At 44.3% G+C, this 42017-nt stretch carries 33 protein-coding genes, 4 tRNA genes and 1 rRNA gene; 3 read left to right on the forward strand and 35 right to left on the reverse strand.

Going from position 1 to position 42017, the window contains the following annotated elements; genetic code table 11:
* Positions 1-140: 140 nt before the first annotated feature.
* The 26 genes from HED67_RS06795 to HED67_RS06920 form a co-directional block, all read right to left on the reverse strand.
* Positions 141-229, reverse strand: a tRNA-Ser gene (locus HED67_RS06795).
* 50 nt (positions 230-279) lie between these two features.
* Positions 280-365: transfer RNA gene (locus HED67_RS06800), tRNA-Ser, on the reverse strand.
* A gap of 109 nt (positions 366-474) precedes the next feature.
* On the reverse strand, positions 475-1176 hold the full coding sequence (gene ispD, locus HED67_RS06805) for a 2-C-methyl-D-erythritol 4-phosphate cytidylyltransferase (protein ID WP_178441728.1): 702 nt from the start codon (positions 1174-1176) through the stop codon (positions 475-477).
* The gene (gene tsaD / locus HED67_RS06810) at positions 1176-2201 is read right to left on the reverse strand and encodes a tRNA (adenosine(37)-N6)-threonylcarbamoyltransferase complex transferase subunit TsaD (RefSeq protein ID WP_178441727.1); all 1026 of its coding nucleotides are present in this window, start codon (positions 2199-2201) and stop codon (positions 1176-1178) included. Before tsaD ends, ispD begins: the two co-directional genes overlap by 1 nt.
* 2 nt (positions 2202-2203) lie before the next feature.
* The gene (locus tag HED67_RS06815; protein WP_221717835.1) at positions 2204-3115 is read right to left on the reverse strand and encodes a ribonuclease Z; all 912 of its coding nucleotides are present in this window, start codon (positions 3113-3115) and stop codon (positions 2204-2206) included.
* A gap of 57 nt (positions 3116-3172) precedes the next feature.
* Positions 3173-3415 carry a hypothetical protein gene (locus tag HED67_RS06820; RefSeq protein ID WP_178441725.1) on the reverse strand — a complete coding sequence of 81 codons (243 nt, stop codon included), beginning with the start codon at positions 3413-3415 and terminating at the stop codon, positions 3173-3175.
* 65 nt (positions 3416-3480) lie between these two features.
* On the reverse strand, positions 3481-3933 hold the full coding sequence (gene rimI, locus HED67_RS06825) for a ribosomal protein S18-alanine N-acetyltransferase (RefSeq protein ID WP_221717836.1): 453 nt from the start codon (positions 3931-3933) through the stop codon (positions 3481-3483).
* Positions 3930-4643: a tRNA (adenosine(37)-N6)-threonylcarbamoyltransferase complex dimerization subunit type 1 TsaB gene (gene tsaB, locus HED67_RS06830; protein WP_221717837.1), complete on the reverse strand. Its 714-nt coding sequence runs from the start codon at positions 4641-4643 to the stop codon at positions 3930-3932. The genes rimI and tsaB overlap by 4 nt, the downstream gene beginning before the upstream one ends.
* Positions 4640-5077 carry a tRNA (adenosine(37)-N6)-threonylcarbamoyltransferase complex ATPase subunit type 1 TsaE gene (gene tsaE, locus HED67_RS06835; protein WP_221717838.1) on the reverse strand — a complete coding sequence of 146 codons (438 nt, stop codon included), beginning with the start codon at positions 5075-5077 and terminating at the stop codon, positions 4640-4642. The genes tsaB and tsaE overlap by 4 nt, the downstream gene beginning before the upstream one ends.
* A gap of 36 nt (positions 5078-5113) precedes the next feature.
* Positions 5114-5614, reverse strand: coding sequence for a YcxB family protein (locus HED67_RS06840; RefSeq protein ID WP_178441721.1), 501 nt, complete (start codon positions 5612-5614; stop codon positions 5114-5116).
* A gap of 33 nt (positions 5615-5647) precedes the next feature.
* Positions 5648-7789, reverse strand: coding sequence for a Tex family protein (locus HED67_RS06845; protein WP_221717839.1), 2142 nt, complete (start codon positions 7787-7789; stop codon positions 5648-5650).
* Positions 7790-8048: 259 nt separating this feature from the next.
* Positions 8049-9254, reverse strand: a complete 1206-nt coding sequence (locus tag HED67_RS06850; protein ID WP_221717850.1) for a homoserine dehydrogenase — start codon at positions 9252-9254, stop codon at positions 8049-8051.
* 32 nt (positions 9255-9286) lie between these two features.
* On the reverse strand, positions 9287-9730 hold the full coding sequence (locus HED67_RS06855; protein WP_215631288.1) for an ACT domain-containing protein: 444 nt from the start codon (positions 9728-9730) through the stop codon (positions 9287-9289).
* An 84-nt stretch (positions 9731-9814) separates the two neighbouring features.
* A protein-coding gene (gene prfB, locus HED67_RS06860) for a peptide chain release factor 2 (RefSeq protein WP_408639818.1) occupies positions 9815-10943 on the reverse strand; the annotation gives its coding sequence in 2 pieces (ribosomal slippage) (positions 9815-10879 and positions 10881-10943; 1128 coding nt in all).
* Between the two features lie 103 nt (positions 10944-11046).
* Positions 11047-13650, reverse strand: a complete 2604-nt coding sequence (gene secA / locus HED67_RS06865) for a preprotein translocase subunit SecA (protein ID WP_178438696.1) — start codon at positions 13648-13650, stop codon at positions 11047-11049.
* Between the two features lie 182 nt (positions 13651-13832).
* On the reverse strand, positions 13833-14360 hold the full coding sequence (gene hpf, locus HED67_RS06870; RefSeq protein ID WP_178438699.1) for a ribosome hibernation-promoting factor, HPF/YfiA family: 528 nt from the start codon (positions 14358-14360) through the stop codon (positions 13833-13835).
* A 591-nt stretch (positions 14361-14951) separates the two neighbouring features.
* Positions 14952-16865: an SH3 domain-containing protein gene (locus tag HED67_RS06875; protein WP_221717840.1), complete on the reverse strand. Its 1914-nt coding sequence runs from the start codon at positions 16863-16865 to the stop codon at positions 14952-14954.
* Positions 16866-17000: 135 nt separating this feature from the next.
* Positions 17001-17834 carry a CvfB family protein gene (locus tag HED67_RS06880; RefSeq protein WP_215631291.1) on the reverse strand — a complete coding sequence of 278 codons (834 nt, stop codon included), beginning with the start codon at positions 17832-17834 and terminating at the stop codon, positions 17001-17003.
* A gap of 21 nt (positions 17835-17855) precedes the next feature.
* Complete coding sequence (locus HED67_RS06885) at positions 17856-18566, reverse strand: acyl-[acyl-carrier-protein] thioesterase (protein ID WP_221717841.1); 711 nt, start codon at positions 18564-18566, stop codon at positions 17856-17858.
* Between the two features lie 216 nt (positions 18567-18782).
* Positions 18783-18855 (reverse strand) — tRNA-Gln (locus tag HED67_RS06890).
* 626 nt (positions 18856-19481) lie between these two features.
* A complete protein-coding gene (gene truA, locus HED67_RS06895) occupies positions 19482-20225 on the reverse strand; it encodes a tRNA pseudouridine(38-40) synthase TruA (protein WP_215631294.1) in 744 nt (247 codons plus the stop codon).
* On the reverse strand, positions 20197-21957 hold the full coding sequence (locus tag HED67_RS06900) for an ABC transporter ATP-binding protein (protein ID WP_215631295.1): 1761 nt from the start codon (positions 21955-21957) through the stop codon (positions 20197-20199). The genes truA and HED67_RS06900 overlap by 29 nt, the downstream gene beginning before the upstream one ends.
* A 9-nt stretch (positions 21958-21966) precedes the next feature.
* Positions 21967-22764 carry an ABC transporter permease gene (locus HED67_RS06905; protein ID WP_178441184.1) on the reverse strand — a complete coding sequence of 266 codons (798 nt, stop codon included), beginning with the start codon at positions 22762-22764 and terminating at the stop codon, positions 21967-21969.
* Positions 22765-22775: 11 nt separating this feature from the next.
* A complete protein-coding gene (locus HED67_RS06910; protein ID WP_178441187.1) occupies positions 22776-23720 on the reverse strand; it encodes an ABC transporter permease in 945 nt (314 codons plus the stop codon).
* 57 nt (positions 23721-23777) lie between these two features.
* Positions 23778-25367: an ABC transporter substrate-binding protein gene (locus HED67_RS06915; protein WP_221717842.1), complete on the reverse strand. Its 1590-nt coding sequence runs from the start codon at positions 25365-25367 to the stop codon at positions 23778-23780.
* A 108-nt stretch (positions 25368-25475) separates the two neighbouring features.
* Positions 25476-29105: an FtsX-like permease family protein gene (locus HED67_RS06920; RefSeq protein ID WP_221717843.1), complete on the reverse strand. Its 3630-nt coding sequence runs from the start codon at positions 29103-29105 to the stop codon at positions 25476-25478.
* A 195-nt stretch (positions 29106-29300) separates the two neighbouring features.
* On the opposite strand from HED67_RS06920, the gene pepF reads away from it, so the two are divergent.
* On the forward strand, positions 29301-31124 hold the full coding sequence (gene pepF / locus HED67_RS06925) for an oligoendopeptidase F (protein WP_221717844.1): 1824 nt from the start codon (positions 29301-29303) through the stop codon (positions 31122-31124).
* A gap of 116 nt (positions 31125-31240) precedes the next feature.
* Here pepF and HED67_RS06930 read toward each other — a convergent pair whose 3' ends face one another.
* Complete coding sequence (locus tag HED67_RS06930) at positions 31241-32425, reverse strand: acetyl-CoA C-acetyltransferase (RefSeq protein WP_221717845.1); 1185 nt, start codon at positions 32423-32425, stop codon at positions 31241-31243.
* Between the two features lie 296 nt (positions 32426-32721).
* Here HED67_RS06930 and HED67_RS06935 point away from each other — a divergent pair, with 296 nt between their 5' ends.
* Complete coding sequence (locus tag HED67_RS06935) at positions 32722-34116, forward strand: sigma-54 interaction domain-containing protein (protein ID WP_178441198.1); 1395 nt, start codon at positions 32722-32724, stop codon at positions 34114-34116.
* Between the two features lie 132 nt (positions 34117-34248).
* Here HED67_RS06935 and HED67_RS06940 read toward each other — a convergent pair whose 3' ends face one another.
* The 6 genes from HED67_RS06940 to HED67_RS06965 all read right to left on the reverse strand — a co-directional run bounded on the left by HED67_RS06940 (position 34249) and on the right by HED67_RS06965 (position 40482).
* Positions 34249-34587: a P-II family nitrogen regulator gene (locus HED67_RS06940; protein ID WP_178441200.1), complete on the reverse strand. Its 339-nt coding sequence runs from the start codon at positions 34585-34587 to the stop codon at positions 34249-34251.
* 242 nt (positions 34588-34829) lie between these two features.
* Positions 34830-36218: an NADPH-dependent glutamate synthase gene (gene gltA / locus HED67_RS06945; RefSeq protein ID WP_221717846.1), complete on the reverse strand. Its 1389-nt coding sequence runs from the start codon at positions 36216-36218 to the stop codon at positions 34830-34832.
* Positions 36218-37105: a sulfide/dihydroorotate dehydrogenase-like FAD/NAD-binding protein gene (locus HED67_RS06950; protein WP_178441204.1), complete on the reverse strand. Its 888-nt coding sequence runs from the start codon at positions 37103-37105 to the stop codon at positions 36218-36220. Before HED67_RS06950 ends, gltA begins: the two co-directional genes overlap by 1 nt.
* Positions 37106-37204: 99 nt before the next feature.
* Positions 37205-38803 (reverse strand): ASKHA domain-containing protein, encoded by a 1599-nt coding sequence (locus tag HED67_RS06955; protein WP_221717847.1) that lies wholly within the window; start codon positions 38801-38803, stop codon positions 37205-37207.
* Positions 38804-38819: 16 nt separating this feature from the next.
* The gene (locus tag HED67_RS06960; protein WP_221717848.1) at positions 38820-39467 is read right to left on the reverse strand and encodes an epoxyqueuosine reductase QueH; all 648 of its coding nucleotides are present in this window, start codon (positions 39465-39467) and stop codon (positions 38820-38822) included.
* A gap of 16 nt (positions 39468-39483) precedes the next feature.
* Positions 39484-40482 carry a nucleoid-associated protein gene (locus HED67_RS06965; protein ID WP_178441210.1) on the reverse strand — a complete coding sequence of 333 codons (999 nt, stop codon included), beginning with the start codon at positions 40480-40482 and terminating at the stop codon, positions 39484-39486.
* A gap of 141 nt (positions 40483-40623) precedes the next feature.
* Here HED67_RS06965 and HED67_RS06970 point away from each other — a divergent pair, with 141 nt between their 5' ends.
* Entirely contained in the window at positions 40624-41484 is an 861-nt protein-coding gene (locus HED67_RS06970; RefSeq protein WP_221717849.1) for a YitT family protein, read from the forward strand.
* 258 nt (positions 41485-41742) lie between these two features.
* On the opposite strand, the gene HED67_RS06975 is transcribed toward HED67_RS06970, so the two are convergent.
* Together HED67_RS06975 and HED67_RS06980 are read right to left on the reverse strand one after the other, a co-directional pair.
* Positions 41743-41817, reverse strand: a tRNA-Pro gene (locus HED67_RS06975).
* Between the two features lie 77 nt (positions 41818-41894).
* Positions 41895-42017, reverse strand: a 23S ribosomal RNA gene (locus tag HED67_RS06980); the annotation flags it as partial.

Here is a 42017-nt window from a genome sequence, read left to right on the forward strand (position 1 = left end):
GCTAGCTGTTATCTCTTCCCGTTTTACTTTGGTTTGTGTTCTTAAAAATTCTTTTTAGGAATTTTCGGGATTGTTTTATTATTAAACTGTCAATGTTCGTTCTCACTCAGTCAACCAGTTCTCCTTTGGAAAATACCAAACGGAGAAGGAGGGATTTGAACCCTCGCGCCGCTATTAACGACCTACTCCCTTTCCAGGGGAGCCCCTTCAGCCTCTTGGGTACTTCTCCAAACAAGCTGACTTACAAGCGATATTTAATTAGTATCCAAGCGGATACAGCGGAGAAGGTGGGATTCGAACCCACGGCCCCTTGCGGAGTCACTGGTTTTCAAGACCAGCTCCTTAAACCACTCGGACACTTCTCCATTGCGTTGTTCCTTTCATGGAAGGTCTCACGCGACAATAGATATATTATCATCTCAAAAGCTAAATGTCAACAACTAATTTTACTTTTTTTCAAAAAAATTACAACAATTACAAATTATCCAAAAAAGCCTCTGCAATCACCAGATCTTCCGGTGTTGTGATCTTGATATTGCGGTAATCTCCCTTTAATAGCCTGATCGGATGACTGGTATATTTTTCAACCACCATAGCATCATCTGTCATTGTGCCATCCATGGCCTCTTCCCGCTTCCTGTAAGCTTCCAATACCAGGGCATACGAAAAACTTTGCGGCGTCTGAATCTGCCACAATCTGGAGCGATCCGGTGTATCAGCCACATAACCATTGTCATCCGCCACCTTAATTGTATCTTTTGCAGGCACAGCTGTAATGCAGGCTTTTGTTTCCTGCACACAGTTAATATTGGCATTAATCAATGTTCTTGAAATCAACGGTCTGGCTCCATCATGAATAAGGACGTAATCACACCCTGACAAAGCCTTTAAACCTTCATAGACGGAATCATAGCGCTCCTTGCCGCCCGCTACAACATCACGCACCTTTTTGAAGCGATAAGCCTCCACAATCTCTTTGCGGCAGTAGTCAACTTCATCTGCTCCCGTCACAAGAATGACCTCGTCCACCTCAGAATCTTCAAATGCCTGAAGTGTATAGTAAATCACCGGACGGTCTTTAATCAGAAGATACTGTTTATGCACAGCAGTTCCCATTCTTTTGCCGCTGCCTGCTGCAAGAACAACCGCTGCTGTTCTTTTTCCATCCGCTGTCATTATGCCTTCTCTCCAATCTTCAGATTTGGTACGGCGTTTAAATCAAGCCCGGCTCTTTTGCCATTCAGAAAATCGTAGTAACCTGCCGCACCGATCATGGCTGCGTTATCTGTACATAATAATGGAGATGGTCGGTAGAATTTGATATTGCGTCTGCTGCAGGCCTCTTCCATTGCACCGCGGAGTGCGCTATTGGATGCAACACCTCCGGCAAGAGCAACTTTCTTTATATTGTATTCCTTTGCAGCCTTCATTGTATGTTCAACAATAACATCAACAATCGCTTTCTGGAAAGAGGCTGCCACGTCCGCTCTGTTGACTTCTATATTCTTCATATGACACTCGTTCAGATAATTCAGAACAGCTGATTTGACGCCGCTGAAACTAAAATCCAAAGGTGCTCCCTGAATATGTGCTTTCGGGAATGTAATCGCATCACCGTTGCCTTCTTTTGCCAGCTTATCCACCTTCGGTCCGCCAGGATATCCCAGACCAATGGCTCTCGCTACTTTGTCAAAAGCTTCTCCCGCAGCATCATCATGAGTCCTGCCAATAATTTCATACTGCCCATAATCTTTGACCAGGACAAGATGTGTATGCCCCCCGGATACCACCATACATAAAAAAGGTGGTTCGAGATCTTTGTTTTCAATATAGTTGGCAGAAATATGTCCCTCGATATGGTGAACCGGCACTAATGGTTTACCTGATGCATAACTGATTGCCTTGGCTTCTGCCACACCTACCAATAAAGCGCCCACAAGTCCCGGTCCATAAGTAACAGCAATGGCATCAATATCATCCAGTGTCACTTTTGCCTCTTCCAAAGCTGCGGTAATAACCGGATTGATTTTCTCGATATGTTTTCTTGATGCAATTTCAGGTACAACGCCACCGTATAATTTGTGCAGCTCGATCTGGGAATAAATAATATTTGACAACACATCACGGCCATTTTTTACAACTGCAGCTGCAGTTTCATCACATGAACTTTCAATGGCCAAAATTAAAACATCTTTATCCATTTTTATGACTCCTCAAAATTCAGTTCCAGCGACTTCTTATCCTTGCCCGGATAAGAATTCTGGAAAATCTGACGTACATCTTCAATATACTGCTCCGGTCTGTTCAATGCCGGACTGTAATGGGTCAGCCAGAGTTCTTTGACGCCGGCCTGCTTTGCCAGTCTTCCGGCTTCCTCAAAAGTCATATGCTTATATTTGACCGCATTATTGACATCACCTTTTTCACCATACATACCTTCACAGATAAAAAGATCCGAATCCTTGGCATTTCTGACAATGCTGTCCGTCGGTCTGGTATCTGTTGTATAGGTCACTTTCAGTCCTTTTCTTGCCGGCCCCAGAACAAGTTCCGGAAAGTACACACGTCCGTCCGACTCTATTGTCTCACCCTTCTGCAGCCTGCTCCAGAACCGCATCGGAACGTCATTTTGTTTCGCCTTGTCAACCTCAAACATACCTGCACGCTCAATAGATATACTATATCCATAGCATGTGACGCGGTGGTTAACTTTAAATGCATCTATCACATATCCGCGAAGACGGATCTGCTGCTGCGGCTCCGTCAACTCGATAAACTTAATTTCAAATGGCAATTCCGGAGCGATCACTCTCAGTGCTTTTACAACACGCTCCAGACCTTTTGGCCCGATCATGGTCAACGGTTCTGTTCTGTCAGAATTACTCATAGCCAGCAGGATACCCGGCAGGCCGCTGATATGGTCTCCGTGGAAATGGGTAATGCAGATAATATCAATCGGTCTGAAGCTCCATCCCTTTTCTCTAATAGCAATCTGTGTACCTTCCCCGCAATCAATTAATAAACTGCTGCCATTGTAGCGCAGCATCAACGATGTCAGCCACCGGTACGGCAGCGGCATCATTCCTCCTGTTCCAAGCAAACATAAATCCAGCATATCATTCCTCTTTCTATCTATCACCCTCCGCCAAGGGCTCCGGCACAATGTCTATTTTTACATCAATTCCGTCTGTTCTGCCACATCTGGCGGATAAAGCCATGACTGTATCATTTTTTCATAGCATTTTTCACATATATGAAAATGGTGGATACAGCCATCCCACTTTGAAAAATATCCCCATGCCTTGCGCACATCCAGAAAAGCCGCCCTGTCACTCTCGTCAACAGCTGCAATCTGCTCTCCGCAGCAATTACATACGAATACTTCTTTTTTAATTATCTCATCGTATTTTTTCATAGAAGCCTCCCCTGTTTTCCCAATAATGATCTTTGTCGACAAGGTCTATTATACAAAAATACGTTTCATTCGTCACCGGCAATACTTTCCATCTGCATGATCAGGGCATTTTCCCTCGGGCAATCATAAAAATTTTTGCGGATACCGATGCTTTTAAATCCAAGTTTCTCATAACAGTGCTGTGCCGATAAATTGCTTTCCCGCACTTCAAGAATAAAAAAGTGAACACCCTTTTTCTTTTCTTCCTCAATCAGTGTCCGAACCATTCCAGCTCCGACTCCCTGATTCTGATCTTTTTTCCTGATGGCAACATTGACAATTTCCGCTTCATCCAGTGCTCTGTAAGCCCCACAGTAGCCAATAATCTCTTCCTGCTCACTGACAGTAACAACAAAATCCGCCTCTTTTTGATCCAACGTATCCCGAAAAGCATTTTCCGTCCACGGATCACTAAAAAGACTTTCCTCAATCATCACTACCTGCGGCAGATCCCTGAGCTCCATTTTTCTTATGATCATACCTTTTCCTGCCCTTTTTTGGCAGCCAGTTCCCTTTCTGCCTGCGAAAGGCGGAGATAATCCGGCTGATGATCCGCTGCTGATTCATATCTGCCTTCATGATAATATTGAAGCGCCAGTGCACCAAGGGCACCTGCTCTCTGCTGACTCAGATGAATCGGTGCATAGCTGTGCGGTACCTGAATATGTTCTTCTATATAAGCTTTAAATCCCGGCACCCCGTCTCCCAGAAAGATCACCTTGCGTCCCAGCTGATTGATCTCATCAACTATCTCACTGAGCATCACCGCTTTCTGGCCTGAAATGCACTTCATCTGATTATCCTCAAAAACATATAATCCTGTATACGTCTGATTTCTGCGGGCATCCATCAGTGGGCACACCACTGCATCTGTTCCAAACAGATTATAAGCGATGGCATCCACCGTAGGCACGCTGATAATCGGAATATTTAATGCCAGGCCAAGTCCCTTGGCTGTTGCGGAGCCGATTCTTAAGCCGGTAAAAGAACCCGGGCCACCGGAAACCGCAATGGCATCCATCTCCCGAATCGGCATACCGATCATCTTCAATAATGTGTCCATCATAGGCAATAATGTCTGCGAATGGGTCTTTTTAAAATTTGTTGTATATTCCCCCACCAGTTTTTCTTCGGTTACCACTGCAACTGAAGCCACCATGCCGGAGCTCTCCAATACTAATATCTTCACAGCAATTCTCCTTCCGCCTCGATTGTAATCATTCGATAATCAAAACCTTTTTCAAGTACCTTTTCTATCTTCACTGTCCGGTAATGGGGCGGAAGAATTTCTTCGATCAGATTGGCCCATTCGATCAGGCAGACGCCTTCACCGAAAATATACTCATCAAATCCGATTTCTTCCATTTCTTCCACATCACCAATTCGATAAACATCAAAGTGATAAAACGGGATTCTCCCCTCATCATAAGTTTGAACAATCGTAAATGTCGGACTACTGACCGGTTCTGCAATACCGAGTCCTGCTGCAAATCCCTGGGTAAACACGGTTTTGCCAACGCCAAGATCGCCAATCAGGCAGATAACATCTCCTGCCTTGGCCTCCCTGCCCATCTGCTCACCTATTTTATATGTTTCTTCCGCACTAAATGTTTCTATCTTCATAATCTGACTCTCTCGATTTTTAATTGTCCTGAGCAATTATTTCACTTTTATTTTTCCTGCATCAATATGTTTCTTTAAGAAAGCTGTCACAGCGTCATACTGCACCCCCAGCTGGTCCTTCGGCCAGATATAAGCACGAGCTGCGGTCATATAAACCACCAGTTCCCGGCCGTTATCTTTGACTTTAATGATCTGGTTCCATTCAATATCCGCCTTTTCTTCTCCAAGGCATACTGAAAGGTGCTCATCTGACAAAATATATTCCAGACCGCCGCCCAGAGATTTGTTCCTCTGGATCTGTGCCTTTGCCTTTGTCCTCAGCATCAGTGGATTAATAACGGTAAACAGCACTGCAATGATAAAATAAAGCATCTTGGCAGTTGCATCTGTCACATTCCATCGGGTAATCAGCAATACAAGTGAACCAAGGCTGAGCACCAGGCCTATGATACCTGCAGGCTTGCTGTAATAATGATGCATCATAAAATAGTAAAGATCATTCACTTTTAATGTAATCTTAAATTTAATCTCGTCCATTTTGCCTCCTTGTATCTAATCTATAATAGTATATTAATCAAGAATCATTGTCAACTGAATACGTTTCTTCGCCAGGTCAACAGACATCACTTTGACTTCCACCACATCACCGACACTGACCATTTCCATTGGATGACGGACAAATTTTTTATTCGTCAGCTGTGAAATATGCACCAATCCGTCCTGGTGAACACCGATATCCACAAACACACCAAAATCAATGACATTTCTGACTGTGCCCTTTAAGATCATGCCCGGTTTCAAGTCTTTCATTTCAAGGACATCCGTGCGAAGTACCGGCTTCGGCATATCTTCTCGCGGATCCCTTCCCGGACGTCTCAGTTCATGGACAATATCATGCAGCGTAATCTCACCAATCGATAATTTTTCCGCCATCTTCGCATAATCTTCAATTCGGACAGGAATGCTTCCTTCACGAAGTTTTTCAGGTTCTATTCCCAGCTCTGACAGCAGTTTCTTAACAGCATCATACGCTTCCGGATGAACGCCTGTATTGTCCAAAGGCTGACTGCCGTCGCTGATGCGCAGGAAACCTGCACACTGTTCATAAGCTTTCGGTCCCAGCTTCGACACTTTCAGCAATTGCTTTCTGTTGTCAAACCGACCATTTGCTTCCCTGTAAGCCACGATATTTTTGGCTACTGTTTTGCTGATGCCGGAAACATATTCAAGCAATGATGCAGAAGCCGTGTTTAAATCCACGCCGACTTTATTCACGCAGTCCTCAACGGTACCAGACAATACTTCTGACAGTTTCTTCTGGTTCATATCATGCTGATACTGTCCGACACCAATGGCTTTTGGATCAATCTTGACCAGTTCAGCCAATGGATCCTGCAATCGTCTTGCAATGGATGCCGCACTTCTCTGGCCGACATCAAAATTCGGAAATTCTTCCGTTGCCAGTTTGCTGGCGGAATAAACACTGGCACCTGCTTCATTAACGATCACATAGGCCACCTTCTCAGATATTTCTTTCAGAAACTCAACAATCACCTGCTCGGATTCTCTGGAAGCAGTTCCATTTCCAAGGGAAATCAAAGTAATCCCGTACTTCTTAACCAGCTTTTTCAGAACTTCTTTGGCCTGATCAATTTTTTTCTGCGGTTCTGTCGGATAGATCACAACTGTGTCCAAGACCTTTCCCGTTGGATCCACAACAGCCAGTTTACAGCCTGTTCGAAATGCCGGATCCCATCCAAGAACCGTCTGTCCTTTGATCGGAGGCTGCATCAACAGCTGATGCAGATTCTTTCCGAAAACAGTCATAGCCCCCTCTTCAGCCTTTTCTGTCAGTGCATTTCTTACTTCGCGCTCCACAGCAGGCGCGATCAGTCTGCGATAACTGTCCTCCGCTGCTGCTTCCAACATCGGTGTTGTATATGGATTTTTCTGATGGACAACCTGCCGTTTCAGCCATCCGATCAGAGATGCCTCTGGTGCTTCAATAGTAACGTTGATAATCTTTTCTTTTTCTGCTCTGTTGATAGCCAGAATTCTGTGTCCCACAATTTTTGACACAGGTTCCGAAAAATGATAATACATCTCATAAACAGATTTTGTCTGATCATCCTTTGCCTCCGACACAAGGCAGCCTTCTTTTTCAAACTGCTGACGGATCCACATGCGGTAGGCTGCTGTATCTGCAATATTCTCAGCCAGAATATCAGATGCACCTTCCACAGCTTCTTTGATATTGGCCACGCCCTTTTCTTCGGATACATAAACTGCTGCTTCTTCTTCAACGGAATGCTTGAGATTCTGTGCCATTACAGCTACCGCCAGTTTTTCCAGGCCTTTTTCTTTGGCGATCATGGCTCTGGTCCGGCGCTTTGGACGATATGGACGATATAAATCATCCACAACTACCTGTGTCTGGGCCTCTTCAATCTGTTTCAGCAAAGCATCTGTCATCTTTCCCTGATCCCGGATCGTTGCGATCACCTGCTGTTTCTTGTCTTCAAGATTTCTCAGATATACCAGACGTTCATATAGTTTTCTCAGTATTTCATCATTGAGTGCCCCTGTCTTTTCTTTACGATAACGGGCAATAAATGGAATGGTATTGTCTTCATCTATCAACTGTACAGCCGCCGTCACCTGCCATTTCTCAACACCAAGTTCACTGCTCAGTTTTGCTTCAATATCTATCATACTTCTCTCCTTATTGATTGTTATATTTGATTTGAAAAGAGATGCAACAGGGCTGCAGCAAAATAATATTATTCTTGCCGCAGCCCCGATCACTTTTATTTATTATTTGGTAACTGTTCAGAGCCAAGCAAAATTTCAAAAAACAGGTATAAAATGCTTACATTTTTAAGACTGTTTTTGAAATTTTATTTGGCGGATACGCCACACCGACGAAATGCGTAGCATTTTGGAGGTTGGCTCTGAACAGTTACATTATTTGTTAATTCATGAAAATACGTGCAATGAAGCCATCCAGCTGTGATTTCTTCTCTTCAAAAGTCTTCACTGTCATTGGTTCTGTCACAAAACCATACTCATCCTTAACACCTTCTGCATGGCAGATGTCCACATCACCGAATAAATCTTTCACCTGATCCTCTGTGCCATTTTTCACACGAACAAAGAATCTGCTCTGATAGCATTCATAATCAGAGAGCTTCAGTTTCTGTGGCTGCCAGATGGTCATAATATGAGTGCCCATATGCTTGACTGCATCCACCACATCAGAAACAACTGCACTGGCTGTCGGAAGTTTGCCGGCGCCCTTGCCGTAGAACATCACATCACCCAATGCGTTGCCCTTCACAAGGATAGCATTAAACACATCATTCACACTGTAAAGCGGATGATCCTCTGCAACCATCATTGGTGCAACAAGAGCAAACAGACCGCCTTCTTCTCTTCTGCTCGTTCCCAGAAGCTTTATGCCCATATGCATCGCTTTGGCATATTTGAAATCTGTCTCTGTAATATGTGTAATTCCCTCTGTATGGATATCTTCATAATCCACCTGCTTGCCACAGGCCAGAGAAGTTAATATTGCAATCTTACGGCAGGCATCATAACCTTCCACATCTGCCTCAGGATGACGTTCCGCATAGCCTTTGTTCTGTGCTTCTTTCAGAACGGCATCATAATCCGCACCCTCTGTATCCATCTTTGTCAGCATGTAATTTGTTGTACCATTCAGAATGCCTGTGATCTCATCGATCTCATCTGCTGTCAGGGACTGATTCAATGGACGAATGATCGGAATACCGCCGCCGACACTGGCCTCAAAAAGGAAATTAACATTCTTCTCATTGGCAATGGCCAGCAATTCTGCACCACGCTTAGCCACCAGCTCCTTGTTGGAAGTTGCTACACTCTTACCTGCCTGAAGTGCTTTCTTGACAAATGTGTAAGCCGGTTCAACACCGCCCATCACTTCTACAACAATTTTCACATCCGGATCATTCAGAATCGGCTGATAATCATGCACAATCTTCTCCTGTATCGGATCTCCCGGGAAATCTCTAAGATCCAGGACATATTTTACATCAATTGATTCACCTGCGCGCTTTGTAATTGTCTCGCGGTTCGTTGTCAGAACCTCTACCACGCCTGAACCTACTGTACCATATCCTAAAACAGCTATATTCACAATAATCTCCTCCTGCACTCAGACCTGTGCTGTGTCTATTCTCTTCCGAGTATTTTTATGTCATGAATGCCTTTCATGGCATTCAGTCTCTCCACAAGTGCAGAAAAATCTCCTGTTGTCGGCAAAATGTCGATACTCAATGTCAATGATGCTACACCATTGATCGGGATTGCCTGATGAATCGTCAGTATATTGGCATGATAATCTGCAATCTTACCCAATATTCCAGACAACAATCCAGGCTCATCATCTAACTGTATGCTCAGTGTGATGGTCCGTCCATGGACATTCTCATGAAAAGGAATAATATCATCTTTGTACTTATAAAAAGAACTTCTGCTGATACCCGTGGCATCTGTTGCTTCCTGTACAGTCATCGCCTTCTCGGAATCGATCAGACGCTTTGCCTCCACAACCTTCAGTAAAACTTCAGGCAATGCCCGTTCCTTTACAATGTAATATTTGCCACTTTTATCCATAAAATCCACCTTTTGTTCGCATAGGAAATACACTTGTTTTTACTAGAACGATAGTAGCACAAATTATCCCCCATTGCAACTGTTTTATTGCTCCTGCGGCTGATTTTTTAAAAGATTGTTCCACTTCAGGTAAGCATTGATAAAAAGATCGATATCTCCATCCATCACCGCATCCACATTGCTGCTCTCGGCACCTGTACGATGATCCTTGACTAGTTTGTAAGGCTGCATGACGTATGAACGGATCTGACTTCCCCAGGCATTGTCCTTGACCTCACCGCGAATACCTGAAAGCTTCTCCTGATTCTCCTGCTGCTTGAGAAGATACAGTTTGGCTTTCAGCATCTGCATCGCTTTATCTTTGTTCATATGCTGAGACCTTTCGTTCTGGCACTGGACAACAATCCCTGTCGGCAAATGTGTAATACGAATCGCCGAGGATGTCTTATTGATATGCTGACCGCCGGCTCCGCTGGAACGGTACGTATCAATTCGAAGATCATCATCATTGATCTCAATATCCAGATCCTCTTCAATATCCGGCATGACATCGCAGGATGCAAAAGATGTCTGCCGCTTGCCTGCTGCATTAAACGGTGAAATACGCACCAGACGATGAATGCCTTTCTCACTCTTCATATAACCATAGGCATTCTCACCGGCAATTTCAACAGTTACGGACTTGATGCCGGCTTCTTCACCATCCAGATAATCCAGAACAGTCGTCGCGAAGCCATGCTTCTCAGCCCATCTTGTATACATACGAAACAACATACCGACCCAGTCACAGGCCTCCGTACCGCCGGCTCCGGCATGCAGTGTGACGATGGCATTGTCTCCATCGTATTCTTCTGAAAGCAGTGTCTTAATTCTGAGATGTTCAAAACGTTTCTCAAAATCTACCATGGCCTCCTGAACTTCCGGAATCAGAGATGCATCATTCTCTTCATAGCCCATCTCCAGCAAAGTTTCTACATCTTCCCATGCTGTCTCAAGGCGATGATATTCTTCAACAGTATCTTTTAAATTCTTTAATTCCTTCATGGAGTTGTTGGCTTTGTCTGCATTGTCCCAAAAACCAGGTTCCTCCATCATACGCTCTAATTCTTCGATCCTTGACTTCTTACCAGCCAGGTCAAAGTGAATCCCCCACTTCTTTTAATGGTACGGCATAGCCGTTCAGAGCAAATTTAATCTGATCGAATTCGACCACCAAAATCACCTCTTTCTATATGTCAGGGCACTTTTACAGGCCCTGGTGCAAAATCGTGTCTGCAAAGCAGGCACGATTTTTATTTAAATTCCCACCGGCCACATTACTGATTGCGGCCACAGCAGTTCTTATACTTGATCGGACGTCCGTCCGGATAACACTTGCCGCATGGGCAAGGATCGTTCGGCTGAACTTTCTTGTTCTTTCTCTGAACAGGTTTCTTTGGACCTGAATCGTCCTTGTTGGTTCCTGTCACTTTCACTTCCTGTTTGCGCTCCACTTCCGGTTTCTTGCGGATGTGCAGCATGATCATCACAATATCCTTGGAAATCGCTGCGATCATTTCATCAAACATCTGAATACCTGCATAACGATATTCAACGACAGGATCCTTCTGTGCATAAGCCTGAAGAGAAATACTCTGTCTCAGCTGATCCATATCGTCAATATGGCTCATCCACTTATTGTCAATGACTTTCAGCAAGAAGACACGCTCTACCTCACGGAATGTCTCCGCAGAACCTGTTTCCTCTGTAATCTCCTGTTCTTTCTTCGCATACAGATCTTTGACCTGTTCTGTTACTTCATCAACCAGACGATCTATTGTATACCCCTTATAATCATCCTTGTTCATGGATAATGGCTTAATCGGTGCAATCGGCAGTAATGTACGGTTCAAAAGCAGAAGATTCCACTCTTCCGGTGCCTGTCCTTCATCAATCACATCGTTGACCTCTGCCTTGATAACATCACCGATCATACGGACGATCTCATCATGCATATTCTCGCCCTTTAATACACGGCGGCGCTCTTCATAGATCAGTTCTCTCTGCTCGTTATTCACCTGGTCGTATTCCAGCAAATTCTTACGAATGGCAAAGTTGTTGGACTCAATCTTCTTCTGCGCCTTCTCAACAGCATTGGAAAGCATCTTATGTTCAATAGCCATCCCGTCTTCATGAGACAGTGCATTAAACACCTTCATCATCTTATCTGAACCAAACAGACGCATCAGATCATCTTCCAGAGAAATAAAAAATCTTGTATCACCCGGATCTCCCTGTCGTCCGGCACGGCCTCGCAGCTGATTGTCGATTCGTCTTGATTCATGCCGCTCTGTACCAATAATCTTCAGACCGCCCAGTTCAGCCACACCGTCACCGAGCTTGATATCCGTACCACGACCAGCCATATTGGTAGCGATGGTTACCGCACCTCTTTCACCGGCATGGGCAACAATCTCAGCTTCCTTCTCATGGAACTTCGCATTCAGAACAGTGTGCGGAATGCCTTCTTTTCTCAGACGATTGCTGATTTCTTCAGAGCCTTCGATGGTAATTGTACCAACCAGTACAGGCTGTCCCTTCTTATGTGTCTCAATAATTTCTTCGACGATGGCATTGATCTTCTCTCTGTGTGTACCGAATACAAGATCATCATGATCCACACGAATAACCTTCTTATTCGGAGGGATCTCGATAACATCCAGACCATAAATCTCACGGAACTCTTCCTCTTCTGTCAGAGCAGTACCTGTCATACCTGCCGTCTTGTTGTATTTATTAAAGAAGTTCTGCAGTGTGATCGTTGCCAGCGTACGGCTTTCACGCTTCACTTCCACGCCTTCCTTTGCCTCAATTGCCTGATGCAGACCGTCAGAATAACGTCGGCCAGGCATAATACGACCTGTAAATTCATCAACAATCAGAACCTCGCCGTCTTTGACCACATAGTTCTTATCACGGAACATCAGATAATTGGCACGAAGCGCCAGTGTCATAACATGCTGGATCTCAAGATTTTCGGCGTCTGCAAGGTTGTTCAGATGGAAGTAATCCTCTACCTTCTTGACACCCTGTTCTGTCAGAACAACATGCTTCTCTTTCTCGTTGACAATGAAATCACCGGTCTCTTCAATTTCATCGCCCATCATGACTGTCATCTTGTTAATCTCGCCCTTACGTTCGCCCTTTGTCATACGTTTGGCCAGATAATCACATGTGCTGTAAAGTGCCGTTGACTTGCCGCTCTGACCGGAAATAATCAGAGGTGTTCTGGCTTCATCGATCAATACGGAGTCCACCTCATCAATAATCGCATAATTCAGCTCACGCTGCACAAGCTGCTTTTCATAGACAGCCATATTATCACGCAGATAATCAAAACCAAGTTCATTGTTGGTCGCGTAAGTGATATCACACTGATAGGCAGCGCGACGTTCATCAGAATTCATACTGTTCAAAATAACACCGACACTCAGTCCAAGAAAACGATGGACAGCACCCATCCATTCTGCATCTCGATTAGCCAGGTAATCATTGACTGTAACAATATGAACCCCCTTGCCCTCAAGTGCATTCAAGTATGCCGGGAGTGTAGACACAAGTGTCTTACCTTCACCGGTTTTCATCTCTGCAATACGTCCCTGATGCAGGATCACACCACCGATCAGCTGTACTCTGTAATGACGCATGCCAAGAACACGGGTTGCCGCTTCTCTGACAACCGCATAAGCTTCCACCAGAAGATCATCCAGTGTCTCGCCCTCGGACAGACGTTTCTTGAACTCATCTGTCTTTGCCCTCAGCTCTTCATCCGATAACTTCTCCATGGCAGGTCCCATGGCTTCAATTTTATCAACGATTGGATATACCCTTTTCAGTTCTCGTTCACTGTGTGTACCCATAATCTTGCTGAAAATTCCCATATAGTTCTCTCCTAAAATCACTGAATTGTGCGCCCGCTTATATTCCGCCTATCTCTCTGTCACGGCGCACCCGAAACGTGTCTATAACGAATTTATTCTAACACTATATATCGGCATTTGCAAATAAAAAAAGCGTAAAAAAACTGCCAGACCCATTTTGAGTCTGGCAGCAAAAATAAAATCTAGTTCTCCGGCTCGATCAGACCATATGTGTTGCCTTTTCTCTTATAAACAACATTGACTTCATCGGTCTGTGCATTGCGGAATACAAAGAATGAATGTCCGAGCAGTTCCATCTCAACACAAGCTTCTTCCGGATCCAACGGCTTGATGGCAAACTTCTTCGTTCTGACGATTTTCACTTCCTCATCACCATCTGTCTCCATTTCCAGATAAGCCGGCTGGAAATTCTTCCTGCTGTTCTGCTGGTTCGCAATTCTCGTCTTGTACTTTCTCAACTGACGAACAATGATCTCTTCCACAAGATCAATGGATACATACATATTATCACTGGACTGTTCTGCACGAATGGTATGTCCTTTCACTGGAACGGTCACTTCAATCTTCTGACGCTGCTTCTCAACACTTAATGTAACAATCACTTCTGTATCAGGAGTAAAATACTTCTCAAGCTTGCCAAGTTTGTCATATATGGCTTCTTTCAATCCTTCTGTAACTGTGATATTGCGGCCGCTGATGATATAACGCATATAACCATCTCCTTCATCTATATTCCACTGATTACAAATCAGGGTGTTTCTGTCTTACAACTTGTAAAACTATAAAATTATTATATCATAAATACCGATTTTTTCAAGTCAATTCATTAAATTTTCAAAAAATAAATCACTTTTTTGGTTATTATATGTATTTTATTTAGAATTTTTTATGCGATTTTCACTATTATTTGTCAATATTAAAGTCAAGTACTTTCGAGTTTTTTTTTGCAATTTTGACAGTTTTTACGTTTTAGCCAAAACATATATTTGTCTTGTTCAGTAAGATATCCACCATTTTTTCATCCACAAACCTGTGGATAAAGTGGATAACTCTGTGTATAACTTAAAAATGGCGTATTTTCAGCATTTATACCTGTGGATAACTTGGTGATAACTTTCCACCTATGCCTATCATCTATCGGGCAACTTCGACATGTTTTGGCATATTTATTGTGCACTTCTCACAATTGTCCATTTTCAGATTGTTTTCATAATGAAACATTCCCTCCACCGGAAACAAAAAAAGAAAACGATGTATTCACAAATTTCTCTGTAAATACACCGTTTTCTTTTGTATATTGATTAGATAATACGTTTTGCACACATTGGTGTTCTGTAGTACAGATCGGAAATGATGATTCCCTTTGATGGTGTACTTGCATGAACAACCTGTCCATTGCCGATATAGATAACAACATGGCCTACACCTTCGCTGTCACCGTAAAATACCAGATCTCCAGGCTGAAGATCACTGATGGCTACGGATGTTCCCACTGTTGCCTGAATACTTGCACGTCTCGGAATAGAATAACCGAAGTGCAGATAAACCTGCTGGGTGAAACCGGAACAGTCAACACCTTCTGTCAGGCTGTTGCCGCCGTAAACATATGGATAGCCTACATACTGTACTGCAAAATCTGCAATCTGCTGTCCCAGTGAAGAACTGGAGGATGAAGATGATGCTGTTGTATTGCTTGTAACAGTTGGTTTTGTTGTTGTCAGATAATCACTCTTGATATAACCTGTCTGGCCATCGTAATCTACACGGCTCCAGCCGCTGCTTGTCTTGCCTGTTCGTGTAATGCTGCCGCCCGCCACAAGAGTTCCGATCTTATCGGCATCTGCGGATGCTTTCGCACGGATATTCACACCAGCTGTTGCGTAAACAGTCTCATTTACTTCTTCAATATCACTCTTTGAAGAGGATGAGGAAGAAGATGTATTATTGTTCTCAGCTGCCTGAGGTTTTGTCGTTGTCAGATAATCACTCTTGATGTAACCTGTCTGACCGTCATAGTTGACCTTGCTCCAGCCATTGCTGTCAGATGTACGTGTAATGCTGTAGCCTGCAATCAATGTTCCGATCACATCTGCATCTGCGGATGCTTTTGCACGGATATTCACACCGGCTGTTGCATAAACAGTTTCTTCCTTCTCTTCAACAGTCTGCTGTGCATCATCAGAAGCATCAGCAGGTTTGGTTGCTGTCAGATATTCGCTCTTGATATAACCTGCCTGGCCATTGTAATCTACCTTGCTCCAGCCATTGTCACCAACACCTGTACGTGTAATACTGTAGCTTCCCACCAGCACGCCAAGCTTATCTGCATCTGTAGATGCTGCGGAACGGATGGATACAGAATATGTTGCCCATACTGTTTCATTCACATCTGTATATGATGCAGAATCCTGTGTCTGATCTGCTTCAGTCTCCGAAGCTTCTGTTTCCTTTGTCTCTGTCTCAGTTTCTTCGGTCTCAGCTTCTGTTTCTGTTGTTTCGGCTTCTGCTGCTTCAGATTCAGCCTTGGCTGCCTCTTCTGCCCCCTTCTTCTGCTCCTCTTCGACAGAAACAGCTTCTTCATACTTCACATCCAGAATAACAGAATCAGCAGGAATATAGCCTGTATTGTCACCAACCTTCACCTGTACCCACTGGCCATCATCAGATGCCCCAAGCACAGTCAGTTCCTGATCCCATACAGTTGTCACGATCTTGGAATCCGCTGAAGGTTCTTCATATAAATACATCTGCTCATTCTGGGACTTTGCCACTAATTCTGAAACATTATGCTCTTCAGCATAAGCTTCGGCATCTGTTCCGGTCAGAAGATACTTTGCCTTTACATAGCCTTCACAGTCACCGGATATAATATGAGCCCATCCATCACTGATATCCCGGATCTCACATCCGGAACCCGTATAAAGCTTACCAACTACATCTGCATCTTTATTCGGCTCTGTACGGATCTTCAGATAATCATCTGTCACAGCGATACCCTTCTTCGCATATGGAGAGCGCTGATCCTGTTCAACCGTTGTAATAATTCTGGCTTCAAGATCCAAACCGCCTGCATAGGTACTGTCGGTGCTGACAACTGATATGCTCTGATCTGTATTAATTGTAATCGGTGCTGCCATGGCCGGCACTGTACATGCAGAAATAACAAGAGCTGTGGTAATACCTAACACAGCTCTTTTATATCTATGATTCACCATCGGTATACCTCTTTTCTATACTTTACTTTGTTCATATACTGTAATTGTTGAGTGCCAATTACAAGTTGTTAATAAACAATTGTAAGTTATTACATTATTGTTACAAAAAGATTATACCAATGATACGCTTTTTTGTCAACCTATCCGTCGGATTTTTCCGCCCTGGATCATGATCTTCTGTTGCTTCAGCAGCCTTCCCACAGCACGTTTAAAGGCCGCCTTGCTGATGCCAAGCTCACGCTCGATCACTTCCGGGCTGGCTTTCTCCGTAAAAGGAAGGACGCCGTCATAACTATCCAGAAGTCTGAGGATTTTCTCCCCGTCTTTGTCCATCTGAACACTGACAGTCTCTGACATGGATAATTCCATCTTGCCATCTTCCCGGACTTTGACAACCCTTGCATGCACACGGGCACCGATTTTTACGCCGCCATGAACGCCTTTTGCCGGAATCATGCCATGATATTTGCCGTCTACTGCTACAAAGGCACCATAATGCTCATTGATCTGATAAACAATGCCCTCGACATAGTCATTCTTCTGATAGTCACTGTCTGTTTTCAAATATTCATAAACCTTCATCGTTGCACAAAGTCGATGGCTCTTGTCAATATATAATGCAACCAGGCAACTCTGTCCGCTCTCCGGGCGCCATGTCTGCTCTTTGAAAGGAAGGAAAAGATCCTTCTCAAGTCCCCAGTCAAGGAATGCACCAATCTTGCCTACTTCCTTCACTTCAAGTACTGCGGTTTCTCCCAGTCTCAGTTTCGGCTCCAATGTTGTTGCCACCAGTCTGTCCTGGGAATCACGATATACAAAAACCTCTATCTCATCACCAATCCCGCTTCCCTCCGGCACATATTTTGCCGGCAGCAATACAGCCTGATCTTCTCCATCACATCCAAGATAGACACCAAATGTTTTGATACGTTTAACGGTTAAAATTTGTTTTTTACCTAATTCGATCATGTTCTTCTCCCTATATCCTATTTATATCTGATTTTTAAATTCTACAACAGCATATGGATGTGCCTCCTGGTCGCCAAGAAGGATCTTTATTATCTGCTCATCCATATAAACAAACGGATGCAGCTGATCATGAAGCACAGCTGCTTTCTTATATTCTACACGCACCTGGCGAATATGGAAAGTCTCCGGAACATACTCCAATGCCGTTCTTATGTACTGTGCATTGTTCATATGCTGATTGGTATCAATAAATGCTTTTGGAACACAGATTGGTTTCTGCTCCTTTTTCTCCTCTTTGAAGGCAATCTTTCGCGGTGCACAGGTCATATCTGCTTTTTTTTCCATAGGATAATGCGATGCAATCTCAGGCGTAATCCGAACCACGCGTCCACTTTCTGTATCCACAAGAATCCACTGCGAATTAGCAACTGCTATACGCTTTCCGTTCTCATCCTGAAGCATAAAATTTCTATACCCAAATGCAGCATCAAATTTGTATGGCCATGTACTCACCCTGATTTGACTGCCCATCTCCGGATATGTATCGACATCAATCTGCCATGAAGCTAAAAGCCATGCCAGATGATGTTCGGTCAGATATTCAAGTCCCATTCCAAGCACTTCTGACTGAAACACACTGCAGTCCTGAAAGTATTCGGCAATCTGCGCGATATCTGCATAACCTCTCATAGAAATCTCACTGTAAGTGACTCTTCTGTCATGTATATACATTCTCCGTCTCCTCTCTTCATCTGTCGCAGGATTAAAAAAGAATGTGCCAAAGCACATTCTCGCGCCGAGCGCGGTCGCTTGCGACAATCTACATCTTTGCGCGAGTGCGCATCACAGACGCGTTAGTGCCTTTTTATGTAATAGGGAATTCCTCGGAATTTCCTATTACATAAAAAAAACAGACATCTTGCCTCAGCAAGATGTCTGACCTAGTAGCTGGGCTAGAAGGACTCGAACCTTCAAATGCAGGAGTCAGAATCCTGTGCCTTGCCAATTTGGCGATAGCCCAATGTCTCTTGACAAAAAGAATTATATAACAGGAAAGCAAAAACGTCAAGTACTTTTTTTAAATTTTTTAAACTTTTTTATTAATATCTACAAAATACTAAATTCCACCATCTGCCGGGAGGGGGCGGCAGCGAAACATCCCTGGCTTTTGAGAACAAAGATCCACAGTTAAGCATTCAGGCCCGTTTGCACTGCCTGGTGCTGGCAGCGGTACATAAGGTGTTAAAAAAACAACACCTAAGTACCGGCCGCACCAGAAGCACCTGACATGCTTAACTGTGGATCTTTGTTCTTCCAGAATTCTCGATGTTTCGCCATGAACGCCTCCCGGCAGATATTTCCTCCGGATAAAATCTCCGCATCATAAGGAATCCTTACCTCATAAAATGGGCTAACATTCCGCTTCTCTCTTTCTATACGCAGATCATTGTGAACTATCAATAGCACTTAGATGAACCTAATAAAAATACCGGCTTCACAGCAGGTGCTTCTATCGCGTCCGGTACTTAGATGCCGTTTTTTGGCATCTTATGTACCGCTGACAGCGATAGGCAGTGCAAACGTGCCTGCTGTGAAGCCGGTATTTTTATAGGTTCTCATAAACCACTAACAGTTCACAATGATCGTCTAATATTCCACTTCCTGAAGGAACAGTCCCTGTGCCGCAGCGGTTGCCCCGGCTTTTGTTCTGTCTCTGCTTTCAAGAATGGCTGTCATTTCTTCCGGTCGGCGTTCACCTTTGCCGACCTCGATCAATGTTCCTACAATGATTCTTACCATATTGTATAAGAAGCCATTGCCATAAACGGTGATCTGCAGTTCTCTTGTGTCTGCGTAGATATCTATATCATAGATTTCACGCACGGTTGATTTGTTGGTTCGCTTATTGGAACAAAATGCTTTGAAATCATGCTCACCTACGAGAAGGGCTGCTGCCTTTTTCATAGCTGTCACATCCAGTTTGTCAAAACAATACCAAGTATATTTTCTGTCAAAAACACACGGTACATCGCCGACAGCAATACGATAGAGATATTTTTTGGCTTTGGCATTGTAACGGCTATGGAAACGCTCCGGCACATCGTCCACCCGGTTGACAGCAATATCACCCGGCAGATAACGATTCAGATAGTATTTCATCTCCCAACACTTCATCTGACTGTTCGTATGAAAATTAGCTACCTGCTCATAAGCATGTACACCAGCATCTGTTCTTCCCGCACCGATCAGTTCGATTTTCTCTCCCGTCATTTTACCGAGAACATCCTCAAGTTTTCCCTGAATCGTTACACCGTGCCCTTTTCCAAGGCGCTGCCACCCATCATATCTGCCTCCATCATACTCAATCAGCAGCCGTATATTTCTCTCCATATTCTATCCTTTCACATCTTACATAATGCGGATGACCAGGTGTACCAATATCTGTCAGCGCCGGCACATCATTCAGGCACTTCTCACCGGCATAGTGACAGCGATGGTAAAATGGACATCCACCCTCATTCTCACTGGCATCCTGCAATAATTCATTAACAGTGACACAATCTGTTGCTGTTTTTTCCTCATCCGTGAGGATACTGTCAAACAGCATTCTCGTATACGGATGACACGGATGATCGTAGAGCTCATCCACATCTGCCATCTCCACAATTCTTCCAAGATACATAACGATTACTCTGTGGCACATATGATGGACAACATTCAAATCATGAGAAATAAACATGTAGGTCAGATTCTTTTCATCATGCAGCTTCAAAAGCAAGCGCAGAATCTGGGACTGTACCGTCACATCAAGTGCAGAAACAGGTTCATCTGCAATAATCAGCTTCTCACCTCGCATCAGTGAAAGGCCAATACTGATTCTCTGACGCTGTCCACCTGAAAGCTCTCTCGCATAACGATTGGCAAAGGACGGATCCAGACCAATTTCGACCAGCATCTGGTCAACCATTTCTTTTCTCTGCTTCTTATCCTTTATACCTTTTAATTTCAAAGGCTCCTCCATGATCCAGCCAATCTTTCTGGCCGGATTCAGGGAACTGAAGGGATCCTGGAAAACCATCTGCGGTTTCAGATGATCCATCTCCATCTTGCCGTCGAATTCCTTGTTCAAACCGACAATCGTCTTGGCCAGTGTAGATTTTCCGCATCCACTCTCTCCTACAACGCCGAGGATTTCTCCTTCATACAAATCAAAGCTCATATTGTGGATAATATGTTTGCGCTGATTTTTACTTGAAAACAGCTTTTTGTTTTCCTTATAATAAACGTTCAGATTGCTCACTTCAAGAAGCTTCTTTGTATTTTGACTCTTCTTGACCTGATCCGGCATAGACGCCACCAGTTTGCGGGTATATTCATGTTTTGGATGCTTCAGTACTTCCTTGGCATCACCGCGTTCTACGATCACGCCCTTGTACATGACAACAACCTTCTGACAGACTTCCTTGATAACATTCAAGTCATGGGAAATAAACAGAATTGAACTTCCCGTATCCCTGTGAATCTTCTTCAGCAGATTCAAAATCTGTGCCTGCACAGTTACATCAAGGGCAGTTGTCGGTTCATCCGCAATAATCAGATCCGGATGATTGATGATAGCCATGGCGATCATCACTCGCTGACGCATACCTCCTGAAATCTCATGAGGATACTGATCAATCAGTGTCTCCGGATTTCTCAGGCCAACACTTGCCAGGGTCTCAATCACACGTTTTCGAATGGTTTCTTTATCTAAATCTGTATGCAGTTTCAGACTTTCTCCCACCTGGGTACCGATTTTCATAACCGGATTTAATGAAGTCATCGGCTCCTGAAAGATCATGGACATATTTCTCCCCTGGATCTTTCGTCTTTCCTCACGGCTCATGCCAAGCAGCTCCTGTCCGTTCAGACGGATGGAGCCCTCAGACACCTGAGCCTCTTCACTCAGTAATCCCATCACCGCAAGGGATGTCATGGATTTGCCGGAACCGGATTCACCGACGATTCCTACGATTTCTCCTTTTCCCACCTCAAGATTGACATGATCCACAACTGTGTGTATGCCACTCTTTGTTGGAAAACCAATGGTCAAATTCTCAATTTTTAATAATTCCTTATCCATAGGTTCCTCCTAATCGCTGATGGCCCTCAGCCCTTCACTGATCTGACTGAAGCCGAGAATAATAAGCACGATGACAACACCTGGCCAAATAGCATACCACGGTGCAGTAAATATATACGCCTGCGCCTCCGAAAGCATACGTCCGAGACTTGGATCCGGTGGCTGTACCCCCAATCCGAGATAACTCATACTTGCCTCTGCTAAAACGGCATTGTTAAAGCCGATTGCTGCCGCTGTCAGCAGGCTGACCGCTGTATTTGGCAGAATATGAACAAATATAATTCTCAGATTGCCCGCACCCATCACCTGGGCACTCCGGACAAATTCCTGGGATTTGTATCGTATCACTTCACTTCGCACTATTCGTGCAAAGCTTGGAATAAACATCACACCCAGTGCAATGATAATCTTGTATTTACCTGTTCCGATAAAACTGATAAAAATCAAGACAAGCAGCACACTTGGAAATGATAATAAAACATCATTGATTCGCATAACGATCTCATCAAGCAGACCACCATAAAATCCTGTCAGAGAGCCGATGATAACACCGAAGAAGCAACCGATCGCCACAGTGGAAAGTGCCACAAAAAAGGTTGTGCCGCAGCCGTTCATGACACGGCTGAAAACATCTCTTCCGAAATTATCTGTTCCCATCAGATGAATCAGACTTGGCGCCTGATTCTTGGCCAGACTGTCCATTCCGGTAACCGCATACGGTGTCCAGAACTGACCGATAATCGTTATAATGAGGATAATGCCTGTCAGGATCAAACCAATGATCAGGCTGTAATTACGTTTCTTCATTTCTTACACTCCTACGCTGTCCGAACTCTTGGGTCTGCCAGCTGATATAAAACATCCACAAGGAAATTGATAATGACAACGATAGATGTAATATATAAAACAGCTGCCTGAACAACCGGATAATCACGGGTTGAGATCGATGTAATCATCAGACGCCCCATCCCCGGGATACTGAAAACCTGTTCAATCACAAGGCTTCCGGCGAGAATCTCTGCAACAACCATCGCAACAAACGTAATGACCGGTATCAGCGCATTACGAAGAACATGACCGTACAAAACCTGATTCACAGAATTACCTTTGCTGTAAGCGGTTCTGACGTAATCTTTCTTCATCTCACTCAAAACGGAATTACGAAGATATTTCACAACCATTGCAATCTTCGGAAGCGCTACTGCAACTGCAGGAAGGATCAGATATTCAATGCATCCTTTCATGTCCTCTTCCATACTGACATACCCACCCGGCTGAAATACTTTAAAGACAAGACCGAAAACATACGTCAGTATAATACCAAGAAAGAACGACGGAATCGCCATTGTAATCTGTGTCAGCTGATTAATCAGCACATCCAGCCACTTACCGGCAAATCGTGCAGACAGCATTCCCAATGGAAGAGCGATAACAACGATAATGACAAAGGACATCACAGCCAACAGAATCGTGACCGGAAGTCGTGACTTTAAAAGCTGCGTCACTGTCATTGTATCGTATTTGTAGGATTGACCAAAATCGCCGTGTAGTGCCTTCTCAAGCCAATGCACATAACGTGTCATCACAGGCTGATCCAACTCATACTCTGCTCTGACCCTGGCAATAGCTTCGGGAGATGCATCCACTCCCAGTTTGGAAATAGCGGCATCTCCCGGTATGACACTAAAAGCGGTAAAGGTCAGAAGTGAAATAAATAACAATGTTATAATGAGAGTAATAATTTTTTTTATAAAATATTTCATTATGACCTCCGCCATGGTTACCCATGTGCTTTATTAAATTCGTATTTTTTGTTCGTTTTACTGAGCCAACTTGATCAGTGAAAGGTCAATTGCGGAAACCGCATATGTCTGATAACCTGTATACTTCTTATTAAGAGCAATCAGATTGGCCGGATCTTCAATAAATACAGATGCTGCCTCGTCTGTCAAAATCTGCTGAAGCTTGTTGTAAATCTCATGCTTCTGATCCTTATCAACTGTAGCCAGTGCCTGACCGTACAATTCATCATATTCTGTATTGCTGAAGTTTGTAAAGTCATTGCTGGATTCTGTATAGTATCTCTTGTACCATGTAGATGGTGCCTGAGAACTGATATCAAATCCGATGACTGTTGACTGATAATCTCTGCCCTGGTATACATCTGATAACCATGCACTCCATTCAATCTGGTTGATTGTCACATTCACACCAACTGCTGCCAGCTGTTCTGCAATAATTTCTGCAGTCTGAATATGCTGTGAGTAGTTACTTGGAACTGTGATCTCAAGATCAAAACCATCACCATATCCTGCTTCTGTAAGAAGTTCTTTGGCCTTCTCTACATCATATGTATAAGTGCCTTCTGTATCTGCATTATACCATGCTGTGATCATCGGATAGCCATGTGTCTGGATGATCTTACTCTTGCCATTGAACAGGAATTCATTGATCGCATCTCGATCAATCGCATAGTTCAGTGCCTGTCTGACACGCACATCCTGAAGTGGTTTGTAAGAGTTATTCAGGAAAAGACCGTGAATCAGCATCATTGTTGATTCAACAACATTGTAGTCAGAATTTAATGCTTGAACCTGATCGTTTGTCAGATACAATAACATATCAATTGTACCACCCTGCAGTTCAAGGAATGCAGCCTGTGCATCAGCGATAAATTTGAACTTTGCAGATGTTACACAATCAAGATCCTGATTCCAGTAGCCATCATACTTCTCAAGTTCAAGGTACTGACCTTCAGCGAACTTCTTCACTTTGAAAGGACCTGTACCGATTGGGTTTGTTGCCTGCTCAGCATCGTTGGCCTGTTCGAGGATTGCAACTGTCAGGTTGTAGATAAATTCTGAGTTTGCCTCTGACAGTGTCAGCTCGATTGTCTTGTCATCCACAATTTTGATATCTGAAATAACAGAAAGTGCGGAAGACTCGCCGTCCATTTCCGCACTTCTCTCTAATGAATATTTAATATCTTCGACAGTTACAGGGTTGCCATCCTGGAAAGTAATTCCATCTCTTAATGTGAAAGTATAAGTCTTCGCATCATCAGAGATTGTGTAATCACTTGCTACCGCTGGAGTGACATCACCATCTGTAGTAGGTTTTACCAAACCTTCAAAAACGTTAAATAAGACACTGCGAGTTCCTGCATCCGTATCTTCGTGCGGGTCAAGACTGCTGATTTCCTGTGACAGACCTACTGTAAAACAGGAAGTATCTGAATTTGCTGCGTCAGACTGTGTGCCATCTGCTGCAGATTCAGTTGTCTTTTCTGAAGAACTATTACCAGTTTCAGAAGACTCTGTACTCTTATTGCTTCCGCATGCGCAGAATGCAACAGATACCAAAAGCACCATTACACTTAAAAGAATCTTTGTGACAGATTTCTTTTTCATAATCGTTTAAACCTCTTTTTTCTGTAATATTTCTCCCATTATTAAATTGTCTATCACATTATACCATTTCATCCATAAAAATCAAGTATTTTTTATTGAAATTGACAGTTATTCAACGGATTTCAACGATTCAACCATATCAATTTTTCTTAATCTGAAATACATCAGCCAGTTGACAAAAATCGAAAATCCGAAGGTAATCACCACGGCATAAACATAGCTTGAAAAGTCCGCACGACGGATAAACATAATCACATCTGTCTCCACTGATGTAATGATAAAGGCATGAAGATACTTGCCAAGAACCGCACCACACAATGCTCCGATAGCTGTCAACATCACATTCTCTCTGTAGACATATTCCGCAACTTCCAGATCGTAAAACCCCAGGACTTTAATGGTTGCCAGCTCTCTTCTGCGTTCTGTAATATTAATATTGTTCAGATTATACAGGACAATAAATGCCAGCATGCCGGCGGCTGTCAACAGGATCAGTGTCACAATATCCAGACTGTCCAGCACCTCCTCAAACTTACTTCGGACATAATCCGTCGTTGATGTTCCGGATACAGCCTCCAACTGCAGCAGTTGTGCTGAATAATCATCCGAATTATCACTGTTCAATCCCGGAATAAAGGCCTCAATCTTATTCCACTCCGGTGTCTGCCCAAATGTCTGCTGATACAACGTCGGCGACATATACACATAACTCATCAGATAATTTTCGGCAACTGCACCGACAGTAACCTCTCGCTCCATATCTTTGTCTGTAATCTTTAATGTATCTCCGGCTTTGATCCCCAGAAGCTCTGCCAGCTTCTCTGTAATGATCACATCTGTATCATTGAGACAATACGGTACTCCTGTTTTGCGATCCTGCAGTTCCACAAAACTGCCGTACTTCCCTGAATCCTCCGGCACTGTCAGATAGGCTGTATAGGATGTTGTACTTCCCTGAACAGACATACTCATGGAACGAAGTCTGATATATTGTTCTGCCTTCAACCCATCATTATTCTCCAGAAAATCATAAAGTTTCTCCATCTCCTGATCCGTCACATGATCCTCCAAAGTAAGGGTCATATCATAATGAAACAGTTCATCATACTGTCTGTGGGCAACACCGCTGATAGAATCTGTCAGCCCAAATGCAAAAACTACAAGGGCCGTACATCCGCCGATGCCAAAAATCGTCATAAAGAAACGCTTTTTATACCTGAAAAGATTTCTCATGGCAACCTTAGACGTAAACTTCATATGTTTCCAGACAGGTCCCACATGCTCCAGCAAAATCTTCTTTCCGGCTGCAGGTGCCTCCGGACGCATCAGTTCTGCAGGCGAAGCTGCCAGTTCACGGCAGCAGGATGCCAATGCCGCACCGGTCACGCATAGAATTGCAGCACCTGAGGCCGTTACAGAATAATAAAGATTCAGTGGTGTCAAAATAACCGTAATATTCGGATACAAAACTCTATAGGCTGTAATGATCACCCATGGCAAAAACTTCTGACCGAAAATAAGTCCGATCACACTGCCAATCACACTTGCTGACAATGCATACCAGACATATTTGCTGGCAATAGACCAACCGCTGTACCCCAATGCCTTCAGAGTACCGATTTGTGTCCGCTGTGACTCTACCATTCTCGTCATAGTTGTCAGACTCACAAGTGCCGCCACAAGGAAGAATATCAACGGAAATATTTTGCCGATGGCACCGATACGTTCCGCATTCTGTTCATATTCCACGTAACTTTGCGTGGCATTTCTGTCAAGAACATACCATTCCGGATACTCTACCTCTCCCAGTTGTTCCTCTGCATCTGCAATTTCCTGCTCTGCATCTGCAATCTTCTCCTTGGCTTCTTCTTTGCCAGAGACATATTTTTCTTTGGCATCCGCAAGCTCTGCCTTTGCTTCCGTAAGCTTCTGCTCTGCTTCCTCAAACTGGGATTGTGCTGATGCCATCTTTGACTGCAGTTCCTTCCTGCCGCTTTCCAGTTCCGACCAGCCATTCTCCAGCTGCCTTTTTGCCTGATTTAAAGCATTCTGTCCGTTCTCCAGCTCCTGCTGTTTGTTATTCAGCTGCTGTTTGCCTGCTTCTAGCTGACTGCTTCCAGCCTCTAACTGCTTTCCGGCGTCATCCAGCTGTTTTTTTGTTTCATCCAGCTGTGTCTGCTGACTCTCCAGCTTATCCTGCTGCTGACTCAGTTCTTCCTTTCCTGCCTCAATCTGTGTGAGCCCAGATTCTATCTCCGACAGTCCGCTTTCTGCCTGGGACAATCCAGCCTGAATTTCATCCCGCCGGGATTCTAGCTGGGATTTTTGTCCGGACACTTCTGCTATTTGCGCATCCAGTTGTGCGATGAGTTCTTCATCCGGTTCCTCCGCGGCGGCCGCCTCATCCCGCTGCTGACAAAGCTCGCCAATTTGTCTCTCCAGCTGAATGATGCCTTCATCCAGTTCTTCTTTCTGCACCAGAAGTGTTTCATACTGTTCCTGCAGTGCATTCTTTTGCGTGTTTAATGCTTCTTCCTGACTTTTCAGACTCTCTGAGGCCGCTGCCAGCTGTGCCCTGCCCTCATCCAGCTGCTTCTGTCCATCTTCGGCAGCTTTCAGCCCTTCCTCATACTGCTGTTTCTTTGCTTCTAATGTACGGCCGGATTCCTCAAGCTGCTGCCTTGCCTCACTCAGCTGCTGTCTGCCATCTTTGAGCTTCTTCTCATTGGCGCTGACCTGTGCTTCACCTTCCTGAAGCTGCTGCTCACTATTCTGAAGTTTTGCCTTCGCCGAAGTAATCTGCTCTTCATAAGCTGCCTTGTTGTCATCCAGTGTTTTTTGCCCATCTCTGATCTGCTGTTCCCCGTCCTGAAGCTTTGCCCAGGCATCGGAAAGTTCTGATTCCGCATCTGCTTTTGCATCGGCAAGCTTTGATCTGGCATCATCCAGTTCCGTATTGGCATCATCCATAATGCCATTATATCTGGCAGCTTCTCTCTCCTCACTGATGGCTTCCAGCTTATCCTTCACCTGATCCACCACATTATCATAGGCATCTGAATAAGCAGTTTTCTCTGCTGCGCCTTCCACTGTAAGATACGCTGCGCTGTATGCCTCTGACTTAAAGACTTCAGGGGACAGATACACAAACGCATCCGTCTGACCGGTTCCGATAGAAGTTGTGTCTCTGGCACTTGTAAAATAACTCGGGCTGGCAGCTGCCCCGACAATTGTAAATGTCGTCACAGATAATGTGTCCGAAACATTCTCATCCTTTCCTGCTGCTGTTACTGTCAGCTGATCTCCGATCTGATAACCGTCTTTATCAATCATCAGACGGTCCACAATACACTCATCAGGATTTTCAATATCCCGTCCTTCCACGAGGCTGATCTTGTTCACGTTCTGCGGCTCCGACAAAAAACGCAGTATCCATTTGGCATTCTCTCCGATTACCTCCGCGTCATAACTGTAAGCACCTTCGACGGCTTTCACCCCTTCAATGGATGAAATAGCCTGTAGATCATCATCTGTTAGTCCTAATGTGGATAACACCCGCAAATCCATGAAATCACTCTGATCCAGATAATAATCCAACGAAAGCTTCATGTCCGGACAGGTTGCCCGTATACCTGCCAGAAATGCAACTCCCAGTGCTACAATAAGCAGGATAGACACATATCTGTTGAGTGTATATTTAATTTCTCTGAAAAAATCTTTGCTCATTGCATTTCTCATAAAAATCTCCATTCCGCATTTCATTTTCTCCCCTTCAAATGGCTCTTCTACATTCTATTATAACAAAGAATACCATAGGATTCAGTGAAGATTTTATAAACTTTTCCCTGCTCAGGCAGCTATAATGGCTCCATTGATTTTGAAAGTTCAAACAGTTATAATTAGGGAAAGAAATCATTTTTAGGAGGTTCATTTATGGCTGAACAAACAACACATACACTTCCTTTGCGTGAAAAAGTACCTTCCAGTGATAAATGGCACATAGAAGATATTTTTGCAGATGATAATGCATTTCTGGCAGCACTTTCCGCATGCCGCACCCATATCAATGCATTGTCCGAATTTAAAAACCATCTCGGAGATTCTGCCGAGACACTTTGTCATTACCTGACAGAAAAAGAAAAGGTTCTTGTTGAACTGGACAGTCTTTACTGCTATGCTGGACATCGTTCGGATGAAGATACTTCTAATCCGCATTATCAGGATTTACGGGGCCAGGTAGATTTTACCGGCAATCACTTTTATGAAGTGACAGCCTTTGAAGACCCTGAACTGCTCTCTCTTCCTGAAAATTTTATACCGGATGCATTAAGTACCTGTCCGGATCTGGTTCCATTCACCCACTATCTTGAGAACACACTGCGTATGAAAGCACATACCCTCTCCAGGGAAGAAGAAGCACTGCTATCCCTGACTATGGATCTGGACAGCACTCCGCAATCTATATTTTATATGTTTAATAATGCGGACATTCAATTTGAAAGTGTCACTGACAAAGACGGTCATGAAGTCGGTATTTCCCACGGTCGTTTTGTCCCCCTTCTTGAAAGCCCCGACCGAGATCTGCGCCGTAAGGTCTTTCAGTCTTATTACCATTCCTTTAACCAGTATAAGAATACCGTAGCCGCCATTTTTGCCGCCAATCTGAAAAAAGAATTATTCTATACAAAAGCAAGACATTATACTTCCTCCATGGAGGCCCACCTGTCGCAGAACAATATTCCGACAGCCGTTTATGAGCAGCTGATCGAAGCCGTTCATGATGCTTTGCCGGAAATGTACCGCTATGTCCGTCTTCGCCGTAAAATGCTCGGTGTCAAAGAGCTTCATATGTATGATGTCTACACACCTCTTGTCTCAGGTGAGCATGCCAATATTTCTTTTGATGAGGCAATGGCCATTGTCAGCAGAGGTCTGGCTCCCCTGGGCGAATCTTATATCCGGCTGCTGAATGAAGGTATGCACGGTGGCTGGATCGACCGCTATGAGAACAAAGGCAAACGAACCGGTGCTTACTCCGGCGGCGATTATGCCCATCATCCTTTCGTTCTGATGAATTATCAGGGTACGCTGGACAATGTCTTTACTCTGGCACACGAAATGGGTCACTCTCTGCATTCATGGTATGCAAACCATACCCATCATTATGTGGACGCCAGCTACAGTATTTTTGTCGCCGAAATTGCCTCCACCTGCAATGAAGCACTGCTCATGAATGACCTGCTTGGCAGATGCAGTGATCCCCATGAAAAGCTCTGGCTTCTGAATCATTATCTGGATATGTTCAAAGGTACTTTATTCCGTCAGACCATGTTTGCGGAATTTGAAAAAATCACCCACGAAAAAACAGCAGCAGGCGAAACTTTAAATGCACAGTCCCTGTGCAGGATCTATGGTGATTTAAATGCTCTGTACTTCGGTCCTGATATGACCAATGACCCTGAGATCTCACTGGAATGGGCAAGAATCCCACATTTCTATATGCCGTTCTATGTCTACCAGTATGCAACAGGATTTTCTGCTGCCATCGCTCTCAGCCACCGTATTCTGACTGAAGGTCAGCCGTCCGTTGAAGATTATATCAATTTCTTAAAAGCCGGCGGCTCCGACTATCCGATCAATGTTCTAAAAAAAGCCGGTGTTGATATGACTACCAAATTCCCTGTTGCCAGTGCTCTTTCTGTTTTCTCCTCTGTTCTTGATGAAGCTGAAAAGGTCATTGCAGAACTCGGTCTTTAAATTCAAAGCCTGATTTGAACCGCCAGATCAGACGCCACACAAAGCAAATACCCCGGCCAGTCTGTTCTTACAGACTGCCGGGGTATTTTTGAAGTGGATATATACAAAGACAGGATTTAAGCTTTTTCTACGATCAGTGCCTGGCCCTGACCACCGCCGATACACAGTGTTGCAAGACCTTTCTTTGCCTCTTCTCTCTTCTGCATTTCGTACAATAATGTCACAAGGATTCTGGCACCTGATGCACCGATCGGGTGTCCCAGTGCAATAGCACCGCCGTTAACATTGACTTTGTTCATATCAAATTTCAGTTCTTTGGCAACTGCCAGAGACTGAGCTGCGAAAGCTTCATTGGCTTCTATCAGATTAATATCATCGATTACCAGATTTGCTTTGTCCATCGCCTTTGTCACTGCCGGAACGGGACCAACCCCCATAATTGAAGGGTCTACACCGCCTGTTGCATAGGACACGATGGATGCCATCGGCTTCAGACCAAGTTCCTCTGCTTTTTCCTGGCTCATCACAACAAATGCTGCCGCACTGTCATTGATACCGGATGCATTGGCTGCTGTCACTGTGCCGCCGTCTCTCTTGAATGCCGGTTTTAATTTTGCAACTTTCTCAATGGTTGTTCCGAATTTAGGATATTCATCTGTATCAAAAACAGTGTCACCTTTTTTACCATGAATCACAACAGGAACAATTTCATCTTTGAATTTGCCGCCTTTGATGGCTGCCTCCGCCTTACTCTGGGAAGCAACGGCGAATTCGTCCTGCATTTCTCTTGTAATACCATATTTTTCTGCAACATTTTCAGCTGTAATACCCATATGATACTGATTAAATGCATCCCACAGGCCATCGTTAACCATCACATCGATCATTTTTGTATTGTTCATTCTCGCACCCCAGCGTGCACTTGGAATGGCATACGGTGCCGCACTCATATTCTCAGTACCGCCACAGACAACAATCTCAGATTCACCTGCAAGAATCTGATTCGCTGCAAGGGCAACACTCTTTAAACCGGAACCACACACGATGTTGATGGTCATAGCTGTTGTCTCAATCGGAAGCCCTGCCTTTAATGTAACCTGACGAGCTACATTCTGACCGAGACCTGCCTGTAATACATTACCAAAAATAACCTCATCCACCTGCTCCGGTTTAATACCAGCTCTTGAGACTGCTTCTTTGACCACAATTGCTCCAAGTTCAGCTGCAGGAACATCCTTTAATGTACCCCCAAATGCACCAATAGCTGTTCTGCATGCACTAACAATAACTGCTTTTTTCATCGTTCTCGTTTCCTTTCTCACACCATAAAGTTCTTGTTTTTTTGTTTCTATACTATAATAAATAGCAAATCCTGTGCCAAACTGCAACTCCAATACTTTTGCCCGATTTACAGGGTTTTACGTCCTTTCTATCCGCACACTTTAATATCCGCGCACAGATATGTTGCTTTATGCCACATTTTTGTTGCTTTTTTGTGTCACCTGCTGTATCATAGACTTAATTAAAACCTTATTTCATTGTCCATCAGAAAATGAAACACCTCACAGCGCATAGCAATCAATCAGGAGATGATCAAATGAATTTTACACCTTTATGGACAGCCGCACTCAATGCTTTTTCCAATTTTATCATTGTGGATGAACGCTGCCGCATTGCCTATATGAACAAACCTTATACTGAGATTCTGAACATAAAATTGGAAGATGTCATCGGCAAACCCATCAAAAGCATTATTCCGACCACAAAGCTTCCTGAAGTCATGGCTTCCGGCAAAGCTGACATCGGTGCATTAATGACACTTTATGATCACAAAACCAGCAGAGATATCCGATTTGTCTGCAATCGTATTCCCCTGATCGAAGATGGCGAGATTATCGGTGGCGTTGCCATTTCCACTTTTAATGAGATGGGAGAGATTTATCATCTGTATTCAGAAGTTGAAAAGATGCAGCAGCAGAACGAATTGTATCAACAGACCATAGAGCAGCTGCGCAAACAGACCAATCCTCTGGATTATATTATCGGTTCTTCGCAGGCTATCGGTCATATCAAATCTACCATTGCTATTTTTGCCAATTCCGGACTTTCACTTTTGCTCACCGGTGAAACCGGCGTCGGCAAAGAAGTTTTCGCCAATGCACTCCACCAGCTCAGCAGCCGAAGTGCCAGCAACTTTGTCAAGATCAACTGCGCTGCTATTCCAAAAGATCTGCTGGAATCCGAGCTCTTCGGCTATGAGGGCGGTGCATTCACAGGCGCCAAAAAGGGCGGCAAAATCGGCAAGTTTGAACTGGCCGATGGAGGTACTTTGCTTCTGGATGAAATCGGAGAAATGCCCCTTCCGCTCCAGTCCAAACTTCTGCGGGTTCTGCAGGAAAAAGAAATTGAACGTGTCGGTGGTATCACACCTATCAAAGTCGATGTCCGCCTTATCTGCAGTACAAACCAGAACCTGACCCAGTTAATCCAGGAAGGCCGTTTCCGTGCCGACCTTTACTACCGTATTAATACCATCGAACTTGCCATACCGCCGCTCCGGGATCGTCTGGATGATATTCCTGAACTCTGCAATTTCTTTATCCAGAAATTTAACCGTGAAAACGGCAGTTACACCCAGGGGATCGATCAGGAAGTTCTGGCGCTGATGCAGCAATATACCTGGCCCGGCAATGTCCGCGAGCTGGAGCATGTCATCGAACGTCTCTGCTTTTTGAACGGCCATAGCACCATTCATCTTTCATCCTGTGACTTTCTTATTCATAAAATGTCCGGGGAAAATACACTTTCAAAACCTGCTTTCTCTGCTGCTTCCTCCCTGCAGGAACAGCGCTGCAATGCAGAAATAGACCTGATCCGTCAGACGCTTCGCCAAACAGACGGCAATAAAGCCAAAGCCGCCCGTCTTCTCGGTATTGACCGTACGGTACTTTACCGCAAACTGAAAAAATATCACATTGATCAAACCCCATAAAACGGGGGAAGGCCTTATCTTACGATAAGGCCTTATTAGGGAAATAGAATGTATTTACAATAACCTCAAAACATACAAAATGTCTCAAAGCTAAAGCCGAATAAAATGTTATCAGATTGTCTGAATCTGATATTAAACAGCATCTGCACCGCGCTCGCCGGTACGGATACGAACAACATCTTCGATGTTGTAAACAAAAATCTTACCATCACCGTAATTACCGGTGCTGATTTCTTTGACAACTCTCTCAATAATCTTCTCTGATGCATCATCTGCAACAACGGTTTCAACCTTTACCTTTGGCAGAAGGTTGACATTATATGTTGTTCCTCTGTACATACGTGTGTAGCCTTTCTGATTACCATAACCCATAATGTTTGTAATCATCAGACCACTTGCTTCGCAGTCATTCAAAATATTCTTCAAACTTTCCAGTTTTTCCGGTTTGATAATAATCTCTAATTTTTTCATGACACAACCTCCTGATTCCAATGGAATTTGCTATTCAATACCCTCTATGCAGAGTATTTAATTATTTTCACAGAAAACAAGTTTCTATAAAATAATAAAACGGCGCCCCTTAAAAAGGAACGCCGTTGTTCTCAAATATGTCTCTATTATACCCCTGAAATATAAAATGTCAATCATTTTTTTCCAAATTTCAGAAATTATTGATATAAGTACAGAATCCGGAATTCGTCCTGATCCATGGATTATTTATTGCTCAGGTATTCATCAATCCCCTTCGCAGCTGCTTTACCTGCACCCATAGCCAGAATAACCGTTGCAGCACCTGTTACAGCATCACCGCCGGCATAAACACCCTCTTTGGTTGTTGCGCCATTGTCCTCATCTGCGATGATACACTGCCATTTATTCACATCCAGCCCCTTTGTTGTAGAAGAGATCAGAGGGTTTGGTGATGTACCAAGAGCCATGATTACTGTATCGACATCCAGGTCATATTCTGAACCAGGCACTTCTACAGGTCTTCTTCTGCCGGATTCATCCGGTTCACCAAGTTCCATCTTGATGACACGAAGGCCCTTCACCCAGCCATTCTCATCCACAAGGATTTCCTTCGGATTGCGGAGCAGATGGAACTGGATACCCTCTTCCTTTGCATGATGCACTTCTTCCACACGGGCAGGAAGCTCTTTCTCACTTCTTCTGTAGACAATATAAGTCTCTGCGCCGAGACGAAGGGCTGTTCTGGCTGCATCCATAGCAACGTTACCGCCACCGATAACAGCAACCTTCTTGCCCTGATGAATCGGTGTATCATAATCATCTCTGAAGGCTTTCATCAGGTTGTTTCGTGTCAGGAACTCATTGGCAGAGAAAACGCCGTTCGCCTGCTCACCAGGGATACCCATGAACTTCGGAAGGCCGGCACCTGAACCAATGAAGACTGCATCATAACCCTCTTCATTGATCAGTTCATCAATGGTAATGGATTTGCCGATGATCACATTCGTCTCAATCTCAACGCCCAGTTTCTTCACGTTGTCTACTTCATGAGCTACAACTGTCTGCTTTGGCAGACGGAACTCAGGAATACCATATACCAGTACGCCGCCGGCTTCATGAAGGGCTTCAAAGATCTTCACATCATAACCCATCTTTGCCAAATCACCGGCACATGTCAGCCCTGCAGGACCGGAACCGATAACAGCAACCTTCTTGCCTTTCTTCTCCTTGGCAGGAACAGGTGCAATATTGTTCTCTCTTGCCCAATCTGCTGTAAAACGCTCAAGCTTACCGATGGAGACAGGCTCACCCTTGATACCAAGGATACATTTGCCTTCACACTGGGATTCCTGAGGGCATACACGGCCGCATACTGCAGGAAGCGCTGAGGATTCGCCAATCACCTGAGATGCTTTCTCAAAATTGCCTTCCTTTACTTCTGCGATAAATGCAGGGATATTGATATTGACAGGACATCCTGTGATACATCTTGCATTCTTACAGTTCAGACATCTGGAAGCTTCTTCCATTGCATCTTCCTTGTTGTAGCCAAGACATACTTCTTCAAAATTCTTCGCACGTACTTCCGGTGCCTGTTCACGTACAGGTACTCTGTTCTTCTTATCTGCCATTATCTGTCACCTCCGCAATTGCCACATCCGCCATGGTGTGTACTTCCTTCCTGCAGTTTCAGCATTGCTCTGCCTTCCTGGGTCTTATAGCTCTGCTGACGCTGCATAGCCTGATCAAAATCTACAAGATGGCCGTCAAATTCAGGTCCGTCTACACAGGCAAACTTCACCTTGCCATCCACAATCAGACGACAGGCGCCACACATACCTGTACCGTCTACCATGATCGGGTTCATGCTGACAATCGTAGGAATCTCCAGCTTCTTTGTCAGCAGACATACGAATTTCATCATGATCATCGGGCCGATGGCAACACAGAAATCATACTTTGTGCCCTTTGCAGCCAGTTCTTCGATCACTGCTGTAACCATACCGTGACGTCCGTAAGAACCATCATCCGTTGTCACATATAAATTGCCGGCAACAGCTTCCATTTCCTTCTCAAGAATCAGAAGTTCTTTGTTCTTGGCACCAACGATAACATCTGCTGCCACACCATGCTCATGCAGCCACTTAACCTGAGGGTAAACAGGTGCTGTACCCACACCGCCGGCTACAAATAAAATCTTCTTCTGCTTCAGTTCTTCAATGTCGTCCTCAATCCATTCGGATGCCTTGCCAAGAGGGCCTGTTACATCCTGGAAGAAATCACCCTCGCGGAGCCAGGACATCTTCTCTGTGGATGCACCAACTGTCTGGAAAACAATTGTGACTGTGCCTTTCTCTCTGTTATAATCACAGATGGTCAACGGGATTCTCTCGCCAACCTCATCCATCTTGACAATCAGGAACTGTCCAGGCTGGCATGCGCGTGCCACACGCGGTGCTTCAATTTCCATCAGAAAAATCTTATCTGCAAGTTTTTCTGCTTTTACAATTTGATACATTCCATATCCTCCTATAATGATTTTGTCTCCCTATTACTTATGGGCTCTATTATACTCACTTTTCGACAAAATTGCAACCATATGCCCTAAATATTTTTGTTAAAAACATGAAAATTCTAAAAAAGTTTTTGTAAATTTCGGTTGATTAGCCAAAAAAATTTCCCTTGTATGCTGAATCATACGCCGAATGCCTTCCTGATCCGGGCATTGGATATACATGCACAGACCTGCAATAACCGCATTGCCTAAAATATGCACCCGTTCCGCCAGTTCCTCCGGTATGAGTCCTGCCCCGGCCGCTTTGGCAATATCCAGCTGACTGCCAAAACCACCGGCCAGCTCCAGCGCTTCAATTTCTTCCATCCGGTACCCGGCATTCTCGACCAGTATCTCAAGTCCGGCGCGGATAGCCGCTCTGGCTTTCTGATACTCTCTGATATCCGCCTGGGTAATGACAATCTTCCCGGGAATAATCTCCAGTCCTCTGGATGCATAACGAAGACTTAATCTTCCTGTATTATCCATCATCCGGCTCTTTCTCATCTCCGAAATGGCTGACACAAGACCACTGCCGCAGATACCCACCGGCGACTTTCTGCCGATGGTTTCATACCGAACCAGGCCATACTGTATCCGCACATCCCGCACAGCCCCCGGAATACTGCCAGTACCACAAGATAACTGTCCGCCCTCAAAGGCCGGTCCTGCCGCTGCTGAACTGACAAGCAGCCCCTCTTTATTGCCGACTGCCATTTCTGCATTGGTTCCAAGGTCCAGAAACAGACGCGGCTTTTCATTCCCGGCTATGCCGCAGCCCCACAAACCGGCGGTGATATCTGCCCCGACAAAGGCCGAAATACCTGCTATCAGCGTCACTTTTGTCTCTTTTAGCAGACAGTTTTCCACCAGAAGACTTTCCCCCAGCAGCTCTGCTGTGGATAACTCTTCAAAATCCAGGTTTACCGGTTGAAAAGGCCATGCCGAAAGCCCTCTGCAGTCATAGCCTCTTAATAAATGCAGCATCGTTGTGTTGCCTGCGATCACAATCTGTTCAATCGGTGCATCCGACGACTTCAAAAGACTGACAATCCCTTCTGCCAGATCCTGCCGGATCAATGCCTGCATCGCCTGCTCCTGACCATCCTCCACAGCTGCTTTGATTCTTGCCATCACATCTGTACCATAACTTCTCTGATGATTCAGTCCCCGGTATTCTGCGACAATCTTTCCGCTGTCGGTATACACCAGTGCCATCACAAGGGTTGTGGAACCGATATCCACAGCAATACTCAATGACTCTTTGTCAGGCAACCGGCTGTCCTTATCTGACTTTACACCATACGCCTCCGCTGTATTCTGCCGCTGAATTGGTTCCCTCACTAACGACTCGGCATGCTGAACCGGCGGAACATAAAAGGCATCTTCCCGCTGTATTTTCTCAAAGGTAATTGCGCATGATGCCGTGATCACAGCCCGGCATCCCAGACGATATCCAGCCTTTAATTCATCCTCGCTGAAAAACTGCCTGTCTTCCGTCGTTATAGGTAAACTCCCCTCCGTTATCCGGATTCTGCATTTTCCGCAGGTGCCCCTTCCGCCGCAATATAACGGAAAATAAATCTTCTCTCTTCTTAATATAGAAAGAAAAGGTTCCGGAGCTGCCAGTGAAATGGTTTGACCGTTTATTTTTATTTGCATACTCAGGCCTCCATTTCTACAACGCCTTCTCTTTCCTGCTGTCTTGATCTCCGTCGTCTTTTCCGCCTCCGGTTTTATGTCCGGTGTCTTCCTCTTTTCTGTTGTTGTATTTCTGGATGGTCACCAGACCCTTCTTCCTGTCCAGGAAGCGATCTTCCTCACTGAACACACAGCCGCAGTATTTCTGCATATACAGCCCCATGGCTCTGGCTTTTTCCTGTCCTTCCTTAAAGTATGGACGAAAGTCTCTGTACAAAAATGTTACATGATATTTTTTCGCCATTGCCTGTGCTGTCTTAATAATCAGTTCATGGTTCTGATAGGGACTGATGAGCAGCGTTGTTGAAAAGCTGTCATAGCCGTTTTCCGCCGCAAAGCGGGCTGTTTCTTCCAAACGGCACAAATAGCAATAACCACAGCGACTTTCATAATGCGGATACACATGATCGATAAAATTGCGCAGCCCATACTCATTCTTGACAATCAGACGCAAATGAATATCCGCGGCATACTTCGTCAATGTATTCTTTCTGGCTTTGTATTCTGTCACCGGATGAATGTTCGGATTGTACCAGAATCCCGTAGGCTCGATGCCTTCCGCTCTCAGCGCCTCGATACACATCACCGAACAAGGTGCACAGCAAATATGCAATAATAGTCTCATTTTCTGCCTCCTGTTCTTATTTGTTCTCGATGAATCCGATTTCTTTGATCAAAATAGACATCTTCCCGTCATCATTCTGATGATACTCCAATATACTCTCATCCTTCAGCAATTCCAAAGGCACCAGAAGCTCAATACCGCTGTCTGTTACCAGTTTCTGCTTCTTGCCAAGTTTACGCTCTGTCTTCTTGCTGACATAAACCGGTATCTTTGGAATCTGCTGCTGTTCAGCCACTTCCTGATAAAGGACCGCCGCCTGCTCATTATCCTTAAAAACAGCCTCCTCAAGTTCCGGTACAATGATCTGCCCCTTCTCTTTGACCTGATCGGCCACAATCGTCTTATATTCCATAATCTTCTGCGGCGCCTGTTCTTCATAACAGTGCTTGATGGTTTCTACAACAGAATCATCAATCGCCTTCACCGTTACTGCCTCAGAAGGTTTAAAATCCAGTTTCAATACCTGATCCGCCAGATAGTTCTGCTTCAATCCGTCAATATAGCACTCAAAATCCGATACCTGCGCCTGATTATCATTCAAATTCAGATAGAAATATTCATTCACTTTCGGAGACGGTCCCGGCAAGATCATATGATTCAGCGTCCAGTGCACTGCACTGTTCTCATCCTGTGCCACCAAAAATCTGGATTGATAATTACTCTTAAAAAATGTAATATAATCCTGATCTTCCAGCGTCACCCATGCAAACATACCTGCCCCCATCTGAATCTCCGGGTTCGCATGCATCAGATCCTGAATCTCATCACAGATACAATTCACAAAGGCCTCAAACTGATCACCAGTCTCCGGCAAAATCTGCTGAAGTTCCGATTCTTCATGAATAAAACCTTTTCTGGATGTCTCATGATAATAATATTTTGCGACCATCTGGCAGAGATATCTGTACATTTCATCCTCATCACCGGGTACATAACCTGAATAAGGAACAACCTCTAAAGTCGTATCAAACATACAGAAAAAAACTTTCTTAATTACAACATCCTGCCATTTCACATTATTTCCTCCCATCTTCTGCTCACTCTGCCCCATTATACATAATAACCTTGAAGAATGTCAACTTTTCTTTCCTGTATTGACTATCTCACAGCTTGCGTCTATACTAAGGGCATAAAAAGATTTGAGGGAGGCACTTACATGGAAAAGAATGTTTCCAAAGAGATCAAACGAATTATCATCTGCTGTATTGCATCCTGCATTATAGCCATCAATATCCGGACATTCGTCCGCACCGGCGGGCTGTTTCCCGGCGGCGCAAACGGCCTGACATTGCTAATCCAGAGCATTTTTGACCGTTATCTTCATATAACAATACCTTATACTGCTATCAACGTTCTTCTGAATGCCATTCCTGTTTATATCGGTTTTCGCTTTATCGGCAAAAAATTCACCCTTTATTCCTGTCTCGTCATATTCCTCACCGGTTTTCTGACAGACTGTCTGCCATCCTACACCATCACCTCCGACATCCTGTTAATCAGTATTTTCGGTGGTCTGATCAATGGTTTTGCCATCAGTCTCTGTCTGAAATGTGATGCCACCAGCGGCGGAACGGATTTTATCTCCATTTTCCTGTCCCGCAGAAAGGGCATTGATGCCTGGAATATCATTCTCGGCTTCAACGTGGTGATCCTCGCTATCGCCGGATTACTTTTCGGCTGGGATAAAGCCCTTTATTCCATGATTTTCCAGTATACATCCACACAGGTACTGCATGTTCTTTATAAACAATATCAAAAACAGACTCTTTTTATTGTTACGAACAAAGCAGAAGCCATCTCGCAGCTGATCTATGATACCACGGTTCATGGTGCCACTATCATCGACTGTGAAGGTGCCCATGAGCACAGCGAGCGTAAGATTGTCTACTCTGTTGTGTCCCGCGATGAGAATAATTCAGTCATCCGTGCGGTTCGCGAGGCAGATCCGCAGGCATTTATTAACAGTATGCCCACCAACGAACTGGAAGGCCATTTCTATCAGCGGCCGATTGACTAGTACATTAGTTATTTTCAAAACGATATATCGACCTTCCTGTTTATCTTAGCATTGACGTTTTTGGAAGTAAAATGCCTGTATGGGTATGTGATTCATATCTAAAAGTTAATGTGCATTTAAAAACAGGAAATACATACAAATAAAAGGACCTATAGGGTCCTTTTACTGTTTTAGTATATGAATTTTGAAATTCCCAAGAATAAACAAAAAATCCTGATAAGCAATACATCTTATATTGTTTATATCTATTTATGGTCATCGGGGTGACAGGATTCGAACCTGCGACCTCTTGATCCCAAATCAAGCGCTCTAGCCAAGCTGAGCCACACCCCGATATAAAGCATTATAAAATAAAAACCATGCACCTTCAAAACTGCATATCATAAAACACTCTGCCTTTTAGAACCATTTTGGTCAAGCCCTCGACCGATTAGTAACAGTCAGCTCCGGACATTGCTGCCCTTCCACCCCTGCCCTATCTACCTCGTCGTCTTCAAGGGGTCTTACTTCTTCCGAATGAGAGATCTTATCTT

The organism is Pseudocoprococcus catus (assembly GCF_019734885.1).
In the GTDB taxonomy this organism is placed as follows: domain Bacteria; phylum Bacillota; class Clostridia; order Lachnospirales; family Lachnospiraceae; genus Coprococcus_A; species Coprococcus_A catus.

What these genes read in the sequence shown, in the direction of transcription:
- ispD (WP_178441728.1), bottom strand. Translation starts at nt 1,176, where the DNA reads ATGACAGCGGATGGAAAAAGAACAGCAGCGGTTGTTCTTGCAGCAGGC.
- tsaD (WP_178441727.1), bottom strand. Translation starts at nt 2,201, where the DNA reads ATGGATAAAGATGTTTTAATTTTGGCCATTGAAAGTTCATGTGATGAA.
- HED67_RS06815 (WP_221717835.1), bottom strand. Translation starts at nt 3,115, where the DNA reads ATGCTGGATTTATGTTTGCTTGGAACAGGAGGAATGATGCCGCTGCCG.
- HED67_RS06820 (WP_178441725.1), bottom strand. Translation starts at nt 3,415, where the DNA reads ATGAAAAAATACGATGAGATAATTAAAAAAGAAGTATTCGTATGTAAT.
- rimI (WP_221717836.1), bottom strand. Translation starts at nt 3,933, where the DNA reads ATGATCATAAGAAAAATGGAGCTCAGGGATCTGCCGCAGGTAGTGATG.
- tsaE (WP_221717838.1), bottom strand. Translation starts at nt 5,077, where the DNA reads ATGAAGATAGAAACATTTAGTGCGGAAGAAACATATAAAATAGGTGAG.
- HED67_RS06840 (WP_178441721.1), bottom strand. Translation starts at nt 5,614, where the DNA reads ATGGACGAGATTAAATTTAAGATTACATTAAAAGTGAATGATCTTTAC.
- HED67_RS06845 (WP_221717839.1), bottom strand. Translation starts at nt 7,789, where the DNA reads ATGATAGATATTGAAGCAAAACTGAGCAGTGAACTTGGTGTTGAGAAA.
- HED67_RS06855 (WP_215631288.1), bottom strand. Translation starts at nt 9,730, where the DNA reads ATGGATAAAAGTGGCAAATATTACATTGTAAAGGAACGGGCATTGCCT.
- secA (WP_178438696.1), bottom strand. Translation starts at nt 13,650, where the DNA reads ATGGGAATTTTCAGCAAGATTATGGGTACACACAGTGAACGAGAACTG.
- hpf (WP_178438699.1), bottom strand. Translation starts at nt 14,360, where the DNA reads ATGCGTTATATCATCAGCGGCCGCAATATCACAGTTACAGAAGGATTG.
- HED67_RS06875 (WP_221717840.1), bottom strand. Translation starts at nt 16,865, where the DNA reads ATGGTGAATCATAGATATAAAAGAGCTGTGTTAGGTATTACCACAGCT.
- HED67_RS06880 (WP_215631291.1), bottom strand. Translation starts at nt 17,834, where the DNA reads ATGATCGAATTAGGTAAAAAACAAATTTTAACCGTTAAACGTATCAAA.
- HED67_RS06885 (WP_221717841.1), bottom strand. Translation starts at nt 18,566, where the DNA reads ATGTATATACATGACAGAAGAGTCACTTACAGTGAGATTTCTATGAGA.
- truA (WP_215631294.1), bottom strand. Translation starts at nt 20,225, where the DNA reads ATGGAGAGAAATATACGGCTGCTGATTGAGTATGATGGAGGCAGATAT.
- HED67_RS06900 (WP_215631295.1), bottom strand. Translation starts at nt 21,957, where the DNA reads ATGGATAAGGAATTATTAAAAATTGAGAATTTGACCATTGGTTTTCCA.
- HED67_RS06905 (WP_178441184.1), bottom strand. Translation starts at nt 22,764, where the DNA reads ATGAAGAAACGTAATTACAGCCTGATCATTGGTTTGATCCTGACAGGC.
- HED67_RS06910 (WP_178441187.1), bottom strand. Translation starts at nt 23,720, where the DNA reads ATGAAATATTTTATAAAAAAAATTATTACTCTCATTATAACATTGTTA.
- HED67_RS06915 (WP_221717842.1), bottom strand. Translation starts at nt 25,367, where the DNA reads ATGAAAAAGAAATCTGTCACAAAGATTCTTTTAAGTGTAATGGTGCTT.
- HED67_RS06920 (WP_221717843.1), bottom strand. Translation starts at nt 29,105, where the DNA reads ATGAGAAATGCAATGAGCAAAGATTTTTTCAGAGAAATTAAATATACA.
- pepF (WP_221717844.1), top strand. Translation starts at nt 29,301, where the DNA reads ATGGCTGAACAAACAACACATACACTTCCTTTGCGTGAAAAAGTACCT.
- HED67_RS06930 (WP_221717845.1), bottom strand. Translation starts at nt 32,425, where the DNA reads ATGAAAAAAGCAGTTATTGTTAGTGCATGCAGAACAGCTATTGGTGCA.
- HED67_RS06935 (WP_178441198.1), top strand. Translation starts at nt 32,722, where the DNA reads ATGAATTTTACACCTTTATGGACAGCCGCACTCAATGCTTTTTCCAAT.
- HED67_RS06940 (WP_178441200.1), bottom strand. Translation starts at nt 34,587, where the DNA reads ATGAAAAAATTAGAGATTATTATCAAACCGGAAAAACTGGAAAGTTTG.
- gltA (WP_221717846.1), bottom strand. Translation starts at nt 36,218, where the DNA reads ATGGCAGATAAGAAGAACAGAGTACCTGTACGTGAACAGGCACCGGAA.
- HED67_RS06950 (WP_178441204.1), bottom strand. Translation starts at nt 37,105, where the DNA reads ATGTATCAAATTGTAAAAGCAGAAAAACTTGCAGATAAGATTTTTCTG.
- HED67_RS06955 (WP_221717847.1), bottom strand. Translation starts at nt 38,803, where the DNA reads ATGCAAATAAAAATAAACGGTCAAACCATTTCACTGGCAGCTCCGGAA.
- HED67_RS06960 (WP_221717848.1), bottom strand. Translation starts at nt 39,467, where the DNA reads ATGAGACTATTATTGCATATTTGCTGTGCACCTTGTTCGGTGATGTGT.
- HED67_RS06970 (WP_221717849.1), top strand. Translation starts at nt 40,624, where the DNA reads ATGGAAAAGAATGTTTCCAAAGAGATCAAACGAATTATCATCTGCTGT.